The organism is Amycolatopsis halotolerans (assembly GCF_042647905.1).
In the GTDB taxonomy this organism is placed as follows: Bacteria; Actinomycetota; Actinomycetes; order Mycobacteriales; family Pseudonocardiaceae; genus Amycolatopsis; species Amycolatopsis halotolerans.
Window position 1 is genome coordinate 1 of record NZ_JBHRWI010000021.1, and the last position, 57,671, is coordinate 57,671.

Here is a 57,671-nt window from a genome sequence, read left to right on the forward strand (position 1 = left end):
CAGGCTCCAGCGACAGCTCGACCAGCGAGCCCACCGGCCCGCCGGCGCACAGCGCCGCGTCGGCCAGCTCGAACAACGCGTCCGCCCGCGCGGTCAGGCACCCGTAGAACTCCTGCCGGAACTCGGACAGATCCCCCAGCGCGGTGGCCGCGCCGGCGTGGTGCACACTGTTCATCGAAGCCCTTGGTTGTGATCTTCCTTCTGTCGCAAGAAGAATGATCAACCAAGGGCTTCACCCATGACCAACCGGGCACCCACTCCGACACCCGGACCTTAAAACTCAAGCTCAGGGTTCCCCTCACGTACTTTTCAGCCTTTTCGGCGGCCTAGCCAGGCAAGCAGGGCACCAGCGCTGAACGCGCCGGCCACCGAACCGAGCCCCAGCCCGTGCTGCACCGTTATCCGCGGCTCCAGCAACACCGGAGCGGGCGGCTGCACCACCCGTCGCTGGTTCTCCCGCGCGGTCGCCGTCCACGCCGTCACCAGCAGCAGGAACCGCGACACCAGGTTCGCGAACACCAGCAACCCGATCACCGGCCCGAAGATCGCTGCCGACGGGGACTTCGTGACGCTCGCCAGGTAGACCGTCGCGACCTGCTGCAAGACCACGAATCCGACCGCGGCGATGAGCGCGCCCTTGACCGCGCTCCGCAGCGCGACGTGCTCCCGCGGCAGCCGCGCGATCACCCACAGGAACACCAGCGCGTTGGCGATCAGGCTGAGCACGATCGTCGCGAGGTGCAGCAGGAACTTCGCCCACCCCTGGCCTTCCAGCCCGACCAGCTTCAGCAGCAGCTCGCCGAGACCGCTGCCCGCCGCGGTGAGCGCGAACGACACGACCAGCGCCAGCCCGAGCCCGAGCAGCGACAGCAGGTCCTTGACCGTCTTGCTGACGAACGGTTCCGTCTTCTTCTCCTGGCCCCACTGCGCGGTGAGCGCGTCGCGGAGGTTGGCCATCCAGCCGATGCCGGAGTAGAGCGCCAGCAACAGCCCGAAGACCCCGATGCCGCTGCCGGACTTCAGCGCGGCGTCGGTGATCTGCTTGACCAGGCCGCGCAGCCCCTCCGGCACCGAACTGTCGATCCCGTGCGTGATCTGGTCGATCACCGCGGTGTTGTGCCCGAGCGCCATGCCGACGATCGCGAACGCCACCATGAAGATCGGGAACACCGACAGCACGCTGAAGTAGGTGATCGCCGCCGCGTAATGGTTGCCGTAGTTTTCGTTGAAGGAGTCGTTGGCGCGGATCAGGTGATCCAGCCACGGGTACTTCCGCCGCAGCCGGGGCAGCAGCTTTTCCTTGTCACCGGTCTCTTTCGCCACCGGAAAACGCTAACCACGGCAACCGGGCCCCGCAACGCGAGCGTGCCCGCGCGGTTACCGGTCGCGATCAGCTCGCGGGCAGGAACCCGATCCGCTCGTAGACCGACGCGAGCGTGGCCGACGCGACCTCGCGCGCCTGCCGCGCACCCGCGGCGAGGATCCGGTCCAGCTCGGCGACATCGTCCAAATAGGACTGGACGCTCTCCTGCAGCGGCGTGACCCAGTCGACGAGCACCTCGGCGAGGTCCTTCTTGAGATCGCCGTAACCCTTGCCCTCGTAGGCGGTTTCGAGGTCGGCGACGGTGCGGTCGGTCAGCGCGGAGTAGATCGTGAGCAGGTTCGAGACGCCGGCCTTCTCCTCGCGGTCGAACCGGACCTCGCGGCCGGTGTCGGTGACCGCGGAACGGATCTTCTTCGCCGAGCGCTTCGGGTCCTCGAGCAGCTCGACGAGCCCGTTGGCGGTCGCCGCCGACTTGCTCATCTTCGCCGTCGGTTCCTGCAGGTCGTAGATCTTCGCGGTGTCCTTGACGATGAACGGCTCCGGCATGACGAACGTCTTGCCGAACCGGCTGTTGAACCGCTGCGCGAGGTTGCGGGTCAGCTCGAGATGCTGCCGCTGGTCCTCGCCGACCGGCACCGCGTTGGTCTGGTAGAGCAGGATGTCCGCGGCCATCAGCACCGGGTAGGTGAACAGGCCGACGCTCGCGTGGTCGCTGCCCTGTTTGGCGGCCTTGTCCTTGAACTGCGTCATCCGCCCGGCCTCGCCGAAGCCGGTCTGGCATTCGAGCACCCAGCTCAGCTGAGCGTGCTCGGGCACGTGGCTCTGCACGAACAGCGCGCTCCGCGCCGGGTCGACCCCGATCGCGAGCAGCTGGGCTGCCGAGCGCCGCGTCCGCTCGAGCAGCACCTTCGGGTCCTGCTCGACGGTGATCGCGTGCAGGTCGACGACGCAGTAGAAGGTGTCGTGGGTGTCCTGCAGCCGCACCCACTGACGCAGGGCGCCGAGGTAATTGCCGAGGTGGAAGGAGTCGGCAGTCGGCTGGATCCCGGAAAGCACCCGCAGGCGCCCGTTCTGTTCGTCGGACACGCCGAGATTCTTTCAGGCTGCGAGGGAGGCGGCGCCGCGGGCCCGGCGGTTCGCAGTGCGGACGGGCAGCCGGGACGCCTCGACGGCTCCGCCCGAAGATTCACTTCCGGGGAGGAGCCGCTGCTTGGCGATTCAGCGCCGCCGGAAGGCTCAGTCCCCGAACTGAGCGCGGTTCGTCGGGACCGCCGACGATTCAACGCCGCCAGGAGATTCAGGCCCGGGCACGCTGCGAACCGAACACGGCTCGCTGGGACTGCTGGCGACTCGGTGCCGACCAGGCCATAAGAAGGTTCTGGCGGGGAATTCACCGCCGCTGCCGGGATGCCGGAGGACCGGCCAGCCGACTAGGACTGCCGCAGGGGCAGCGCGGCCGGAGCCGGCTCGAGCGGCCGGGTCGGCTCCTCGTCGAGAGCACCGGCGGCAGCCACCGCCTCGATCGTCTTCGCGCGGGCCTTGCGCCGCTGCCGGACGACGCCCAGCGCCATCCCGATGATGCCGAAGCCCACCGCGACCAGGCCGACCGGTCCGAGCATCCCGAACCCGGTCGACGTCGTCTCCGCGCGGACCACACCGTCGTCCGCGAAAGCTGTCGCGCCCGTTCCGACGGCCGCGACCAGGATCGTCGTCAGCACCGCCAGGACGCGTCCGCCCGCAACAGCCAAGGAACGGCCCGAAGCCGCTGCCCTGCTGCCTGCCGCCAAAGCACCGCGACCGTCCTGTGCCGCGTCGCGAATCGAAGTCGGTTTGTTTGCCGTCGCGCTGGGCACCCCCGATGGGGTGACGGACGCGCGCGGCACCGGACGGCCAAGCGCCAGCGTGGACCGTGTCACGAACCGGCCTGGGTTGCGCACCGGAGTGCCTCCCGCGAGGTGACTGTTCTGAGTGAGTGCCTCACCCGTAAGGATGAGTTCTCGACGTGCTACTGGTCAGAAAACTACCGAGCGTGTCAAGACCTGTCGGATCTGATCAACTCGGGTGCCGAGGCTAGCGCCCACTCGGGGAGTAACCATGGGCACCCCTGGCGTCTCGGCGTCGTCGGTGGTCAGCGCCGTGCGCGGCTCGCGGAACCACGCACAGTGTCCTCAACCCCGGCGAAACCGGACAGAATCACCCCGCAGAACAAACCCGAACTACCCTCAGCAGGCTATTCACCAGCTAGTCACCAGCACCACAACCAGGCTCAACCCGGGAACGGCACGTCGTACTTCGCGGTGACCGGCGCGTGGTCCGACCAGCGCTGGTCGTACGACTCTGCCCGTTCGACCACCACGGACGTCACCTTCTCCGCGAGACCGGGGGTCGCGAGCTGGCAGTCGATGCGCCAGCCCGAGTCGTTGTCGAACGCCTTGCCCCGATAGGACCACCACGTGTACGGGCCGGGGCCCTCGGCGTCGAGACGGCGCTGGACGTCGGTGTAGCCCGCCTCGTAGACGCGGCCCATCCACTCGCGCTCCTCGGGCAGGAAGCCGGAGTTCTTCTGGTTGCCGCGCCAGTTCTTGAGGTCGACCGTGTCGTAGGCGATGTTCCAGTCGCCCACCACGACGACCTCCCGGCCCTCCGCGGCCGACTTCGCGCGCAGTTCGACCAGGTACGGCAGGAACGCGGCCATGAAGCGCTCCTTCTCGTCCTGGCGCTCCGTGCCGACGTCGCCGCTCGGCAGGTACAGGCTCGCCACCACCACGCCGGGCAGGTGCATTTCCAGGTACCGCCCGCTGTCCTCGAACTCGGGCTCGCCGAACCCGGTCCGCACCTCGTCCGGCTCGACGCGGCTGTACAGCGAGACCCCGTTGCGTCCCTTCGCGACCGAGGGCGCGTGCGCGGCGAACCACCCCTCCGGCGCGACGACGGACGCGGGCAGCTGCGCGGCCTCGGCCCGCACTTCCTGACACGCGACGACATCCGCCTCGGTGGCGGCCAGCCACTCGACGAAGCCCTTCTTGACGGCGGCCCGGAGGCCATTGACGTTGACAGTGGAGACGATCAGCACCCCGCGCACGCTACCCGCCGGGTCCGACAATTTTCCGCGCACGGCAGGTCCGGCGAGGTCCAGAATGACCGCCATGCCCCGACTGACTGTCCTCGGCAGCTGTGGCGCCTGGCCGGAACCCGGCCGCGCCTGCGCCGGATTCCTGCTGTCCCACGAGGATTTCCACGTCGCACTCGACCTCGGCTACGGCGCCGCCGCACAGCTCTTCCAGCACGTCCCCGCCGACCGGCTCGACGCGATCGTCGTGACCCACGAGCATCCCGACCACCTCGCGGACGTCAGCGCGCTCGGCCGGGCCCGCCACTACACGACCGACCGCAAGCTCCCGATGCACTGCACTCCCGGCACCGTGCGCCGGCTCGCCGCGATGGAGCCCAGCCCGGCCCCCGACGAGAACTTCGACCTCCACGACATCGGCCCAGAGACCGATCTCGGCCCGTTCCGGCTCACGACCGAGCTCCTGCCGCACCACGTGCCGAATTACGGAATCCGCCTCACCACATCCGGCTATACCCTCGCCTACACAGGCGACACCGGTCCCGCTCCGCAACTGGCCGATCTGGCCCGCGACGCCGACGTCCTCATCTGCGAAGCCACCCTGCAAGGCGCGCCGCCTGAGGGCCCCCGCTACCTGATGACTGCCGCGGAAGCAGGCCGGCTCGCCACTGCGGCGAATGTCCGAACGCTGCTACTCACGCATTTCTGGCCGGGTTCCGACCGAGCGGTTTCGGTGGCCGAAGCCCGCGCCGAGTTCTCCGGGAAAGTGCTCGCCGCGGAAGAAGGACTCATGCTGAATCACGCATAATCGCGCACCGGAGAAAAATCGCGATCGGCCCCCGCACGTTTTCACGGCGGTACCGAACAGTTCAAAGAGCAAACCGAACCGCCGCAGGTGCCGTAAAGGCATCCGGCAATCGCGAAAGTTCCGAGCCGCACGGGGGCATCGGCTCAGCCGATCGGCGGCAATCCCGCGTGGACAACGGAAGCCGTCCCACCACATGAGACGAACAATCACCGGAGCCGAGACACCACACCGGGCACGCCCGGCACCGGCCCCGCCAACCGCTCGATCCCAGGCGAACCACGCGACGCATCGAACCCAGCAACCACACGAACCCAAGCACCGCAAGCAGTCCGCGCGGACCTGCGCCCGCACAGAGGACGATCAGCGCCGCAACCGGGCACCAGCCCGAAACGGACTCAGCACTTGGCCCCAGGAACCGGCGTCACGAAGCCGTCCGCGACCCACTTGCCGTCAGCGATCTTCCGGAACCCGTTCTGCACCACGGGTTGTGCGTCGAATTCCGCGCCGCGCAAGTACTTCCCGATGACTTTCCCGTTACCCGCGGCGGTTTCCCGCGCGTTGAGCACGTCGGCGGTCACCGAGACCTTGCAGCCGGTCGGGGATCCCTGCGCGTCCGCCTGGCCTTTCTGGCCGAACGCGTAGATGACCACGACCGCAGCGATGACGCCGATAATAATCAGTGTCTTCTTGGGCAAACCCAGAATCACGGCCGCTCCTCAGTCGCGAAAACCCCTCGTCCAGAGTAGGCAGTCCGGCCGTGCCCGGACAGGTTCCCGACCCCATTCCACCCGGAGGTGCCAATCCTGTCACCGACACAACACGAAGAGTGACACACAAGAGAAGGGCACCTCGGAAGACTCCTCCGAGGTGCCCTTCTCCCTAACGGCTAAAGAAAGATCAGCCCTGCGCGATCTTCTTGGCCAGGTTCTCGTCCAGCGTCGCGAGGAAGTCCTCGGTCGTCTGCCATTCCTGGTCCTTGCCGACCAGCAGCGCGAGGTCCTTGGTCATCTTGCCGCCTTCGACGGTGTCGATGACGACCTGCTCCAGCTTGTTCGCGAAGCCGATGAGCTCCGAGTTGCCGTCCAGCTTGCCGCGGTGCTCGAGGCCCCGGGTCCACGCGTAGATCGAGGCGATCGGGTTGGTGGAGGTCGGCTTGCCCTGCTGGTGCTGGCGGTAGTGCCGGGTGACCGTGCCGTGCGCGGCCTCGGCCTCGACCGTCTTGCCGTCCGGCGTGCGCAGCACTGAGGTCATCAGGCCGAGCGAACCGAAGCCCTGCGCGACGGTGTCGGACTGGACGTCGCCGTCGTAGTTCTTGCAGGCCCAGACGTAGCCGCCCTCCCACTTGAGCGACGCGGCGACCATGTCGTCGATCAGCCGGTGCTCGTAGGTGATGCCCTTGGCGTCGAAGTCGGCCTTGAACTCGGCCTCGAAGATGTCCTGGAACACGTCCTTGAACATGCCGTCGTAGGCCTTGAGGATCGTGTTCTTGGTCGACAGGTAGACCGGGTACTCGCGGTCGAGGCCGTACTGCAGCGACGCGCGCGCGAAGTCCTCGATCGACTTGCGGTAGTTGTACATCCCCATCGCGACGCCGCCGCCCTCGGGGAAGTTCGCGACCTGGAACTCCATCGGCTCGGAGCCGTCTTCGGGGGTGTAGGTCATCGTCAGGGTGCCCGGGCCGGGAACCTTGAAGTTGGTGGCCTTGTACTGGTCGCCGTGCGCGTGCCGGCCGATGATGATCGGCTTGGTCCAGCCGGGTACCAGGCGCGGCACGTTGCGCATGACGATCGGCTCGCGGAAGATCACGCCGCCGAGGATGTTGCGGATGGTCCCGTTCGGGGACACCCACATCTTCTTGAGGCCGAACTCCTCCACGCGCGCCTCGTCGGGCGTGATCGTGGCGCACTTGACGCCGACGCCGTGCTGCTTGATGGCGTTGGCGGCGTCGACCGTGATCTGGTCGTCGGTGCGGTCCCGCTCCTCGATGCCCAGGTCGTAGTAGTCCAGGTTGACGTCCAGGTACGGGTGGATCAGCTTGTCCTTGATGAACTGCCAAATGATGCGGGTCATCTCGTCGCCGTCGAGTTCGACAACGGTGCCCTGGACCTTGATCTTGGCCATGAGCAGCGGTGCTCCTTCCGCGGATCTTCGCGTTCGCTTCTTCGCTCTCCGATAGCGGTACAAGCGTACTGCTTAACAGAGCTGGATGGTTCCAGAAGTGGTCGGAATCAAGTCTCTACCACCCTTGACGCGGCTCTCCGACCGGGCACGATCCGGGCGCCCGGCCGAGGGGAACCGGACGGGCCCGGCGAGCATCCCATCGCGTAACCACAGCCTGGGAGGCCACACCATGTCGTACCCCGCGCCCTACCCCGCCCAACCGGCGATGGTCAGCCAGCCCGCCAGCCGCGCCGTCGCGCGCGTGCTGAGCGGACTGTGCGGCCTCGTGCTCACGCCGATCGCGATCGGCGTGCTGGCCTTCGGCGGCTACCGCCAGCAGACGCGGGTCTCCGCGACCTTCGGCGAACACGGCGACGGCCTCGGCACGACGCTGATGGTGATCGGCGCGCTGCTGCTCGTCGGGGTGGCCCTGCTCGGCGCGTGGTCGTCGGCCGGGCCGGTCGTCGGCGGGGTGGTCTGGGGCGTGCTGCCCGGGGTCGCCACGCTGGTGTCGCCGCGGACTGGCATCGACCTGCTGCGCCTGCTGCCGGGAGACGAGCTGGCGGCCGGATTCGGCGGCTGGCTGGTGTCCGGCGCGCTGCTCGGTGCGGGATTCCTGCTGGTCGGCGCGGGTCTGGCCGCGAAACTCGGGCGGCGACGCAGGTAGCGGCAAGACGGCGCGGGCCCGGTGAGACTATTTGCAGATGGGATTGTTCACCGTAGCCGAGGCCCGCACCGAACTCGCCCGGCTGCTTCCCGTTCTCGCCGAACTGATCCGGGTCCGCGCCGACGCCGCCGAGCTCGCCGCGTCCCTGCGTCCGGGCGGGCGGGACACCAGCCTCGGCGGCCTGCCGGAATGGAAGGCCGCGCAGGCCCGGCTGGACGACCTGATGACCGCGATCCAGGCGACCGGGGCCGAGCTGAAGGGGTTCGCCCCGCTGCTGGTGGACTTCCCGGCCTCGCTCGACGGCGACGACGTGCTGCTGTGCTGGCTCGAGGGCGACCGGGAGCTGACCTGGTACCACCGGGCCGACCTCGGTTTCGCCGGCCGTCGCCGATTGCCCGGATAATCACTGGTCAAGCCCACTACGGTGGCTAGGTGAGCACACTTTTCGACGCCGACGCGGCGGGATACGACGAGGACACCTTCCACCCGTATGTGGCCGAGCGGCTGATCGGCGGCCTGGCCCCCAAGCCCACCCTGCTGATCGACGTCGCGGCAGGCACCGGCGCGGCTGCCTACGCGGCGCTCCGGCAACTGGAACCGACCGCCGTGTTCGCCATCGACCTCTCCCCCGCGATGATCGAGATCGCCCGGGCCAAGGCCGCCGACCGCGACCCGGACGGCCGGATCTCCTGGCACGTCGGCTCCGCGGTCCCGCTGCCGATCGGCGACGGCGAGGCCGACGCGGTCGTCTGCGCTTCGGCACTGCACTTCCTCGGACCGCGCGCACTGGCCGACTGGCGGCGCGTGCTGCGTCCCGGCGGCAAGCTGGCGTTCAGCATGGTGTCGTCGGAACGCTTCAAGCCGACCGGCAAGTTCGCCGACGTCTACCCGCGGGACCTGCGCGTCCCGGGCACCCTCGACGAAGCCGCCGCGCTGGCCACCGACGCCGGATTCAGCTCGGCGACGGCACAGCACGTGACGCTCGATCAGGACGACCGGGTACGGCAGGTCTTCGCGGTGTTCGCGGAGGCCTAACGGTGGAAGTGCGCTTCGCCGCGAGTAGCAGCAGCGGCGGAGCAGTGCAGGACGAAGGTGACGTCGAGGTCGGTCACCGCTCCGTCGGCCGCGCGAGCCAGGCGGGTCACGGCGAAGTCGGCGGTCGCGCCAGGGGCCGCGCAGGCACCTCCGGGGTCTGCGCGGGTCCCGCGAAACGCGATGAAGCTCGGCGTCGTGGCCTGCGGCGAACTCGGTTCTCGGACGCTGGCACCCGAGTAGGTGCCCTCGTGCAACTGTTGTCCGGCAGGCGCGCTGAGCTCGAGGCGTGCCCAGTCCCAGCCGTCTGGAGTCTCGGCGTTCACCTTCACCGCGTCGCCGTACTCCCACGCCGTGACCTCGCCAGCAGTCCACGAAGCACTGCCCTCGAACGGGTAAGCACCAGCATCCGAGGTGTAGCTGAAACCGCCCGGGTCCGCGTGCGCAGCCGATGCCGTCCCGCACGCGATGCCCGCCGCAGCGACGGCAGCCAAGATTCTTCGCATGATTTCCCTCCCCTAGGGTCGCTTGCGATCTTGGCAGGATTCCCTGCGCTGCGGCGAAAAAACTCCGTTCAGCCGTGCAGCTGAGCGCCCTTGAGGATCTTGTCCACCGCGTTCTTCGGCCCGTGCACGGCCATCCCGGCCAACGCCAGCTTCTCCGTCGGCACCGCTCGCACCGCGGCGCGATTGTCGACGTCATTGCCGGTCTGGAACAGCTCGTCGGTGAAGATCGAGAACCGCAGACCCCGGGTGAGCGCCCGGCTGTGCGCCAGCGCGAGCGTCTCGGCGGTGCCCGCGAACACGAGTACCGGCTGGCGGAACATCGGCAGGTACTCGGTGTCGTCGGCGTCGAGGTAGGGCTCGCCGATCAGTTCGGGCGTCGTGTGGGCCACGCCGCTCACCAGGAACGCCGTGACGTTCAGCCGTTGCCACGAGGCCAGGTCGTCCCGCAGCAGCACGGCGATCTTCGTGTCGAATCGGTTCATGCGGGACAGCATCGGCCCGGCGCCGCGTGCGGGTCTTGTACGTTTTGAACATGACGGTGTCGGCTTGGCGTCCTTCGGTGCCCGGAATCGCCGAGGCGTTCCACGCCCGGTTCACCGATCACGCCTACCCCGCGCACACGCACGACACCTGGACGCTGCTGATCGTCGACGACGGCGCGATCAGCTATGACCTCGACCGGCACCACCACGGCGCACTCGGCACGGCCGTCACGCTGCTGCCGCCGAACGTCGCGCACGACGGCCGCGCCGCCACGAGCCAAGGCTTCCGCAAACGCGTGCTTTACCTCGACGCCGACGTGCTCGGCGAAGACCTGATCGGAGCCGCCGTCGATCAGCCAAGTCTGCCGGATCCGTTGCTGCGCACCAGAATCCACCAGCTGCACCAGTCGCTCGCCGAACCGCTGGAAGCCGAAAGCCGCCTCGCCCTGGTCGCCCAGCGGCTCCGGCTGCACCTCGGCCGCCCGACCAGGACACCGCCCGACCGCAGCCTGGCCGACGACCTGCGCGACCTCCTCGACGAAGGCCTGCCGGATTCGCTGACGCTGGCCGACGCGTCCGCCGTCCTAGGCGCGCACCCGGTCCACCTGGTCCGTGCCTTCGGCCGCCGCTTCGGACTGCCGCCGCACCGGTACGTCACCGGCCGCCGCGTCGACCACGCCCGAAGGCTCCTGCTCGACGGCACCCCGCCCGCAGCCGTCGCCACGACCGCGGGCTTCACCGACCAGGCACACCTGACCCGCCACTTCCGCCGCTACCTCGGCATCACCCCGGCCCGCTTCGCACGCGGCTGACCGGGCGGTTTGTGCGAAGATGGCGCCATGCTGCGCGAACTGCACCTGACCGGCGACCCGGCGGCCGACAAGCTGCTCAACGACGACCCGTTCGCCCTGCTCACCGGCATGCTCCTGGACCAGCAGTACCCGATGGAGCACGCCTTCGCGGGCCCGCGGAAGATCGCCGACCGGATGGACGGCTTCGACCTCGCCAAGATCGCCGCGACGGACGTCGACACCTTCGTCGAGATGTGCGTGGTCCCGCCCGCGATCCACCGCTACGGCGGCTCGATGGCCCGCCGCGTGCACGCGCTGGCGCTGCACATCATCGAGAACTACGACGGCCGCACCGAAGGCATCTGGCTCGACGGCCGCCCCAAGCCGGACGGCGAAGAGGTGCTCAAGCGCCTCAAGGCACTGCCCGGTTTCGGCGAGCAGAAGGCGAAGATCTTCCTGGCGCTGCTGGGCAAACAACGCGGAGTGGCCCCGAAGGGTTGGCGCGAAGCCGCGGGCGCGTACGGAGATCGCGGATCTCGTCGGTCCATTGCGGACGTGACGGACGCCAAGACGCTCGGTGAGGTGCGCGCGTTCAAGAAGGCCGCGAAGGCCGCCGCCAAGGCGAACTGACTCAGCCCCGCGCGAACCAGACCACGTCCGGTTCCCCGCGCGGCACCGGAATCTCCGCCACGTCCACCTCGGCGAACCGCTCCCGCAGTCGAGCCGTGAACCCCGGTGCCGCGCCCGCGCTCCACACCGCCAGCACTCCACCCGGACGCAGCAGCTGAGACAACCGTTCCAGACCGGAAGCCGAGTACAGCGACGCATTCCCCTCGGTGACCGTCCACTCTGGACCGTTGTCGATGTCCAGGCACAGCGCGTCGAACATCTCGCCGGTCGTGCGCAGCCACTCCAGCAGATCCGCCTCGACCACGGTCACCCGCGGATCGTCCAAGGCCCCGCCGTGGACCTCGCGCAGCGGGCCGGTGCGGTTCCAGGCGATCACCGCCGGTTCGCGTTCCACCACGACCACGGAGCCGACCGCGGAGTGGTCCAGCGCGGCGCGCAACGAAAACCCGACCCCGAGTCCGCCGATCACCACCCGCGCACCGGAGGCGAGCCGGTCGGCCGCTCCGGTCACGAGCAGCCGTTCCGACTCGCCGTTTCGGGTGTCCATCAGGAACATCCCGTTTTCGATCACCTCGAACTCGGCGCCGTCGCGCCGCAGCACCAGTTCTCCGCCGTGCCCGAGCACGGTCTCCAGTACCTCCGCCACGCCCGGCAGCTTCTCAGACCGCGACCTCCTCGCGGATCTCAACCCGCTTCCTCGTGCCCCAGAAGAAGACGACCACCAGCGCGGCCGCGGCGGCGAGGATCGCGGCGATCTCCGGCAGGACAGTCGCCCCGGCCGAGGTCAGCACCGCGCCGCCGACGACCCCGGACAGGCCGACGCCCAGGTAGATCGCCGACGCGTTGAGCGACAGCGCGAGACCGGCGTGCCCCGGCGACAGCTCGATGAGCCGATGCTGCACCGGCGGGCTGAACGACCAGTTCGCCAAGCCCCACACGAACAACGTGATCCCGGCCCCGACGACGGTCGTCGCGGTGAACGGCAGCAGCACCATCACGGCGGTGAATCCGGCGAGGATGATCAGCAGCGGTTTGCGCGGGCCCCACCGGTCGGCCGCGCGGCCGCCGGCGAAGTTGCCGATCGCGCCGCCGATGCCGTAGCAGAACAGCAGCACCGTGACCGTCCCGCCGGAAACCCCTGCCGTGGCGGCCAGAACCGGCGAAACCAGCGTGTAGACCATGAACGCGGCGAGGCAGGCGAGCGTGGTGGTGACGAGCAGCGCGACGATCCGCTTGTCCCGGGCGACCGCGAACCGCTCGGCGAGCCTGACCGCGGGCGGCGGCGCGACCTTCGGCAACGCGACCCGCACCCCGAGCGCGCCGAGTGCCGAGAGGATGCCGACGAACAGGAACGCGCCCTCGTAACCGAACTGCTGGGAGATCACGCTGCCCAGCGGGACGCCGAAGATCAGCGCGATGGTGAGCCCCCCGAACACCAGCGAAACGGCTCGGCCGCGACGGTCCGGCGTGGTCAATTCCGCGGCGACGGCGGTGGCGGCCGGGGTGTAGACGGCGGCCCCGATCGCCGTGACGACCCGCGCGATCAGCAATGTGGTGTACCCCGGCGCGACGGCCGCGAAGATGTTCCCGACCGCGGCCACCGCGAGCGCGGCGACCAGCAGCGTCCGCCGTTCCCACCGGCCGGTGGCCGCGGCGAACAACGGCGAGCCCACCGCGTACGCGATGGCGAACGAGGTGACGAGCTGCGCCGCGGCCGTCGCGGAGATGTGCAGCTCGGAGGTCAGCGCCGGCAGCAGCCCGGCCACGATGTAGCCGCTGGTGCCGACGCCGAAGGCCCCGAACGCGAGCACCGAGTTCCGGGCCGCCGCCGAGGACGAGACGCTGGACATGAATGTCCCCCCAATGAGACCTGAACGGATAGTTCGACGAACGTCGTAGTTCGATGACGACCGTACACGGCCGCACCGACAATTTCGACAGCCGTCGTACTATGGACGCATGCCCGCTTCCGTGCCGCTCCCGCCGCTCGCCTATCCGGACCGCGACGAGATCACCGTCGAAGCGGTGCTCCGCGCGCTGGCCGACCCGGTCCGCCTGGCGATGGTCCGGCAGCTGGCGAACTCCGAAACGGAGATCTCGTGCAGCGGTTTCGAGGTGCCGGTGACCAAGTCCACACTCACCCATCACCTCGCGACGCTGCGCCAGGCCGGGGTGATCGTCGGCCGCCAGGAAGGCACCACCCGGTACAACGCGTTGCGCCGCAACGATCTCGACGCACTGTTCCCCGGCCTGCTCGACGGCGTGCTGGCCGCGCCGCGCTGACCGGTCGCGCTACGTGGCGGGCCTCACCCGAATACCGGGATGACAAGGCCGCCCTCCATCGGTTCAACTAGAGCGAGACAGCACGACGACGTCGGGGCTGTCTAGTTTTTTGCCCTCGTTCTAAAGCGCTTCAGAAGCCTGTGACCCAGGCGCTGAGAAAACGATTTCTCCAGGAAGGGAGAGCCGTGCCCGTCGCGTTGCTCGCGCTCGCCGTCGGTGCCTTCGGCATCGGTACCACCGAGTTCGTGATGATGGGTGTGCTGCCCCTGACCGCCGCGGACTTCCACATCGACATCCCGTCCGCGGGCTACTTCATCTCCGCCTACGCGCTCGGCGTGGTGATCGGCGCCCCGCTGCTCACCGCACTGGCCGTCCGGCTGCCGCGCAAAACCATGCTGCTGGCGATGATGGGCCTGTTCACGGTCGGCAACGCGCTGTTCGCGCTCTCGCCGAACCAGGACTTCGGCATCGCGTTCCGGTTCCTCGCCGGGCTGCCGCACGGCGCGTTCTTCGGGGCGGGCGCGGTCGTCGCGTCCAGCCTCGCGCAGCCGGGCCAGCGCGCGAAGGCCGTGTCGATGATGTTCATGGGCCTGACGCTGGCGAACGTCATCGGCGTCCCGCTCGGCACCCTGCTCGGCCAGCAGGTCGGCTGGCGCGCGACGTTCGGCGTCGTCGCGGTGATCGGCCTGCTCGCCATCGCCGCCATCGCGAAACTGGTGCCGCACCAGGGCCGCCCGGCCGACCCGTCGATCCGCGGCGAACTCGGCGCGTTCCGCCGTCCGCAGGTGTGGCTGGCGCTGGCGATCGTGATGTTCGGCCTCGGCGGCGTGTTCGCCTGCATGTCCTACATCGCGCCGATGCTGACCGACGTCGCCGGATACTCGCCCGCCAACGTCACGGTGCTGCTCTCGCTCGCCGGCGTCGGCATGACGATCGGCAACTACCTGGGCGGACGGCTCGCGGACAAGAAGCTGATGCCGAGCCTGTACGTCGCGCTGCTCTCGCTGGCCACCGTGCTCGCGATCTTCACCGTGACCGCACAGGGCAAGGTCGGCGCGGCGATCACGATCTTCTTCGTGGGCGTCGCGGGCTTCATGATCGGCCCGATGATGCAGGCGCGGATCATGGAGAAGGCGGGCGGCACGCCGTCGCTGGTTTCGGCCGCCGTCCAGTCGGCGTTCAACATCGCCAACTCGATCGGCGCGTACCTCGGCGGCCTGGTCATCGCGGGCGGCCTCGGCCTGCTGGCCCCGAACTGGGTCGGCGCGCTGCTGGCCGTGCTCGGGGTGTCGATCGCCGCGGTGTCCGGATTGCTGGACCGGCGCGAGGCGCGGGTCCAGAAGGAACTCGCGCTCGCGTCCTGACCGAGTCCCGTCAGGACGAGGCGTCGAACGGACCGCCGACGATCGTCAGCGAGATGTAGAGCACCGCGGCGCACAACGCGCCGTAGGTGAGGATGTCTACGACCTTGCCGCGAATCGCCAGCAGCCCGGTGCGCTCCTCCGGCAGCACCGCGCGCAGCACACCGGCCACGAACAGGGCGACGCCGACCAGCGCCGCCCCCTCGCGCCAGTGGTACTGAAAAGCCCGCACCACGGCCACGGCCAGCAGCAGCATGATCACCGCGAACGGCACGTGGACGAGCCAGGGACGATCGCCGCGCTGCCGTTGACCGGTCATCGCCATCAGCGGGCGGCCGCGCGTTCCGCGGCCTCGACGACGTTGGTGACCAGCATCGCCCGCGTCATCGGGCCGACGCCGCCGGGGTTCGGCGAGATCCAGCCGGCCACCTCGGCGACCGCCGGGTCGACGTCGCCGGTGAGCTTGCCGTCCACATGCGAAACGCCGACGTCCAGCACCGCCGCGCCGGGTTTGACCATGTCCGGCTTGATGATCCCGGGCACGCCCGCCGCGGCGACCACGATGTCCGCGCGGCGCACCTCGGCGGCGAGGTCACGGGTGCCGGTGTGGCAAAGCGTGACAGTGGAGTTCTCGCTGCGGCGGGTGAGCAGCAGGCCAAGCGTGCGGCCGACGGTGATGCCGCGGCCGACCACAGTGACCTGCGCGCCGTTCAGCTCGACGCCGTGCCGCTTGAGCAGCTCGATGATTCCGTACGGGGTGCACGGCAGCGCGCCCGCTTCGCCGAGCACGAGCCGGCCGAGGCTGATCGGCGCGAGGCCGTCGGCGTCCTTCTCCGGATCGATGCGCTCCAGGACGCGGTTCGCGTCAAGGTGCTTCGGCAGCGGCAGCTGGACGAGGTAGCCGTGGCAGGCCGGGTCGGCGTTCAGCTCGTCGATGACGGCTTCGAGCTTCTCCTGCGAGATATCCGCGGGCAGGTCGCGGCGGATCGAGTTGACGCCGATCTTCGCGCTGTCCGCGTGCTTCATCTTCACGTAGGAGTGGGAACCGGGGTCGTCGCCGACCAGCACCGTGCCCAGCCCAGGGGTGATCCCCTGCTCCGCGAGCGCGGCCACTCGCGGGCGCAGCTCTGCGAAAATGGCGTTCTTCGTGGCCTTGCCGTCGAGAATCTTCGCCGTCACGGCGGCCATTGTCGCAGAGCCGCCGCGGGCTGCCGGTCAGGAGTGGGCTCTGCACTCTGTGTGCCCATGACACCACCCGATCGGCCCGCGCGTCTTCCGTCGAATCAGCCTTCCCGGGTCTTAAGCTGGAGAGGCTCCACCGCATCACCCACCCTGGCGTGTGACCCGTGCCATATCGCGTCCGTCGAGGTCAGCGGGCACGTCCACCGGCCCTAGGGTGGCAAATGCCCTATGCGGGGTGCGTTCGCGCGCGCGAACAGTCAAAATGTTCTCTGTGGCACAACCGACGACGCAGCTGAACGCGACGGAGCAGGACACTCTGGTCAAGCAGATCGGACTGGCCCTGCTGCGCGCCGCCCCGCGCGACTGGCGCAAAGTCTCCGCGGAGTACCGAGCCGTCGGCAGGTACCACGAGCTGACCGGCGAGATCGTGCTCGAAGACGGCTCCGCCCAGGAATGGATCGCGACGCACGACATCGCGACCCTCTTCGGCAGACTCCGCGCGGGCATGTACCGCGACGGCCGGGGCACCTGGTTCAACGCGCGATACCAGCTGGACCACCCCTCCAGCTACAACCTCGAGTACAACCGCGACGAGCCAGGCTGGCACCTCGCCCCGCCGCCCCAGGCGTACTCCGACGAGCTGCGGATGTTCCCGCGCACCGAGGAGAACGTGCCCGAGTGGCTGATCCGCCGGATGTCCGGCCTCGGCCCGGAACAGCCCGGCCCGCACTTCCGCATCGCGCGGATCTTCGACACCATCGGCCCGGCCGGCCGCCCCGTCATCAACCGTCCTGACCTGGACGTCGACGAGCAAGACCGGCTGCTGGACTACCTGGACCGCGCGCCGCTCGTGGTCCAGGACCGCGGCTACGACATCGACCGGCTCGCCCAGACTCCCGAAGCGACCGTGCCGGTCGCCTTCCACAGCGACGGCCACTGGATCTGGCCGGCCGCGGTGAACTTCTACCTCCGCACGTACGGCGTCTCGCCGGAAGCGGACCTGATCGAGCACATCCGGGCCAACGGGTTCCAGCTTCCGCAGGTCGATGAGCTGACCCTGCAGGGTGCGGCGGCTTATCTGACTCGCGGGAACCAGACCCCTCAGCAGCGGCCTGCTCCTGGGGCCGGCGCGCCGGGTGGTCCTGTTGGTGGGCCTGGCGCTGGTGGACCTGGGGCCGGTGGGCCGGGCGGTCCTGGCTCCGGTGGGCCCGGCGCTGGCGGTCCTGGCGGATCTGGGGCCGGTGGACCTGGCGCTGGCGGACCGGGTGGGCCTGGCGGCGCTGGAGCTCCTGGTGGCCCGGGTGGTGCGACTAACGCTGGCGGCCCCGGCGGTGCAGGTGCACCGGGCGGACCGAACGGCGTTGGCGGTCCCGCTGGCCCCGGTGGCGGATTCGATTCGCACGGTCCTGGCTCCGGCGGCCCCGGTGCTGACGGCCCCGGCTCCGGCGGCCCTGGCAGCACTGGTTCCGGCGGCCCGGGCGCAGCCGGAATTGGCGCAGCCGCGGCCGGACTCGGCGCCGCCGGTCTGGGCGCAGCCGCACTCGGCGCGGCTGGCGGAAAGGGCAGCAGCCCCGACAACTTCCACCCGGCGGACGACTTCGGCAGCCCCGACTCCGGCAGGCCCGGCGGCCCGGGCCCCGAGAGGCGCGGCCCGGCCGACGACTTCGACAACCGCAATCCCGGCAGGCCCGACGACTTCCACCCAGCCGACGACTTCGGCAGCTACGACTCGGCAAACGAATTCGGCGATCCCAGCTCCCGCAGGCCCAGCACCGCAGGTCGGCCAGACGGCCCCGAAAGCTACGACCCGGCAAACGAGTTCGGAGATCCCGGCTCCCGCAGGCCCGGCACCGCAGGTCGGCCAGACGGCCCCGAAGGCTACGACTCCGCGAACGAGTTCGGAGCCCCCGGTTCCCGCAGGCCCGGAGCAGCCGATGCTCCCCACGCGGCAAGCGGCCCGGACGATTTCGGCCACGACGGCCTCGGCGCGGCCAACGAGTTCAGCGGCCCGGAGTCCGGCAGGCCCGGCGCGGCTGGCCGACCGGACGTCCCCGACAGCTTCCATCCGGCCGACGAATTCGGCAGGCCCGGCGCAGCGGATGAATCCGGCTACGACGACCGCGGCGGTCCCGGCGCGCGTGGCGGTTCGGAGGATTCCTTCGAGCCGGCCGCACGTGGTTCCGACCGGCCTGGTCCGCAGGGCCCGGGCGCGCAGAACGGCCCCGGAGCGTCGAGTGGTCCGCAGGGCACGCGAGTGTCCGCCCCGGTCCAGGGCGGGCCGGACAGTCCCGGCGGGTCGCACGGGCTGGGCGCAGCCGCTGCGGCGGGCGTCGTCGGCGCAGCGGGAGCTGCTGGGTTCGCCGGCTCGCGCGGAACTGACGAGCAGGCCGACCCCCGCGACGCGAACGGCACCCACGACCCGCGCGAGGCTGGCTACGACGACCGAGCCCACGACGCTGCCGGTTACGACCAGCCCGGCCACCACGACGCCGACGGCTACAGCCAGCAGGATCACCCCGGCTCCGCCTACGACCAGCATGGTCAGGCCACCGGGTACGACCAGCAAGGTCACGGCGAAGGTTACGACCAGCGGGACCACGCCGAGGGCTACGGCCAGCACGACGAGGGTTACGACGAGTCCGGCCACGAAGACGGCTACCGCGACTCCGCGTCCCACGGCGAATACGACGAATCCGCACCGCAGGACGCCCGCGGATACGACGCCGACCACGGCTACGAAGGCCACGAGAGCGGTTACTCCGACCAGCACGGGTACGAGGACGCCGCATCCCACGAGCAGTACGCCGAGCCGCACGGATACGACGAAGCCGCCGGTCAGCACGGGCACGACGAGGCGGGTTACGACGAGTCCGCGCACCACGCCGATGGCCCGGCAACCGGCTACGACGACGCCCACGGGTACGACGAGCGCCTCGACGCGCACGGGAGCAACGTCCCCGGCGTCGGAGCGTTCGAGCAGCCTGCTGCCCCGCGTACCGAGGACGGGCTGGTCGGCGCGAATGGCCTCATCGGTGCCGACGGGCTCATCGGCGCGGACAGCTCCGTTGACGAACCGGACTCGAACCGGCACACCGCCGAGCCGGACACGGGCCGTCGCGGCGCGGCGGCGGACAACGGCCAGGAGGGTGGCCGTCGGCGGGCCCAGCCGGATGCCGAATCGGACGACAGCCGTCGGGAAGACGTGCGGCTGAACGCCGAGGACGGCGGACGGCGCGGCGCGGAGACCGGCAGCCAGGCTGAACCGGCGGACGAACACGGCAGTCACGTCGGCGCGGCTGCGGCCGGGATCGCCGCGGCTGGCGGCTTGGCCGCAGCCGGGCTGGCCGCCGCGCACGGTCGGGGTCGCGAGAAGGAGGCCGAGGGTCGCCACGGCACTGTGCCGGAGCGTCCTGCGGAGCCTCCGTTCGAGCAGGACTTCGACGGCGCGCAGTACGACCGCTACGACAACGGTCACGACGGTCACTACGACGACGAGGACCACACCGACGTCCACCACGACCTCGTCCCCGGTCGCAACGGCACCGGCCCGGGGCACCCGGACGACGACGAGGACCAGACAGACGTCCACCAGCCGGTCGACGCCGGGCACGACGAGCCGGTGCTCTTCACGCACGGCAACGAACCGTCCCGCGACGACGACGAGCAGCGTGCCGAACTGTTCACGCACTCCAGTGGTTACGAGGACGACAACCGGCGCGAGGCCGAGTACGACTCGGGTCCGCCGACCGCGATGATCATGCCGGGGTCCGAGATCCCCGGCGGGCTTCCGGTGCTGGAGATGCCGGTGCCCCCGCCGTCCGGCGGGCGGCGCGCGGCACGGGAGCAGGCGGAACCGGCCCCGGTCGCGCGGCGGGAGCAGCCGGCCGAACCGGAGCTGGCCGACCTGCAGGCGAAGCTCGACGAGCTGAACGTGCCCGAGGCCGCGTACCGGCTCGGCGGCCCCACCGAACGCGGGTGGAGCGTCGAGCAGGTGGGCGAAGGCTGGCGCGTCGGCTGGTACGACGGCGAGCTGATCAACCCGGCGGTGTTCGGCGACGCGGAGGACGCCGCGGCGTTCATGCTCGGCAAGGTGCTGCTGTACCCCGACGGGTACGTCGCGCCGGAAGCCCCCGCGAAGGCCGAGCCAGTCGCGGACGTGCCGAAGCCGCCGGTGGTGGCGACGTTGTCGCCGGAGGTCGCGACGGGTTCGTTCCCGGTCCGGCCGCGCGAGAACGTGCCGCCGCAGGAGCAGACCGCGTTCACGCCTGCCGATCAGCTGCTGGCCGACGACGAACCGCCTGCCCGGCAGACCCCGCCGCCCGCTCCGCCGACGCAGATCGCGGCACCGGTGAGCCCGCCGACCCAGGTGGCTCCTCCGGTCAGCGCCCCGCCGACGCAGATCGCCTCGCCGGTCAGCGCGCCGCCCACCCAGGTCGCACCTCCGGTCGGCCCGCCGCCGCGGCGGGAACCGCCGGTGCGGCGCGAGGAACCGGTGCGCGCCAACGGCTCCGGCGGCAGCGGGCAGTGGCCCATCGGGCCGCTGTCCGGGGAACCGCCGCTGACCCTGTTCCGCGGCAAGGAACTGCGCGAACTGCCCGCGGGCAGCGAACTGGACCGCTTCGGCGGCCCGAACGGCAACCTGACCTACGCGGCGGGCACCCCGTTCGAGGAGCGTTCGCTGGTGCCGGAGTGGGTGAACCGGCCGTACCACGTGTACCGGGTGCAGCGGCCGCTCGAAACCCTTGCCGGGGTGGCGATCCCGTGGTTCAACCAGCCGGGCGGCGGGTCGGCGTACCTGCTTCCGGCGAGCATCGAAGAGCTGCTCGCCGAGGGCGACCTGATCGAACTCGACCCGGGCGAACCGCCGATCGACTGAGGACGCGGAAAAGGGGCGGGGCCAGCGGGCTTCGCCCCTTTTCCATGCTCGGAAACGGGCTACTTGACGACCAAGCCATGGGCCGCGGCGAACGACACCGCCAGTTCGACGTCCACGTACGCGCCGCGCAGATCCGCCTGCACCAGCCCGTTCGCGTCGACGACCGCGCCACGAAGGTCGGCTCCGGGAAGTTTCGTGCCGATCATCCGGGACCCGGACAGATCCGTGCCCCGCAGGTCGGAATCCGTCAGATCTGTCTCGTTGAGGTTCACTTCCCGCATCCGCAGACCCGACAGGTCCAGTTTCCGCAACCGGCCGCGTGCGAACGACGCCAGCGACAGATCGCATTCGGTCAGCGCGATCCCGGTGTATCGACAGTCCACAAAGGACGAACCAAGCAGCGAGCACGACGACCAGCGGCTGTCGGCGAGCACCGAGCGGTCGAACGTGCACGAGCGGAACGCCGACGCGTCGTGCCGCGAGCCGGCGAGGTCGACCTTGGTGAAGTCGCAGTTGTCGAAGGTGCAACCACGAGTACGCAGGTCGCGCAGGTCCGCCTCGGTGAAGTCGCAACCCACGAACTGGCGTTTTTCCCACCACTGGCCGGAAAGTCGCGCTTCGGTGTAGTCCTCGCCAGTCTCCGTCACCCCGACAGGATGACATCAGCCCCGGCGCCGCCTCGTCGAAGGGGTGGCTGCGAGCCGTCGGAAGGCGTGTGTCCACGAACTGCCCGCCGGTCATCGGAAGTCCCGCGATCTCGTGGGAATACGCAGCGTCAGCTGCTCGAGTTTCTGTGCGCGCACGCTCGCCACGCCGTCCGCTTTTTCGAGCACGCCGTGCACCAGCAGCGCCGCACTGCCCCGCGCGATCCGGTGGAACCGTTGCCACAGCCCGAGGGTGCAGATCACGTTCACCATGCCGGTCTCGTCCTCGAGGTTCAGGAACGTGACTCCACCGGCGGTCGCCGGACGCTGGCGGTGCGTGACCGCTCCCCCGACGAGCACTCGTTCCCCGTCGTCCCGGCCCAGCAGCTGGTCGGCGGTGATCACCCCGAGCGCGTCGAGCCGGTCGCGGATGAACTCCGTCGGGTAGCTGTCCGGCGAGATCCCGGTGGCCCACACGTCGGCGACTGCGAGGTCGAGCCCGTCCATCCCGGGCAGCATCGGCGCGTCCACGCCGACACCGGTGCCGGGCAGTTTCTCCGGCCGGTCCTGCGCGACCGCGCCCGCGGACCACAACGCCTGCCTCCGGTCCGGGCCGAACGCACTGAACGCACCCGCGGTGGCCAGTGCCTCCAGCTGCGGCGTGGTCAGCTGGACGCGCCAGCCGAGGTCGGACATGCTCTCGTACCGGCCGTTCGCCCCCCGCTCCGCCACGATCTCCTCTGCCAGTGTTTCGCCGATCATCCGGACAGTGCTGAGCCCGCCGCGCACCGCGTGAAGCTTTCCGTTGCCCGGCAACGCTTCCAGCGTCGCGTGCGGGAGGCTCAGGTTGATGTCCGGACCGAGCGTAGTGACGCCGTGCCGGCGCGCGTCCGCCACCAGCGACTGCGGCGAGTAGAACCCCATCGGTTGCGCCCGCAGCAGACCCGCGCAGAACGCGTCCGGGTGGTAGTGCTTGAAGTACGCGCTCGCGAACACCAGATGCGCGAAGCTCAGCGCGTGGCTTTCCGGGAAGCCGAAGTTGGCGAATGCCTTGAGCTTCTGGAAGATCTTCTCCGCCAGCTCCGCGTCCACCTCGTTGGCGATAGCCCCGTCGAGGAACCGCTTGTGCAGCCGTTCCATTTTCCGCTGCGACCGTTTCGACCCCATCGCGTGCCGCAACTGGTCGGCCTCGGCCGGGGTGAAGCTCGCGACGTCCAGGGCGATCTGCATCATCTGCTCCTGGAACAGCGGCACCCCCAGCGTCTTTTCCAGAGCGTTCTTCAGCCGCGGATGGTCGTACTCCCACTTCTCGCGTCCTTGTTTGCGGCGGATGTACGGGTGCACCGAACCGCCTTGGATCGGGCCGGGACGGATCAGCGCGACTTCCACGGCCAGGTCGTAGAACTCCCGCGGCCGCAACCGCGGCAAGGTCGCCAGCTGGGCCCGGCTCTCCACCTGGAACACGCCGATCGCGTCGGCGCGGCAAAGCATGTCGTAGATGTTCTCGTCGTTGAGGTTCAGCTCGGCGAGATCGATCCTCTCGCCCTTGTATTCCTCGACCAGATCGAGCATGTAGTGCAGCGCGGAGAGCATGCCGAGCCCGAGCAGGTCGAACTTCACCAGCCCCGCCGCGGCGCAATCCTCCTTCTCCCACTGCAGCACGCTGCGGTTCTCCATCCGCGCCCATTCGACCGGGCACACCTGGCTCACCGGTTCCCGGCACATCACCATGCCGCCGGAGTGGATGCCGAGGTGCCGCGGGAAGTCTTCGAGCGCGAAGGCGAGTTGCACGACGTCGCGTGGGATGTCGTGGTCGTGGTCCTTCTCCGTGCGTTGCAAGGCGCCCCAGCGGTCGATCTGCTTGCTCCACGCGTCCTGCTGGCCGGGCGAGTAGCCGAGCGCCCGGGCGGCGTCGCGGATCGCCGAGCGGGCACGGTAGGTGATCACGTTCGCGACCTGTGCGGCGTTGAGCCTGCCGTGTTTGCCGTAGACGTACTGGATCGCTTCCTCGCGCCGGTCGGACTCGATGTCGATGTCGATGTCCGGGTATCCGTCGCGGTCGGGCGCGAGGAACCGTTCGAAGAGCAGGTGGTACTCGATGGGATCGACATTGGTGATCCCGAGCGCGTAGCACACCGCCGAGTTGGCCGCGGAACCTCTTCCCTGGCACAGGATTCCGCTGTCCCGGCAGAACCGGACGATGTCCCAGACGATCAGGAAGTACCCGGGGAACTCGAGTTTCTCGATCACCGCCATCTCGTGCTCGATCTGCTGCCAAGCCTTGTCTTCGTGCTCTTTGCCCGAGTAGCGCTCTTTGAAGCCGTCCTTGACGAGGGTTCGCAGGTGCGTGGTCTCGGTCTCGCCAGCCGGCACGTCGAACGGCGGCAGTTCCGGCGCGAGATGCTCAAGCGGGAAGGCGCATTCCATGCCCAGCAACGCCGACCGCTGCACCGCGCCCGGGTACCGCTGGAAGACTTCCGCCATTTCGTTGCCGGAGCGCAAGAACGCTGCGGCGTCGCCGGGCAGCCAGCCTTCGAGGTCGTCGATGCCGCGCCGGGCGCGGATGGCGGCGAGCGCGTCCGCTAGACGGCCGCGTTCCGGCCGGGCGTAGTGCGCGGCGGTGGTGGCGACGGTGGGCAGCTTGAGTTCGCTGGCCATCTCGGCGAGCAGGTCGTTGTGCACGCTGTCGAGCGGCTGGCCGTGGTCGATCAGTTCGACGTATACCTGGGTTTGGCCGAAGAGGTCGACTAATCGACGCAGCTCGGCGAGCGCGGCATCCGGGCCTTCGCGCACCAGCGCCGATCGCACGGATCCCTTGCGGCAGCCGGTAAGCACCGCGCATTTCCCCGCGACTTCCTCCGCCACCGCGTGCAAATCGTAGATCGGGCGGCCTTTTTCGGCACGCTCCGCTTTTTCGTCTTCGTGGCCACGCAACTGTCCGGCGGTGATCGCGCGGCACAGGCTGCGGTAGCCGTCGTCGCCGCGGGCCAGCAGGAGGAGGTGTTCGCCTTCGGGGTCGGCGACGCCGTTCTGCGGCCCGGACAGCCCGAAGCTCAGCTCGGTGCCGAATACCGTTGCGACGCCTAGCTCTTTGGCCGCCTCGGCGAAGCGGACCACACCGTACATGCCGTCGTGGTCGGTGAGCGCGATCGCGTCGAGCCGCAGCCGCGCGGCCTCCTCCACCAGTTCCTCGGGGTGGCTGGCGCCGTCGAGGAAACTGAAGTTGGAGTGGCAGTGCAGTTCGGCGTACGCCACTCGCGGCCCGGCTTCCAGGTCGCTTCGCGGCGGCGGGATGTCGGCGGGGCGGCGATACGCCTCGCGTTTGCGGCCCCACGCGGGACTGTCGCCGTGGTCGCCGGGCGGCATCCCGCCCGACAGCGCCCGCGCGAGGTCCTTCCACGGGACCGGCGGGTTGTTCCAGCCCATCGTCAGTCCACCCGGTTCTCAGGCGATCGACGGGGTTGCGGGATCAGCGGCACGAGCAGCGCCGGGTCGAACGGGCACGGCGGTTCGACCGGTACGCGGGGCGTCGGCAGGTCGTGGTCCATCATCTGCGGCTTCCTTTCGTTGTGTCCACAGGATTTCTGGGCAAGATCAGGTCTTTACCGGTCAGTCGTAACTTCCCTCCACTGTCCACACTGGATTTTCAGTTCCGGAGCAGAGGACGAGCACCGCCTCCGGCGCCTCGTTCTCCCCTGCCGCGAGCAACAGTTGCAGCCGGGCCCGCTGCGGCCCGGTCGAACGACGGCCCGACGTGACCGGCCACGGACCGGCCCATCCGGTGATCGGCCGGGGCGGCCCGCCCGCGACGCGAAGTCCGTGCGGCGGCGCGGTCAGCCGTTTGCGCGCGGTGAGGCCGACTGGCCGCCCCTGATCGTCGATGACCTGGACTGGCAACGGTTGTTCCAGCACCGTCGCCGGAGACGGGGAGGGCAGCCGGGCAGGCCACGTGGCGTCCGGCGGTCCGACGGGTTCCCGCGGATCGCCCCACGGAATGAGCCGGACCCGGCTCGCCGGATCGCGTCCGCCGTCGAGCAGCGGCGTGACCACTCCTTCCGGGCCGAGCAAGCCCTGGACTCGCACGAACGCCCGGCCCGCCCGTTCGGCGGCCAATTCCTCGTCCTCGCCGGGACCGGCTCCGGGATCGCTCCCCCGCCACAGCCCCAGCTGCAATGACCTCCCTTCGACAGTCTCTTCCGGTTCGAGCCGCAACCGCGCGACCCCGGCCGTGGGCCGTTCGCCGGGCGCGGCCTTGAGCCAGCCCTCGAACTGCCACCGGACCCGGTCCGCGACCCCTTGCGGCGTAAGCGGTTCCGCACAACGCCAGACGCGACCGAGCTGCTCGCCGTTCTCGGTGGTCGCGTATATACCCAATCGAGTGCACGCGAGCCCGCGATCGGCGAGCGCGGCGTGGAACCGCGCGCCGAGTTTTTTGGCCATGAACGCGGCGACATCCACCCGGGCGAGCACCGGATCGAACGATTCGGCGAGCGACAATTCCGGCGGCGGGCTGCGGCGCAACGGCGGCCGGTCGGACAGCCCCCTGGCCAGCCGATGCGCGAGCACCCCGGTGCGCCCGAACCGAGCGGCGACGTCCCGCTCGCCGAGTTCGGCGAAGGCGCCGAGCGTGCGCAACCCGAGCCGGACGAGCAGGCCGACCAGATCCGCTCGCTCAGAACCCGGCTGGTCCAGTTCGAGCACCGGCAACGGGGCGAGAAATTCGGCCGTCCGCCCAGGTTCGACCAGCGCCCCCTGCCGCGCGGCGAGGGTCGCCGCGAACAACCCTTCCGCCACGCCGACCTGACATTCGACCCCGGCCGCCGCGGCCACCTGGTCCACCAGTTTCTCCGCGAGCCGCGGTTCACCGCCGAAATACCCGGCCGCACCCGCGACGGGAACCGCGAGAAGCCCGGGCCGCACCACTTCCAGCCCGACGACCAGTTCCTCCACCGCCGACGCGACGTTCTCGAACAACCGCGCGTCCCGGGCGTCGTCTACGCCGAACACCGCCAGGTCCGGACATTGGGATTCCGCTTCTCGCCGCCGCATCCCGCGCCGGATGTTCCGCGTCCGCGCGACCGCAGTGCACGCGACGACCCGGTTGGCATGGAATACCGCCGCAGGCCGGGTAAGCACACTCCCCGCCGCGGCGACGGCAGCGACCGCGGGCCAGTCCGGGCACCACAGGACCAGCATCCGCGTTGGATGGCGGCGTGGATCTTTTTGTCCTTTGTGGACAGTCTTGGTCACCCGACTGCCTCTTCCTGCGCCGCGACGCGCTTCTCGCCCCGGGAAACCCGCCCGTCCGGGCCGGGCAGAAACACCGACGCCGACCGAGGCCGAGCCGCCGCACCGCGACCGCGGGCATGCACTTCGACGGGGCGGGAACGGAGGTGACCGGCACCGTGCTCAAGCACCCCGGTCCAGGCTCCGGGAGTGCAGTGCAGTTCGACGTCGGCGGAAGGCCAGGGCCCCAACGAAAGCAGCACCGCCCCGCGATTCCTCGCCCGCGCCGCGAGCCTGCGTGCGACATCCGGCCGGACTGAACGAGGCTCGGTGACTACGAGGTCGACGCCGTCGAGCAAAGCGGCCATCACGGCTTGGTATTCGGCCCCCGGCCGAGGAACCAACGCGAGCCGCGAAACGGCGACCCCGTGCTCGGCCGCCGCGGCAATCCCCAGCGACGGAGCACCGACGACCGCAGCCCATGCCCCGGCGACGGTCGCCTCCGCGAGCAACGCGAACAGCAACGAGGTGGAATGGTGGACCGCGACGATGCTTCCGCGTCGCAACCCTGCCCCGGGGAGGAGATCCGCCAGGGCTGGAGCCACGGGGAGCATCCGCCCGGCGGCGCGTCCCCAGTCGGTCTGGGCAGCCCGCTCGGCCGCGACGGTGCTGGCAGTGCTGACGCCAGGGAGCGCGGTCAGTTTGGCCAGCGGGTGCGCCGGGTCAGCGGGATCAGGCGTGGGCTCGGGCGAGTCGGCGGGGTGAAGCCGGGTCGGGGGACGGAGTTCCGGCGAATCGGAAGTTTCGGGGCGGGGCGGGGTTGCCTGGTCGGGTGGAGTTGCGGGGCGCAGCGGGGTCGGAGGAGCAAGCGGAGCCTCGGACGGAGTTTTCGGACCGGAATGAGGCGGGATTGCGGGGTGCAGCCGAGTCGGCGGGGTGAGCGGAGTCGGTGAATCGGGTCCGCTGGACATGCGCGCGTCAGCAGACGCCGCAGTCCGGGCGGGAAGTTCACGACCGGATCCGGCTGACGGGCCTGACCGCGCCCGCGAACGAAGCCCCGTCGACGAGCCGGCTTCTGCCGTTCGGCCGAAGTTGGCTGGCATCCATGGCTCGAACGCCACGTCCAGAGAACTCGGCCGAGCACGAGATCCGTTCTCCCCCAACGAGAACATCGCCCTCGGCGAACCCGCGGACATCGCGGCGACCGGAGTTCGTTCCTTCGCGAACGCTTCGATCGCCGACCACGGCACCGATACTTCCCACGAGCGTGCCAGCCGCGCCTCCGGCACGCTCGTGGGGGCGGAAGCCGCGGCTTCCGCGCCGGGGAAGTTCTTCCCGGACGACCCGGCAGGTTTCTTCGGCTTCGCTGGAATCCGCGCAATGCCAAGGAGATCGGCCGGAGCAGAGCCAGCAGGCAGCATCGGCACGGTCAGGTCCTCGGCCGTCGCCGAAGCCTCACCCGCCCCAGAAAAGCCAGCCGCGACCGGACCGTCCGCGGCAGTCCCCTCAAAGGCCCCCGCGGCCTCTGCAACTCCCGCGATCTCCGAAGCAGCCCCCGAAAAGGCGAGCTCCGAAGAAGCAGCCCCCGAAGCCACTCCGGTCGTCACCGGCTTCCTCCCTCCGCCAAGATCAGCCGACGACCGGCCCCGGAAGCGAGGTCGTCAAACCAAGCCCGGGACGGACGTCGGCGCACCGCGGGGAAGGCGGTTCCGCATCCTCATCCGTGCGGAATCCGCACGGTCACCCAACAATCACATCCAAATACACATCGTTGCGCCGAACAGGATCGAACACTCGTTCGACACAGTTCAGTCTCACTCGCCCACTCCCCGACTGTCAAGCGAGCACGGAGAAAGAACCCGAAAGATCACCGGACACCAGGAAAACGGCTCTTTACACTGGGAACCCTGATGAAGACAGGACACATCGCCCTGCGGGGTTTCGCCGAAGCTGACCTGCCGGTGCTCGACCGGTTCTCCACGGACCCGGACGCCGCCGCGGCCTTCCAGTGGACGAGTTTCACCGGGCCGCGGGCACGACGCCGCTTCGCTGAGGACGGGTTCCTCAGCCCGGCTTCAAGCGCGGTCGCGGTGACCGTCGACTCGGCCGTCGCCGGGATGGCTACCTGGGAGGCGGCCGATCGAGGCGGGCCGGTCGGCGGGTGCTTCCGGGTCGGCGTCGCGTTGCTGCCGGACTATCGCGGACACGGCACTGACAAGGCGTACCGGCTGCTCGTCGACCAGCTCTTCCAGCACACCCGCGCGCATCGGCTCGAAGCCTTCGTCGACAGCGAGGACCTCGACGGGCAGCAGGTGCTCGAAAAGACCGGATTCCATCGCGAAGGCCTGCTGTGCCAGGTCACCTGGCGTGACGGCGGCTACCGCGACGAAGTCGTCTACGCGATCTTGCGCGAGGGATGACAAACCGGCCGGGACTCGATGAGTCCCGGCCGGCCAGCAACAAAATCAGTGCGCGAAGTGCCGCGTTCCGGTGAGGTACAGCGTGATCCCGGCGGCCTCGGCGGCGGCGATCACCTCGGCGTCGCGAATGGACCCGCCGGGCTGCACGACGGCGCGCACGCCTGCCTCGATCAGCACCTCGAGCCCGTCCGGGAACGGGAAGAACGCGTCCGACGCGCCGACCGAGCCCTTCGCCCGGTCGCCCGCCCGCGAGACCGCCAGCCGCGACGAGTCGACGCGGTTGACCTGGCCCATGCCGACGCCGACGGTCGCCTGCTCGTGCGCCAGCAGGATCGCGTTGGACTTCACCGCGCGCAGGGCCCGCCACGCGAATTCCAGGTCCGCCAGGGTCTGCTCGTCGGCGGGCGAGCCGGTGGCCAGCTCCCAGTTCGCCGGGTTGTCGCCGGGGGCGTCGATCGCGTCGGCGGTCTGCACGAGCACGCCGCCGGAGATCGGCCGGAACTCCACCGGGGCCGCGTTCTCGATCGCGGGCAGCTTCAGCAGCCGCACGTTCTTCTTGCGCTGCAAGATCTCCAGCGCTTCCGGCTCGAAGTCGGGGGCGAGCACGACCTCAGTGAAGACCTCGGCGATCTGCTCCGCCGCCGCGACGCTCACCGGGCGGTTCGTGGCGATCACGCCGCCGTACGCGGACACCGGGTCGCAGGCGTGCGCCTTGCGGTGCGCTTCGGCGATGTCCGCGCCGACAGCGATCCCGCACGGGTTGGCGTGCTTGATGATCGCGACAGCAGGCTCGGAGAAGTCGAAGGCGGCTCGGCGCGCGGCGTCAGTGTCGACGTAGTTGTTGTACGACATCGCCTTGCCGTGAAGCTGCTCCGCGTGCGCGAGGCCCGGCTGCGCGCTGCGGTACAGCGCCGCCTTCTGGTGCGGGTTCTCGCCGTAGCGCAGTACGTCCGCACGGTCCCACGTCGCGCCGAGGAAGTCCGGGAAGCCGCTGTCGTCCGAAGGCGCGTACGCGTTGGCGAACCACGAAGCGACAGCCGTGTCGTACGCAGCCGTGTGCGCGTACGCCTGCGCAGCAAGCCGCTTGCGGTCCGAGAGTTCGAAGCCGCCCGCAGAGACCTGCTCGAGCACCCACGCGTACCGCGCCGGGTCCACGACGACAGCGACGCTGCCGTGGTTCTTCGCGGCCGCGCGCACCATCGCGGGACCGCCGATGTCGATGTTCTCGACGCAGTCCTCGGGACTCGCGCCGGACGCGACGGTCGCCTGGAACGGGTACAGGTTCACCACGAGCAGGTCGAACGCCGCGATGTCGAGCTGCTTGAGCTGCGCGACGTGGTCGTCGTTGCCCTGGTCGGCGAGCAGTCCGGCGTGCACGCGCGGGTGCAGCGTCTTGACCCGGCCGTCAAACGACTCCGGGAACCCGGTGACCTGCTCGACCGGCGTGACCGGGACCCCGGCGTTCGCGATGACCTTCGCCGTGCCGCCGGTCGACACGATCTCCACGCCGGCCGCGTGCAGGCCGGTCGCGAGCTCGAGCAGGCCGGCCTTGTCCGAGACGCCGATCAGCGCGCGCCGGACCGGGCGCCGCCCCTGTGCTGTGCTCACGAAAACCTCACCTTTCGTCCGTCCACGGTGCACCCACCACGGCCGAGTCGCTCGATCGTTTCAACCAGCAGCCTGCGTTCCACGGCTTTGATCCGCTCGTGCAGGACGTCTTCGGTGTCGTCGGTCTCCACCGGCACCGCCTCCTGGGCGATGACCGGGCCGGTGTCCACCCCGGCGTCGACGAAATGCACCGTCGATCCGGTGACGCGCACGCCCGCGGCCAGCGCGTCGGCGACCGCGTGCATCCCGGGGAACGACGGCAGCAGCGCGGGATGGGTGTTGATCACGCGGCCCGCGAACCGCGACAGGAACTCCGGCCCGAGGATCTTCATGAAGCCCGCGGACACCACAAGGTCGGGCCGGTAAGCCGCGACGGCCTCGGCGAGCGCGCGGTCCCACGCGGCCCGGTCCGGATGGTCGGCGACACGGACGGTGAACGACGGCACGTCGGCCCGCTCCGCCCGCGTGAGCGCCTCGATGCCGGTGCGATCCGCGCCGACGGCCGCGACGGAGGCCGGGAACCCGGGCTGTCCGACCGCGTCGAGCACAGCCTGCAGCAGCGTGCCGGAACCGGACGCGAGCACGACGATCTTCACCGGAGTGGGCAGTTCCAAGCGGCTGGCCAGAACGGGCTCCTTGCACGGCGGTACGCCTCGGGCGCACGGCGCTTCACCAGGTCGCCCCAACCCTAACGGTCGTCCTCGGCGGGCTTCGCGTCGCCGGAGTCCTCGGTGGACTCGGTCACAGCGTCCGGCTCTTCGGCGGGGGCTTCGGGCTCGTCTTCAGCGTTGTCCTCGGTCGCGGCGGCCTCGGTTTCCGGCTCGTCCTCCGGCAGGTCGAGGCCCAGTTCGGCGTCGGCCTCGGCGTCGAAGTCCTCGTCGTCCGGGGAGTCTTCGGCCAGGTCCGAGTCCGCTTCGGCGTCTTCGGATTCCTCGTCCGCGACGTCCTCATCGGACTCGGACTCCTCCGGCTCGCCGTCCTCAGCCTCAGCCTCATCCGACTCGGACTCGGACTCGGATTCCGGCTCCTCGTCCTCCACCTCAAGCGAGCCGACCGGCTGCATCGGAGAGTGCGCCCCCGCGAAGAACGCCACGAACCCCGCCGGAATCACGATCCAGCAGAACGCCACGATCGACGCCACCCCGACCGGCACGCTGACCGGATCGAACGGACCGTCGCCGAGCCGTCCGCCGGCGAGCGTGCCCAGCAGCACGCAGCCGAACCCGACGACCGCGCCCGCGACGACCACGACCCGCAGCCGCGCCGCCGGGTCCTCGTCCACCGCGCGGACCGACCAGCCGACCAGCACCCCGACCGCCAGCGGCAGCACCAGCAGCACCGGCCACCACGACGCGGCGTGCTCGGGAATGCCGCCGAGCAGCGGAACCCCGGGGACGGAACCGCCGCGGTAGCCGATGAGGTGCACGTCGAGGGTCCCGATGCTGAATCCCGGCCCGCTCACGAACGACATCGCCGCGACCACGGCGTTCGGCAGGTACAACACGGAAAGCAGGAACAGTCCGAAGCTGCCGCCGAACGACGGCTCGAACAGGCTGGACACCGTGCGCGCGGACAGCGCCGTGGCGGCGGTCAGCGTCAGAGCGCCCGCCGCCAGCAGCGCGAACAGCCCGAGCAGACCTGCCCGCAAACCGCGAAGGGCCAGCGGGTCGAGCCGATCGGCGAGCACCTGCGGCATCCCGAACCGCCGAAGCACCCCGCCGGTAGCCGCGAGTCCGGAGATCACGGCGGGCACCACTGCGGCGAGCCAGAAGTTGGCCCGTACCGGTTCGCCGATCGACAGCAGCGAAATCAGCACGCCGAACACCAGGTGCGCACCGGAAATCGTGGCGATCAACGGGACTGTGTGCCGCAGCCGGGCGCAGCGCAGCTGTCGCACCGCCTTGGCCGCCGCCCGCGCGACCAGCAGCACCACGCCAACGGTCGGCAGCAGCGGCAGCATCCCGAGCGGATGACCGCCGATCCCGAGTTCGACCTGATAGGCGGCCAGCCAGCCGGGTCCCGCCGACAGCAGCACACCGCCGAAGGAGAAGACCGCGTGCTGGGCAGTCAGCGTGACGAGCGCGAGCAGGGTGGCGACCGCCGCGTAGCCGGTGACGAGCGGGCCGAGCGCCGCGACGAGCAACACCCGCGACCGGGGTGCCTGCGGGACATCCTGGTCAAGGGAGTCGCCCACCGGCTCGTCGCCCGCGGGGCGTCCGGGACTGGTGAGCACCTGCATGTTCCCGACCATGACATCCGCGCTCGGCCGTCCGGGTGAGGCACGCCGCCCGGCGGACGTGGCGAATCCAACGCCCACCCGGTCGTGGCACGAGGGCAATAAAAACACCCGCTGTGACACGGAGAGTCACAGCGGGTGGGTGGCGCGAAGGGGTATCAGCCTTGCTGTCCGAAACCTCCGGGCGGCGTGCCCGGTTTGTTCTGGTCGGCAGGCGGCTGGAAGAACTGGCCCTGCTGCGGCGCGTACGTCGTGGCCTGTCCGCCCGGAGGCGGCGTGGCGGGCGGCTGCTGCGGGGAAGGCGGCTGCTGTCCCGGAGCCTGCTGGGGCGACTGCTGGCCGGGAGCCGGCTGGTACTGAGTCGGCTGGTACTGGCCCGGCTGGCCGTAGGGCTGCTGGTACGCCGGGGCGGCCGGCTGCGCCGTCGGCGGCTTGAGCACGCCGTACTCGAACAGCAGCACGGCGACCGCCGCGGCCATCTGCAGGAGACCGAGGATCAGCACCACGATCACGATGGCAGACGAACGCCCGGAGATGACGGAGTCGAGCGCGCCCAGCCCGCCGAGCACGCTGAACAGCGCGGCGAACGGCAGCGTCTTCGGGCCCTTGGGCAGCAGGTTCATCGCCGACAGCAGACCGCCGACGAGCAGGAACAGAATGGCCTGCCCGGCCGTGCCCGCCTCGGCGGCGAAGCCGAGGAAGTACTGCACCAGCCCGAGCCCGGCCACGCCGAGGGACAGCAGCAGCGGAAGGTTCGGCGGCGTTCCGGCGCCCGAGGCAGGCGGGCCCTGCTGCGGCTGGGGCTGCTGCGGGAACCCGCCCGACGGGGGCGGTCCCTGGGACGGCTGGCCCTGCTGGGGGTAGCCGGGCCCGCCACTGGGGAAGGTCATCGGAAGGTCTCCTGTCTCATCGACCGGCGGTTCGAGATCCTGCGGCGCCCGGGCGCGCCGGCGGCGTCCCCCGCTCACGAGTGACTGCACGCTAGCGCATCCGCCCTTGGCGTCCGCGAGGTTGGACGCACCGAGCGCCGGATCGGTTGCGGGCGGAAACGACGAAGGCCGGGCACCGTGTCGGTGCCCGGCCTCCGCCGTTGGAGTCGCTGCTGGTCAGCCGAGGCTGTTGTACAGCTCGCGAGCGAGAACCGCGGTCTCGCTCGGGGTCTTGCCGACCTTGACGCCGGCGGCCTCGAGGGCCTCCTTCTTCGCCGCGGCGGTGCCCGACGAACCGGAGACGATCGCGCCCGCGTGGCCCATCGTCTTGCCCTCAGGGGCGGTGAAGCCCGCGACGTAGCCGACGACCGGCTTGGTCACGTTCTCCTTGATGTAAGCCGCAGCGCGCTCCTCGGCGTCGCCGCCGATCTCGCCGATCATCACGATGACCTTGGTGTCGGCGTCCTTCTCGAACGCCTCGAGGGCGTCGATGTGGGTGGTGCCGATGACCGGGTCGCCGCCGATGCCGACAGCGGTCGAGAAACCGATGTCGCGCAGCTCGTACATCATCTGGTAGGTCAGCGTGCCCGACTTCGACACGAGACCGATGCCGCCGGCGGCGGAGATGTCGGACGGGATGATGCCCGCGTTCGACTTGCCGGGGCTGATCACGCCGGGGCAGTTCGGCCCGATGATCCGGGTCTTGTTGCCGGTCGCGACCGCGTGCGCCCAGAAGTAGGCCGAGTCGTGCACCGGGATGCCCTCGGTGATGACGACGGCCAGCGGGATCTCGGCGTCAATCGCCTCGATGACCGCGTCCTTGGCGAACTTCGGCGGCACGAAGATGACCGACACGTCGGCGCCGGTCTCCTTGATGGCCTCCTCGACCGTGCCGAACACGGTGAGGTCCTTGCCCTCGATGGTGACCGTCTGGCCCGCCTTGCGGGCGTTGACGCCGCCCACGATGTTGGTGCCGGACTTCAGCATCTTGGTCGCGTGCTTCATGCCCTCGGAGCCGGTGAGCCCCTGGACGATGACCTTGCTGTTCTCGTTGATCAGGATCGACATCTCACGCACCTGCCGCGGCGAGCTCGGCAGCCTTGTCGGCCGCGTTGTCCATTGTGTCCACCACGGTGACCAGCGGGTGGTTCGCGTCGGCCAGGATCTGGCGACCCTCGACGACGTTGTTGCCGTCCAGGCGGACGACCAGCGGCTTGGTGGCCTCGTCGCCCAGGATCTTCAGCGCCTCGACGATGCCGTTCGCGACCGCGTCGCACGCGGTGATGCCGCCGAAGACGTTCACGAACACGCTCTTGACGTCGGTGTCGTTGAGGATGACGTCCAGCCCGGCCGCCATGACCTCGGCCGACGCGCCGCCGCCGATGTCGAGGAAGTTGGCGGGCTTCACGCCGCCGTGCTTCTCGCCCGCGTACGCCACGACGTCCAAAGTGGACATCACGAGGCCCGCGCCGTTGCCGATGATCCCGACTTCGCCCTCGAGCTTGACGTAGTTGAGGTTCTTGGCCTTGGCCTTCGCCTCGAGCGGGTTCTCGGCCTGCTTGTCGACGAGCTCCTCGTGCGCCGGGTGGCGGAAGGCGGCGTTCTCGTCGAGGGTGACCTTGCCGTCGAGGGCGATGATCTTGTCCTGCGGGTCGCGGACCAGCGGGTTGACCTCGACCAGGGTGGCGTCCTCGGAGACGAAGGTCTCCCACAGCTTCACCACGACGTCGGCGGCCTCGTCGATGATGTCGGCCGGGAAGTTGCCGGCCTTCAGGATCTCGAGCGCCGTCGCCTTGTCGACGCCCTTGATCGCGTCGACCGGGATCTTGGCGAGCGCGTCCGGGCGCTCGACCGCGAGCTGCTCGATCTCCATGCCGCCCTCGGACGACGCCATCGCGAGGAAAGTGCGGTTGGCGCGGTCGAGAAGGAAGGAGAAGTAGTACTCGGACGCGATGTCCGATGCTTCCGCCACCAGCACGCGGTGCGTGATGTGGCCCTTGATGTCGAGGCCGAGGATGGCTTCCGCCTTCTCCTTCGCCTCGTCGGGCGTCTGGGCCAGCTTGACGCCGCCCGCCTTGCCCCGGCCGCCGACCTTCACCTGCGCCTTGACGACGACCTGGGTGCCGATCTGCTCCGCGGCGGCCTTGGCTTCTTCCGGGGTGCTTGCCACGGCGCCCGGCAGAACCGGTACTCCGTGGGCGGCGAAGAGATCCCTCGCCTGGTACTCGTAGAGGTCCACTACTCCAGTCTCCTGACGACACGCCACTGTGGTGGTCCGTTTTCCGGACCGCGCTGTCGGACCAGTCGAGGTTAGCGACCAGCGCAGACGCAGGGGACGCCGCACCTGGTGAAGTCGGTCACCGTGCGCGGTCAGAGGGTGTGCCGAGGGTGTGAGACCGCCCACCGACAAGCATTTCGGCGGCCTTTTCGGGGCTTTCCTCGCCCAGCTCGACGACGTTCGCGCCGGGGAGCGCTTCGGCGAGGCCCTCGGGTATCGGACCGCCGAGGAGGCCCAGAATGTCTGGATCCTCCTGTTCGGTTGTCCGCACGATCTTTTCCGTCGTGTCGAGGTGTCCAACGTGGACGACTTCGAGACCGGCGTCGCGCAGCATTCGCGCCAAGGGAATCGCCGCGGTTTCTTCAGCCAACTCCACGAGGACGACGCGCCGCGGACTCACTTCTTCGCACCGGCAGCCGCGGTTGCGGCGGCGACCACTGCCGCTGCTGTCGCGGCGAGCCCAAGCCAGAAACCCGCGCCCGGCTTCGCGGTGGAGAACAGGGAACTGACCAGCGGAATCTCGGCGACATGCAAGGCAAGGAGCACCGCCGCTCCGGTCAGTCCCGCCGCTGCGGCGCCGGGCCGCGAACGCACGCTCAACCCGAGCGTCCCGAGAACGACGAGCACTGCGGCAAGCAATCCCCACGACGGAGTGTCGAAATCGGACCAGAGACCGGGTGCCGCGTAATCCCGCGCGGTGAACACCGGCGTGCCGAACGTCGCGATCGCCAGCACAGCGGTGATTCCGGCCGGAATCAGAACTCGGGATCGCGGCCCTTCGGTACCGGTGTCGTCGCGTTCCACGACGCCGGTCACCACCGCGGCCAATCCGGTAAGCCCGGCGAGACCGAGTGCGATCGCGGTGAAAACGGCTCCCGCGCCGAGGTGGTAACTGATCGCGCCGCCGAGCCCGCCGAGCCCCGTCGCCTCGGAAGCGGTGATGGCGGTGCTGAGCACCGCAGTTCCCGCGAGAACGACGCCAGCCCACAACACCGCGAGCACCCCGCGTGCGAACGGCGCGGTACGGCTTGCGAGAAGGAAAGGTGTTGGCAGCACGACAAGAATCGCCGCGATCAGCAGTTGCAGGCGGGCCGGGCTGTCCGTGCTGTTGCCGAGTTGCGGGGCTGATGCGCCGATCGCCGCCGCGATTCCGGTCAGCAAGGCGAGCAACGCGGTGAGCGCGCGCCAGATCGTGAGCCCCGGAACGCGGGCCTCGCCGGCCAGATCGGTGCGTTCGGTTTGCGTCTGCTGCGGTGTCGCAAGTGGAGTGAGGACGAGGACCAGCACCATCGGCACGACGGCGAGATACGCGCCCGTCGAAACTTCGAGCCCCGACACGGCCAGCCCGGCGACGAACGTCGGCACCGCGACGGCCAGCACCGCCGCGACGATCCCGCCGAGCGTCCCGCGGGCGACACCGTCGGACCCGGCGAAAACCCCGAGCACCGCGGCGACCGGCAGCGCACCGGCGAGGAGAAGGTAACCGGCGAGGGCCAGCCCCGGGCCCTCAAACGCTGACCGCGCAAGGAGAAACGGATCGTCGGAGAGGACCGGAGTCATCAGCAATCCGACCGCGGCGACTACGGCGAGCAGCGGAATGATCAACCGCCAACGGCGTTTGTCGTCCCCTCCGGCGATCTCATTGCGCTCACGAACGACCTGCGCGGCCATGATCCCGGCGACGAGCGTCAGTAGGTGCCCGGCAATCAGCAGCCAGAACCCGATGCCCACGCCGCTGCGGTCGAGCAGGCGGTCTGGGAGATACAGCTCGGGACGGATGGTCTTGGAGCCGTTGACGAGGAACTGAAGATCGAGAATCAACCGCCCCGGCGCGAGAGCGGCGAGGCCGGTGACGAGACCGGCGGCCAGCCCGTGCCGCCCGCTGCGAGCCGCCGCGAACGCGATCCCGGCCGGGACTACGGCGAGGATGACGAGAAGCGGCCAGGAGAGGTAGCCCGGTCCGGCGTCGGGCGAGACCGGGACGACGGCTCCGGCGGCGAGGGCCAGGGCGCCGAGACCGAGGAGCGCGGTGGCGGCGCGGAGCCTTGGGGAGGGGGCCTGGTCGGTGAGGTCCAGGAGGGGCGGGTTCTCGCCTCTGCTCGAGTCTCGGTTCGAGTCTCGGCTTGTGCCTCGGCGGCTTGGGATGGTGCGGGGCGCCGACCTCCGCTCGGTCGGGTCAGCATCGGCGTCTTGGCGGCTGGACACGCCTGCCGGTGCGGCCTTGTCGCGCGGTCGTGAGGCTGCCGCGTCTCCTCGGCCGGACTGAGTGGCCGGGTCTTTCGTCGCGGACTCGCCGCCGCCGGACGGGGCAGCTGAACTTTCCGCGATTGCCTCAGCCCCGCGGGACGAGTCGGCTGAGCTCTCCGCCGGCTGCGGCTCGCCACGGTCGGGCGAGCCTCCAACAGAAGCCGCTCCGGCCCGGCGGGATGAGTCGGCGGGACTGTCGGCTGGGTCCGATTTCGCGCGACCGGCGTCGCGTCGGGCTCGGGCGCGGGCGGCGGCCTTGCGCTCGGCGAGGCTGGGACGCCGGGATCCGGCGGGACGGCCCGGGGTGTCCGGGGCGGAGTCGCCGTCGGGAGGCTCTGGGGTCGGCGGAGTCATCGCTCGCGACGCTAGCAAGGACCGGTCCCGGCAGGCGGACGGCAGGGCCGCCTCGACCAGGCCGGAACGCACTTCCAGGTGAATTCGGCGCCGGATGAACCTCCGGCCGTCCCCGCGCGTCTGACAGATGCGAAGAAAAAATCCTCCGATCCGCGTAAGAGGGGCGCGGGCCGGAGGTCTCGACGGCAGAGGACCGAAGGGCCGGAGGGAGCGTCGAGGAAAAACTTCGGGGAAGTCGCGTAAGGGAGTGGCGTTCGGGGCGTCACTCCGGCACGGGATGAAGCACGGGGACACATCGCGGGGGCGATGGACGAGGTCGGATGCCTGTTCGTGGCAGGCGCCCGACCAGGCCGCGGCGGGGAGGCCGCGGTGGGTGCCAGCAGGTCGTGGGGACGACTTGCCGGGACCGAGGTGGAGATGGCCGAGACCTGCCGGGGAGGGCAGGTGAACGGCCGCATCGCGGAGGGGAGCCGCGATCTCCGTCCCTGTCAGGCCGGGGAGGGCCTGACAGGGACGGAGACGGCCAGGGCCTGCCGGGGGCAGGCACCGGCTGAGTCGCGGAGGGATCGGCGACAGGCACTGGCAGATCGTGGGGACGATCCGCCCGGCCAGGGACGGGGTGGCCGGGGCCTGCCGGGGAGGGCAGGTAACCGGCCGAATCCAGCCAAGCCGAAGCTGCCGGGCGTTGTTTCGGAAACAAGGGGCTGACCAGGCAGGGTCCTGGCGCAATCGGGGAAGCAGACGGACCCGGTGTCGACCTGCGGTCCAGACGGCTCGGGGCGGGAAAGATCCGTCGCCGGAGAGTGGGCGCGGAGCGTCGCGAGGCGAAACCGTCGAAGAGCGTCCGGCGGGCCTGATGCGAGTGAGCGGCATCACAAGACTCGGCGTGAAACTGCTTCAACGCACCCGGGCGGCCGGTTATTTCGTCCGCTACGCCGCCGGGAGGGCCTCAGCGGCGTTGGGCCATCCGAAGGTATGTGACTCGGGTCACATACAGTGAAGTAGTTCCCAATTAACTTTGGGTAGTTTCCACAGCTAGAAGCTCGATGCGTGCCACTCGTTCGGCCGAAAGCCCGGTCGCGCCTTGCTCATTGAGGCGCCGCTTCGTTACTGTCCTCCGGTCCCCATTACAGTCAGGTCACGAAGCAGAACGCTGAGCGAATCACCCCCGAGGTTCGTTCACGGGATCCCCCGCCCGAGTTCTCTTCCGCCCGGCTCCCCGACGATGGAAGGCCCTGTCTTGGCTTCACACCGCTCCCCCGGCGGCCAAGCCCCTTCCCCGGCGCTGAAAGACGCACTGGACGGTGCAGTCATTCGCGTCCGGGGACAGCACCGCATCTCCCCGCCCTCCTCCGCCCTCCGCGGGCGGGTCGTGGTCGCCGCCGTCGCGGCTGGCGCGTTCGCCGCAGCCGCCGCAGGGCAGACCCTCAAGTCGACCAGCGGCGGGGATTCCGACGCCGCGGTCACTCCGCTCGCCAACGCACAGAACGCGAGCGCCTCGTTCACCCTCGGCAGCGCGGGCTCCGGGGGAGCTCCCGAACTGCTGCCGACCGGCCACGCCGTCGACGCCTCCGCCGAAGCCGCGAAGATGGCCGACAGCGCCAAGGTCACCAAGGCCCGCGTGCAGGCGGAAACCGAAGCCGCGCGGCAGGCTGCCGAAGAGGCCGCCCGTCCGAAGACCTGCATGCCCGCTCACGGCACGTTCACCTCCGGCTTCGGCGCCCGCTGGGGCACGAGCCACCTCGGCATCGACATCGCCAACTCGATCGGCACCCCGATCTACGCCGCCTCCGACGGCACCGTCATCCAGGCCGGCCCGGCCAGCGGCTTCGGCCTCTGGGTACGCGTCCAGCTCGACGACGGCACCATCCAGGTCTACGGCCACATGAACAGCTTCTCCGTCCGCGAGGGCCAGAAGGTCAAGTGCGGCGAGCAGATCGCCGAGATCGGCAACCGCGGCGAGAGCACCGGTCCGCACCTGCACTTCGAGGTGTGGCAGGACGGCAGCAAGAAGATCGACCCGCGCCCGTGGCTCGCTGCCCGCGGCGTGAACGTCAGCTGACCTGCACGTCTCGCCCGCTGGGCAATTAGCAGCCAGATGATCCTGCTGCCCCGGCTGCTCACCCGCACCGAACCGCGCGTCTCGCCGGTCAGGCAGCCGGTGTGCGAGACTCAGCCGCGCGACAGTCGCCATCGAGCTTCGCCTGCACATTTTGCCCGCCAGATAACCCGTACGCTGGTTGCCGCGACGATCGCCGTCTGAGCTTGAATCGCACGTCTCACCCCGCCAGGCAACTGGTGCAGTCACAAGTGCTGCCGCCCGGCGGTCGCCATCGGAGCTGAACTGCCCGGGTCACTCTTGGGCGCATAGCGATGGAATCTGCTTCGCGCACGGGAAATCTGATGGTGCCGAACCGCGCCGCGTGTGGAGAGTCCGCGTGCTGCGGCAGCACATCGGTCAATCGGCCCTGCTTTCGTCGTAGTGCATCGGGTGGAAGTCGCTCCGAACAACCCGGTGGCGCAAGGAATTCGCGGCGGTCTCCGCCAGACGAAATGTGAACGGCCGAGTTCGGCTTACGCCGCCGGGTTTGGGCGTCACGGATCGTTGCCAGGAAGGCGACGGACGAAATAGGCGACTGCTACCTGCCACACCGTGCACAGGTCCGCGCGTCTTCGCCACGGCATCCATCGCGCGATTCCCTCGTCGGCGCGCGACGTTCCTCCGCAGACGACACATCTGCCATCTGGTCCCAATGCGTGTTGCCTCAGCAACGCGCGCCATGCCGCGGCCAGCCGTGCCACATCCCCTGGCACGTCCCGAGCTGGCCGGGTTGCCGTCCCCACAGCAACCGTCCCCGCGACTCTCCTCAAGTACTCCTGTACCCCAGCGGCAAATACCCCAAACAGCACCGCGTCCATCCCCTGCGTCCCTTCCACAGCATACCGCATTTCATCGAACTTGTGTTCGATGAAGTCAAGTATGCCGGAGGGGACCGACAAGATCGGGCGGATCGCGGGGGAGTTCACTCGGTCCGGCGAAAGATGTCCAGAACGGGGCGGGGGAAGGCATCGCGGCTCCGGCTCCGGGCACGATCGCTGCATGTTGTGAGCACGGACAGCATCAGACGACAGAGGGTCGAGGGGCCAGCGCCCAGAGAGACATCCAGTGGCGGCGCGGCGGACCGTGCGGAGGCAGAGATGAAGACGAGGGCTGTGCCGGGTATCGGCGCAGCCAGTCCCTGCCGTGGCGAACCAGCTTGGGGCAACCCGCGGAGCAGCGGCGGCACGGGGACGTCCTCATCCGTGAGGTCGGCGAGCGCAGCGGCGGGCGTTGGAAGCCCCGCCCGGCTCGATCTGCCCGACTGTGCTGGCGGGCGGGATCACGGAGAATCCGGCCCAGGAGACGGGCCTAGCCGACAAGAAGCCATCGAGGAACGCACCCCGGCACCCCGGCACCCGGCACCCGGCACCCGGCACCCGGCACCCGGCACCCGGCACCCGGCACCCGGCACCCGGCACCCGGCACCCGGCACCCGGCACGGAGGATCAGACCACCGGGGCCGCGGCAGTAGTCAGAGTTTCACCATCGGCACGCTGCCGATCAGCATGAGCCGGACCTTGCCCGACGCACCGAAGTCGATCGTCGCCGTCGCGCGCGGGCCGATGCCGTCGCAGGAGATGACCGTGCCCAGGCCGTACTTGTCGTGGCTCACCCGGTCTCCGACGTCCAGCTTCAGAGCCACCGTCTCCTTCCAGCCCTTCCCGAACGGCGAACTCGAAGACGTCGACGACGTCGAGGACCTGCGGCCCCACGTCGTCGCGGCTCGGGGGCCCGAGGAGGAACCGGAAGAGGAGCCGAAGTTTCCGAAGCCGGGCGAGGACGGTTCCAGGCGCCGCCAGTCAACGAGGTCCGGCGGCAGTTCGTCCAGGAAGCGGGAAGCCGGGTTCATCTGCGGCTGTCCCCAGGCCGACCGGGTCAGCGCACGCGACACGTAAAGTCGTTGCCGCGCACGGGTAATCGCCACGTAGGCCAGGCGGCGTTCTTCGGCCAGCTCCGCGGGATCGCCCAGGGCGCGCATGTGCGGGAAGACGCCGTCTTCCCAGCCGGTGCAGAAGACGACCGGGTACTCCAGGCCCTTCGCGGTGTGCACGGTCATCAAAGTGACCACGCCCGCACCGCCGTCGCCTTCCTCGCCGCCGTCTGCGGCGGGGATCGAGTCGGCGTCCGCGACCAACGAAACTCGCTCCAGGAAAGCAGGAAGCGAGCCAGGGGCGGGGACGCCGTCGTCCAGGACCAGTTCCGCGTTTTCGTCGTTGGTGACCTCGGCGGTGAACTCGGCGAATTCGCGCGCCACAGTCACCAATTCGGTGAGGTTCTCAACGCGCGAAGCGTCCTGCGGGTCGTCCGATTCCTCGAGCTCCGCGCGGTAGCCGGTGCGTTCCAGGACCGCTTCGAGCAGGTCGTGCACCTCGGTGCCGGACGACGCCATCTCCTGCAGTTCGTCCAGCAGCGTCACGAATCCGGTGATCGCCTTGGCCGAGCGCGGGTTCAGCAGCGCCACCTTGTCCTCGACCGCATCGCGCAACGCGGCCCAGAACGAAATCCGCTCCCGTTCCGCGTGCGTCGCGACGACCGCTTCGGCACGGTCGCCGATGCCGCGCTTGGGGACGTTGAGAATCCGCCGCAGGCTGACCGTGTCGTCCGGGTTCGCGAGGACGCGCAGGTACGCGATCATGTCCCGCACTTCGCGCCGCTCGTAGAACCGCACGCCGCCGACGACCTTGTACGGCAGGCCCAGCCGGATGAAGATTTCCTCGAACACCCGCGACTGGTTGTTGGTGCGGTAGAACACCGCGACATCCGAGTAGTCCGCCTCGCCCTTCTCCGCCAGCGAGTCGATCTCCCCGGCGACGAACGCGGCCTCGTCGTGGTCGTTGTCCGACACGTAGCCGACGATCTTCTCGCCGTCGCCCGAATCGGTCCACAGCCGCTTGGCGCGCCGGTTGGGGTTGCGTGCGATCACGGCGTTGGCCGCGGACAGGATCGTTTGCGTGGAGCGGTAGTTCTGCTCCAGCAGAATCGTGTGCGCGTTCGGGAAGTCGCGTTCGAATTCCTCGATGTTGCGGATGGTCGCGCCGCGGAAGGCGTAGATGGACTGGTCCGCGTCGCCGACCACGCACAGCTCGGCGGGCTCGATCCCCGTATCCGTGGCCTCGGTGCCGGCCAGCACGCGCACCAAGGTGTACTGCGCGTGGTTGGTGTCCTGGTACTCGTCGACCAGAACGTGCCGGAAGCGCCGCCGGTAGTACTCCGCGACGTCCGGGAACGCTTGCAGCAACGACACTGTCCGCATGATCAGGTCGTCGAAGTCGAACGCGTTCGCGCTCGCCAGCCTGCGCTGGTACTCGGTGTAGACCTCGGCGACCCGGCGCTCCAGGTCGTTGGCCGCCTTCGAGGCCGCCTCGTCCGGATCGACCAGTTCGTTCTTGAGGTTCGAGATGTGCACCGCGAGCGTGCGCGCGGCGTACTTCTTCGGGTCGATGTCGAGATCGCGCGCCACGAGCGTGATGAGCCGCTTCGTGTCGTCCGAGTCGTAGATGGAGAAACTCGACGACATGTCGAGGGTTTTCGCCTCACGGCGCAGGATCCGCACGCACATCGAGTGGAACGTGGACACCCACATCGCGTTCGCGCGCTTGCCGACGAGCGCCGCGACGCGTTCGCGCATCTCGGCGGCGGCCTTGTTGGTGAACGTGATCGCCATGATCTCGCCCGGATGCACGCCGCGCTGGCCGAGCAGGTAGGCGATCCGGCGCGTGAGCACGCGTGTCTTGCCCGATCCGGCTCCCGCGACGACCAGCAGCGGACCTCCGGCGTGCGTCACCGCCTCGCGCTGGGCGGGGTTGAGGTCCTCGAGCAGGTCTGCGGTTCCCGGCCGGGCAGCGCGGGCGGGCGGGTCTGCGGGGAGATCGAAGAGGGTGTCCATCGTCTGTCAACGCTACCCCGGGGGTACGACAGTCCCGGAACAGCCACGGGGTCGGCCTGCGCTTGTCGACGTACGCCGCAGTGTCGCCTCGCGTCCGACGCGCGAGGCCGTCGCGACGCGGAGCATCGAACGGCATGGACGACAAGATTCCCGCCCGGCTGAGGGCTTCCGACGGCGACCGCGAGCGCGTCGCCGAGACCATCCAGGCCGCCGGTTCCGAAGGACGGCTCACTCTCGAAGAGGTGGAAGAGCGGCTGCGCGCGGTCTACGCCGTCCGCTTTACCGACGAGCTCGGCGAACTCACCTCCGATCTCCCCCGCACGGAGCCAGTACGACCGCGCGGCGGCTGGCCGCTCACCCGGGCCGCCTTGCGCGAACATCCGGCGCTGCGCGTACATCTCGGGATCGTCGCGGTGCTCGCGACCTTGCTGATCGTCCGATGGGCCGTCGGCGGCGCGCTGTTCTTCTGGCCGGCGATGCCGTTGTTCTGGCTGTTCATCAGCCTGGTGCTGCACGCGCGGGTGCGGGCGTTCCGGCGGCGACCGGGCGCGCCTGTGCCATACTGAACCCGTGCGGCACAGCAGCAAGCGATTTTTTTACGGGACCCGGACTCCGGCTCCCGTGATCGCGTAGTGCCCCACCCGCCATCACCCGCAGCCCCGGAGTCCACTGGACCCGGGGCTTTCGCCGTCCCAGGGCCATGGGGAGTCCGGACTTCAGAGAGGTCCCGATGAACGCGCAGACGCAGAACGCCGACGGACAGCCCGCCGAGCACACCCCGGCGGGCGACGACATCTCGTCGCTTCGCGAGGAGATCGACTTCCTCGACTCCGAAATCCTCCGGCTCGTGAAGCGCCGGGTAGAGGTGTCGAAGACCATCGGCGCGGCCCGGATGGCCGCGGGCGGCACGAAAATCGTCTACAACCGCGAGATGGACGTGCTCGCGCGCTACCGCGAACTGGGCCCGGAGGGCCGTCAGCTCGCGATGCTGCTGCTGAACCTCGGCCGCGGCAGGCTGGGCCGCTGACGCGGTATCCGGGGCATCCCCGATTCGCGCCGCACGGAAACCGGGCAGACTGGACACATGATTAACATCATCGCCGTCATCATCGCGATCGCGAGCGTGCTGGCGTCCCTCGGCCACGTCGGCTACCTGGCCATGCTGAACAACGCGGCCGGCAAGCGGGCGGGCGGGGCTCCGGTGGCGCAGTACGTGCGCAGCCGCTGGGCGCTGGCCGGCGGTGCCACCGCGGCCTCGCTGTTCGCCTGGCTGCTCACTTCCGGCAACGTCGTGCTGGACATCCTCGCCATCGTCATCGCGGTCGGTAGCGGCGCGACGTCGGTCAAGGCCCTCCAGTCGACGCAGGCGAAGTACCGCAGTGGCGGCTAAGTAGTCCCCGAACTGGGGAAATACCGGGCGGCATGCTGCGCTGCGTGACGTGCCGCCCGTTCGGGCGCGCCCGGTCGAGTGAAACCGGTGCAAGTTGCAGGATGGGTGAAGACATTCGCCTGCCGGTTTCCTACTGTGAAGTCCGTGAGGACCCTGGCGTCTGCGCCGGGCTATGCCCGGAGGACGCGCGGGAGCTGCGGCTCCGCGCGCCGTTCTCCGCGTGCGCGTGCATTTGCTCGGGAGTTCGCAAGTGTGGACGCAAGCGTCGTTCTCTTCCTCCCTGCTCCGTTCGGGTTGACGACGGCCCCGGCGCCGTCACGCCCCTCTCGCGGAGGGGTCGGACCGGCATGACGGGAAACACGATGGGCGGTCCGCGGCACGCTGACCGCCCCGGCGCGGTGTCGGACGCCGAGGTCACCGTTCCCGGACGGCACCGCGTCCGCGCCGACGGCACCTGGACTCCCGTGGTGCCCGCCCGCGCCGCCGGTCATCACCGGCACCGCACCGGCGGCGGCCCGGCCGCTCCGGTGCAGCGCGGGAGCGAGAACCCGCAACAGCGCGGCGCACCGGCTCCGCGCTCGAACCGGGCACCCGACGACGGGAACCGCCTGGCCCCGAACCAGCCGGTTTTCCCCACCTCGAGCGGCACGTTGCCGGTCGGCGAACCCCCGCTCCCTCAGCCGCAGCGCCGCCGCGCTCCGGTCGAGCCGCAGGGCCGCCAGGCCTCCGTCCCGGATCGGCTGGCCGAGCCCCGGCAGACCGTCGTTCCCCTTGGCCCATCAGCCGAACCGCAGCGCCGCCAAGCCGCCCCGCCTGCCCGGCGGCCGGAATCCCAGAGCCGCCGGGCCGAATCCCGCGCAGCTTTCGCGCCTCCGCAGGACCGGATCCCCGAGGAGCACCGCGCCTTCGCGCCGCCGCCGGAGAGCGCGCTCCCCCAGCCGACCCGGCGCACCCGGCAGGAACGCGTCGCCACCACCTCCGCCGCGCTGGCCAACCGGCCGGACAGCCCGCGCGAACGCGTCGAACTGAACCCGGTCGAGGAAGAGCCTCCCCGGCGCCAGCGCGTCACCCTCGGCGAGCCCGCCGTCTCGACGCCGGAGAAAGAAGAGCAGCAGGACGGCGAGGTGCGCGTGTACGCCGCGCCGCTGCTGGACGGCCTCGGCACGTTCGACCTCGGCTCGGTGCCCGCGTCGGTCACCCCGCCGAAGACCTGGCGCAAGGCCGCGTGGTTCGCCACCGGCGCGTCCGGCGCGGTGGTCGTCGGGCTGCTGTTCGCCGGGACGTTCCTGGTCGGCGGGCCCACCACCACGACGACCGACGCGGTCGGTGGCGGCGGCTGGCCCGGCAGGCAGAACGGCGGCAACCCGAACCTCAGCGCGCTCATCCCGAACGGACAGCACGGCGGGGTCGGCGGCAACGTCCCGCGCAGCGGCGCCAGCACCAGCCCGGACGGCGTCACCTCGGACAACGGCACGCACCCGCAGCAGGGCTCCGGCCCGAGCAGTTCCGCGAGCAGCAACTCCACCGGCATGACCACGCCGTCCGGTCCCGGGACCGGCACCAGCGGCAAGACGTCCGCGCCGACCACCACGGACTCGCCCTCGTCGAGCGAGCCGCCGGAGAAGCCGCCGGTCACTCCCGCTCAGCGGGAAACGAAGGACCCGTACTTCACGGCCGCCGACCCGAACACGATGGGCAACAACTCCGAGAAGTTCTTCAACAACGTCACCACCGACCCGTCGGAGGCCTCGTCGGTCACGTCCGGCGACCTCAAGCAGCAGGGTGCGCAGGGCCTGCGCAAGCGCTACGCCGACGTCGCGTACTTCGAGGTCAAGAAGGTCACCATCGACCCGCAGCACGGGACCACGGTGAACACCGTCGAGGTCACGCACCAGGACGGCAGCAAGAGCACCGAGCAGCGCACGCTCACGTTCGACGACAACGGCAAGATCACCGACGACGGCCGCTGACCAGCACTCTGTCTGCAAATGCCGATGCACGTGCGGAGCGGTGAGCGGTTGTTCCCTCGTCCGGTTGGGTGACATAAGCTGCCGTTCGTCGTACGACGGCGGCATTCCGGCGACGGAGTCTGGCGGCCGCCTGTCGGCACAGGGTTACCTGGCGACTACAAGGCCCGGTGCCGACCACGAATCGGCAGTCCGGACCGCCCCGGGGACACCGCCACCGTGTCGTGTCCTGCCCCGAACCCCCAGAGCGAGGACTTTCGTGCTTGAACGGCAGCGAACCCGGCGAGAACCCGACGCCGTGCGCGTCGAGGACGTGATCCCGCCGGAGCTGCTCGAGGACGTGGCCGAAGCCGACCGCGAGTATCTCGAGCAGGTGTTCCGCGAACCGCAGAAGTACCTGCCGCCGCGCACCCGCCGCCCGGTCGTCCGGGTCGCGGACCCCGTCGAAGAGCCCGAGAGCAAGCTCGCCCGTCGCGCGAAGCTGGCCGGGCTCGTCGGAGCCGGCGCGCTCGTCGCCGGCGCCGTCGTCACCGCCTCGCTGCTCAGCGGCGGACCGCGGCCCACCGTTCCGGTCGCCGAGGAAACCGCGATGCCCGCCGGATTCAGCGGCGCGGCAGCGCTCGGCGGCCAAGCCGTCCCGCAGCAGCGCAAGAGCCACTCGTCCGGCGGCACGACGTCGGGGCAGAGCGAAAGCACGACCCAGTCCAAGCACACCGATTCCGCGGCCACCACGCCGTCGAATTCGGGTGCCACGACCCCGCAGACCACTTCCGGCACCTCGTCGTCTTCCGCGCCGAGCGCCCCGTTCTCGGCGGAGTCGCATAAGAAGTCCGCCACCTCGTCGGCGGCCGCGCCGGACCCGGTGAAACTCGAAGCGGTGCGCAAGTTCTACGCCTCGATCGACCACCAGCCGGAGAACGCGCTTTCGCTGCTCGCCCCGAACGTCGCGCGCGGCGAAACGGGCGATCTGGTCCGCGCGTGGAGCGGGGCCGACTCGATCGACGTCCAGGAATTGCACGTCCAGGACGACGGTTCGGTGTTCGCCGTGGCGCTGGTCCACCAGGCCGACGGCACCCTGGTGCGCGTGACCCAATTGTTCGACGTCGTCGAGCAGGATGTGATCTCCCAGGCCCGCGTCCTGTCCGCGGTCTACTCCTGACCTGCGCGAACGTGGTTATGCCGGGTCGTCGGACGTGTGCCGCGTGCATGTGCGCAGAGTGAGCGCCTAGCCTTGTCACGGGTCGGTCTCGGCAAAACCGGCGCACGGTCCACAGCAGGTGCCTACGCTCCGGTGCTGCGGCGGGTTCGAACTCACCCCTTTGGGGTAGACAAGTCCCGCCCCGGCAAGTCGGAGCCCCAAAGGGAGGTCGCGTGAGCGACGAGGGTCGTCTGGTCGCCGACCGGTACCGGATCGTCGGAAAGATCGGTTCCGGCGCGATGGGGGCCGTCTGGCGCGCCCACGACGAGGTGCTGGGCCGTACGGTCGCCATCAAGCAGCTTCTTCTCCAGCCAGGGCTGGAGAACCACGAGGCGGAGGACGCCCGGCAGCGCACCATGCGCGAGGGCCGGATCGCCGCGCGGCTGCACCACCCGAACGCGATCACCGTGTTCGACGTCGTCACCGACGACAACGGCCAGCCCTGCCTGATCATGGAATACCTGGCTTCCACCAGCCTGGCGCAGGTGCTGCAGGAAAAGGGCACCTTGCCGCCGCTGGAGGTCGCCCGGATCGGCGCGCAGATCTCCGCCGCCCTGCGCGAGGCGCACGCGGTCGGCATCGTGCACCGCGACATCAAGCCGGGCAACATCCTGCTCGCCGGCAACGGCACCGTGAAGATCACCGACTTCGGCATCTCGCGGGCCAAGGACGACGTCACGGTCACCAAGACCGGGATGATCGCCGGCACCCCCGCCTACCTGGCCCCCGAGGTCGCGATCGGCGGCGACCCCGGCCCCGAGTCGGACGTCTTCTCGCTCGGCTCCACGCTGTACGCCGCCTGCGAGGGACAGCCGCCGTTCGGTCTCTCCGAGAACACGCTGAGCCTGCTGCACGCGGTCGCCGCCGGGCAGATCAACCCGCCGCGGCAGTCCGGTCCGCTGACGAGCGTGCTCGCGGTGCTGCTGCACCCGGAGACCCAGCACCGGCCGACCGCCGACGAATGCGAAGAGCTGCTGTCCGCGGTCGCGCGCGGCGAGACCCCGCTCGGCGGCGCGGACGGCGACACGATGATGGCCTCGTCTTCGGGCACCCTCGGCGCGGCTGCGCTTGGCGCGGCGGGCGGCGCGGCAGCGGCCGGTCTGCTGCACCACGACGACGAACAGGCCAGCCACTCCGGCACGCTGCTCGACGACCCGGGCGTCACGCAGCAGTACGACCCGAGCGCGCAGCAGTACTACGGCGAGGACCCGTACCCGCCGGGCTCCGGTTACCCGGAGGACGACTACGACGACCGCGGCTACCACCAGGACGGCTACCAGGAACCGCCGCTCTACGGCGACCCGAGCCGCAACGGCCTCGCCGCGACGCGCGCGGTCCCGGTGCCGGAGCACTACGAGGACGACCCGTACGACGAGGACCCCGCGCCTCGCACCCGGGTGCAGACCGCGCCTGAGGACGACGAGGACGAGAAGCCCGGCGCTTGGAAGAAGCCCGCGCTGATCGGCGGAGTCGTGGTGGTCGGCCTGGTCGCGCTCGGCGTGTGGCTGCTGACCCCGGGCAATCCGCCGGACGCCTCGCAGCCGGCTCCGCCCGCTTCGTCGTCCGCGGTCGCGCCGACGTCCGTCACACAGCCGCCTTCCGACGCAACCACTACGTCCCCGCCTACGTCTTCCCGGGAAAGCTCAACACGAGAGACCCAGTCGACGCGGCACTCGCGGAAGTCCACTACGGCGGAGGACACTCCGACGCAGGACCAGCCGTCGCAGACGCGGGTGTCTCAGACTAAGCAGTCGCCGACCAAGCCGCCGCAGTCGGAAACCTCGGCGACGGCGCCGCCGACTGCGACCAGCTAGCGATCCAGGGACAGCATTGAGTTCAGAAGGCAGCATCGTCGGCGAGCGGTACCGGCTCGACCAGCCGATCGGACGCGGCCGCGCGGGCATCGTGTGGCTCGCGTTCGACACGCGGCTGTTCCGGACCGTCGCCGTCAAACGCATGTACCTGCCCGTCGGCCTGCCGACCGACCGTGCCGAACAGGCCCGCGCGATGGCGATGGAAGAGGGCAAGGCCGCGGCAAGGATCGACCATCCGTGCGCGATCACGGTGTACGACGTGCTGCCCGACGGCCAGGACGTGTGGCTGGTGATGGAGTACATCCCGTCGCGCGGGATGTCGGTGTTCCTCGCCGAGCACGGCCGCCTCACGCCGGAGCAGGCCGCGTTCCTGGGCATTCAGCTCGGCGACGCGATGGCGTCGATCCACTCGGCGGGCATCGTCCACCGCACGCTCGAACCGAACACCGTGCTGCTCGCGGACGACGGCAGCGTCAAGCTGACCGACATCGGCATCACCGGCGGCGGTCCGCACGCCGCTTACCGGGCGCCTGAGGTCACCCGAGGCGCTCCCCCGTCGGCAGCTGCAGACGTGTTCTCGCTGGGCGCGACGCTGTACACCGCGGTCGAGGGCGTGCCGCCGTTCGGTGACGACGGCCAGTCCCCGGAACGGCCGCCTGAGAACGCGGGCCCGCTCGCCGGAGCGCTGCAGAAGATGCTCCGCGCTGACCCGTCGGCCCGGCCGACCATGGACGACACCGTCCACGCGCTGAAGGCGATCACCGTCGGACGCGAGCAGACCGCGTTCATTCCGCCGACCGCGCCCGCGCTGCCGACCGTTCCGGCGTCGCGGCCGGTGCCGACGCAGCAGCCCCATCTGCCCGAGGTCACGCAGCAGATCCAGCCGGACGCCACCCAGCACATCATGCCGCCGCGGCAACCGCCGACGCCCGCGCAGCAACCGGCTCCGCTCATGCAGCTCCCGGTCCAGCAGGTGCCGCAGGCTCCCGCTCCGCCGCAGCCGATGCAGCAGCAAGCGATGCAGCAGCCGACCGCCCGCTACACGCCCACGCCAGCACAGCAGGCCGCGTCCGCGCAGGCTGTTCGCGAGAAGGCGGCCGCGCGTCGGCGGCTCATCCTGACCGTCGCGGCGATCCTGTGCGCGATCCTGATCGGGATCGGCGTTTCGCAGCTGCTGTTCGTCTGAGCCGGGCGTCAGGCGACGTTCTCGGTCGCCTCTTGCATGGCTTCGAGGAACGTCTGCACGGCCGGACTGCCCGCGACCCGTGCGGCCACCGCCGCGTGAATGTGCCTGCTCGGCTGCGGATTGCGAACGCGGCGCACGACCACGCCCGGATGCGGCGTGCCGAGTCCTAGCTCCGGGACCAGCCCGACGCCGAGCCCGGCGGCGATGAACCCTTGGGCCGACGGATAATCCTCGGACTCGACCACGACGTTCGGGTGGAAACCCGCCGACGCGCAGGCGCCTTCCAGGATCGCCCGGCAAGCACCAGGGATCGGATCGACGCCGACCCACGGTTCGTCGGCGAGGTCGGTCAGGTCGAGAACACGTTTGCGGGCCAGCCGATGCGCACGCGGCAGGACCGCGCGGTACGGATCGTCCAGCAGCGGCACCAGCTCGATGCCCCGGCCCGGCTCCGCCGGCCGCGGATACACGATGATCGCCAGGTCAGCGCGGCCTTCCTCGACCTCGGTGAGCGGGTCGCCCGGGTCGATGAGCTTGAGATCGAGCCACACGCCGGGGTGTTCGCGACGAAGCGCGGCCACCGCGTATGGCACCATCGTCGCGCCCGCCGTGGCGAAATAGCGGATGGCGAGCTTGCTGGTGCGGCCTTCCTTCAGTTCGGTGAGCGCGGCCTCGGCTCGGGCCAGCTCCGCGCTGAGTGTCTCGGCGTGTTCGGACAGCAGCGTCCCCGCCGGGGTTGGCTGGACACCGCGGCCGACGCGTTCCAGCAACGGCGTGCCCGCTTCGCGTTCGAGCACCGCCAATTGCTGGCTGATCGCCGACGGCGTGTACCCAAGATTCCTTGCTGCGGCAGTGATCGAACCGCTCGTGATCACCGCGCGCAGCACCTGCATGCGCCGTACATCGAGCATGCCTTCAATCCTACAGCTTTGCTTAATTGTCCCTGCAGTTATTTTCGCTTGTCCTTACAGCTCACCGCGGAGAAGCTGGCCTGGAGAGACAAAGGAGGGACCTGGGGTGAGCGAGACGAAGACGCTGCTGAGGATCGCGGCGCTCGCGTTGATGTGGGGTTCGAGCTTTTTCTGGATCAAGCTGGGGCTGGAAGCGTTTTCCCCGGTACAGCTGGTGCTCGCGCGGCTCGTGCTCGGCGCCGCGGTGCTGCTGGCGCTGTGCGCGATCGGCCGGCGGAGCCTGCCGGCGGAACGACGTACCTGGGGACACCTGCTCGTCGCGGCGTTCTTCCACAATGCCGTGCCGTTCCTGCTTTTCGCGATCGGCGAGACCACTGTGGACTCCGGCATCACCGGGGTGCTGAACTCCACCACCCCGCTCTGGGTGCTCGTGGCGGCTCCGTTCCTCGGGGTGCGGAACCGGATGAACGCCACGCGGATCGCCGGACTGGTGGTCGGGCTCGGCGGGATTCTGCTGATCTTCGCGCCGTGGCAGGCGTCCGGACTGCTCAGCTGGGGCGCGCTGGCCTGCCTCGCCGCCGCGGCGAGCTACGGGTTCGCGTTCGTCTACGAAGGACGGCACCTGTCGAACACCGGCTCCTCGCCGTACGCGATCGCCGCCGGGCAAATGCTGCTGGCCACGGGGTTTCTGGTGCTGGCCATGCCGTTCGGCGGGTTCACGCCGGTGCACCTGAGCCCGGTCGCGCTGATCGCGGTGGTGATCCTCGGCCTCGGTTCGACCGGGATCGCGTTCGCGCTCAACTACCAGCTGCTGGCGAGCGAAGGCGCGGTGGCCACGTCGGTGGTCGGCTATCTGCTGCCGGTGGTCTCGGTGTCGCTCGGCGCGGTGTTCCTGCACGAGCAGCTGAATCTGCGCGTGATCGCGGGCATGCTCGTGGTGCTCGTCGGCGTCGCGCTGACCCGGTTGCGGCGCAAACCGGCGGTGGCTCCGGAAGAGGAACTTACTCCGGCTTAGACGAGGCGGCGGTCCGAGGCCCAGCGGGACAGCTCGTAGCGGTTGGACAGCTGGGTCTTGCGCAGGACGCTCGACACGTGCGTCTCGACCGTCTTCACCGAGATGAACAGCTCGGACGCGATTTCCTTGTACGCGTAACCGCGGGCGAGCAGGCGCAGGACGTCGCGCTCGCGCGGGGTGAGCAGGTCCAGTTCGGGGTCGTTGATCGGCGCGGAGCCGGGACGGTCGGCGAAAGCGTCGAGGACGAAACCGGCCAGGCGCGGGGAAAACACCGCGTCGCCGTCGGACACCCGGACCACCGCGCGGACGAGTTCCTTCGACGAGATCGTCTTGGTGACGTATCCGCGCGCGCCGGCGCGGATGACCGCGATGACGTCCTCGGCGGCGTCGGACACCGACAGCGCGAGGAACACCACGTCCGGCAGCTCCGGGCGCACCCGGCGGAGCACCTCGGCCCCGCCTCCGTCGGGCATGTGGACGTCGAGCAGCACGACCTGCGGACTGGTGCGCGCGATGCCGGCGACCGCCTCGGCGACCGACCCGGCCTCGCCGACGACCTGCACCTCGTCGGTGATCGAATCCAGCTCCGTGCGCACTCCCGCGCGGAACAACGCGTGGTCGTCCACGAGAAAGACCTTGACCGGTTCCCGCTGGCTCTCCGTCACGACTGCCCACTCCCTCGCTTCGCCTGCCCCCGAGCATAGCGAGGTCACGCCACCCCTTTGCTCGCTTTCACCGGCATGGCGAGCTGGACCTCGGTGCCTTCGCCGGGCGCGGTGCGCAGCTTGCAGGTGCCGCCGTGGCGTTCCATCCGGCCGCGGATCGAGTCGGCGAGGCCGTGCCGGTCCGCGGGCACGACGTCCGGGTCGAAGCCCTTGCCGCGGTCGCGCACGAACACGGTGACCTCGGTGGGTTCGACCTCGGCGAACACGCTGACCTCGTCGACGCCCGCGTGCTTGGCCGCGTTGACGATCGCCTCGCGGGCCGCCTGCACGAGCGCGGTGAGCGGCGGGTTCAGCTCGGCGTCGCCGACCACGACCTGGCCGACCGAGATCGCGAACTGGTCCTCGACCTCGCCGCACGCCGCGGCGAGCGCCTCGGACAGCTGCTGGCGGGTGCCTTCTTCCTCTTCCTTGGTCCGCTTGTCGCTGGGTTTGCCGTAGCCGCCGGGGCCGTACAGCCAGCCGCGCAGCTCGCGCTCCTGGCCGCGGGCGAGGCGCGCGACCTCGGCGGGCTGGTCGGCCTGGCGCTGGATCAGCGCGAGGGTCTGCAGGACGGAGTCGTGCAGGTGCGCGGCGATCTCGGCGCGCTCGTCGGTGCGGATGCGGGCCTGGCGTTCCTCGCCGAGGTCGCGGACCAGCCGCAGCCAGAACGGAACGGTGAGGACGGCGACGCCGATCAGCGTCGCGAGCACCGCGATCAGGGCGAACTTGACCTGGTCGAAGTCGCCGCTGGCGAACACGACGAAGCCGATGCCGGTGGCCACCAGCGCGACCCCGGCGAGGATCCGGACGATCGCCGCGAGCCGTCCGCCCTCGCCGACCAGTCCGTCCCGGGCCCCGACGCGCCAGCGCCGCCGCTGCGACTCGTCCGCCTCCCGCCAGACGACCGCCGCACCGAGCGCGGCGAGCGCGAGCGGCACCGCGACCCAGCCGCGGATGGCGCCAGTAAGCGTGCTGCTGGCGATCGCGAGCCCGATGCCGAGCGCGATCAGCCCGTACGCCTGCTGCCGGTCGCGGGCCTTGGGCGCGATCTCGCTTTCCTCGGAACTCTGCGGCACGAACACCCAGAGCAGGCCGTACGCGAGCAGGCCGGCTCCGTTGAGTGCGGCCAGCAGCGCGAACACGACGCGGACCCAGACGACCGGAACCCCAAGGTGGTCCGCGAGCCCGCTCGCGACGCCCGCGACAGCCCGCCCGGAGCGCCGCCGGTACATCTTGGGCCGCGGTTCGGGTTCGGCGACCTCCATCGCCTGGGCGGACACGAGTGCCGAGGGCTCCTCTTCGGCCGAGGAAACCCGCCCTGAGGCACTGATGTCGAGAAAGTCCTGCACGAGGTCCATCGTCACACGCGGAAGCGGCGCGGACATCGGGGAAGGCCCTGATCAATTCCCCCGGATGGCCGGTCCGGGAAATTCGGCGAACCTCCCTGCCGCCCGCCGGGACTCGGTACCATGCAGGTGGCGAGTGATCACAGTGCGTACACGGGGGCGGAGATGACCGAGCAGCATCGCGCGGAGCACGTCGAGTCCGCGGGCGACTACTACGCCCGGACGCAGAACGTGAACCAGATCTTCTCCGTAGGAGTGGACTCGCCCGAGACGCGCGGAGCGACTGAGCGGGACGCCTCGCAGTACTCGGTCCAGCAGGGCCAGCAGCTGCTCCAGGGCCAGCAAACCCGCGGCGACGCGCCCGCGCCGGACGCGAATTACGCGTCGTACAGCCACGAAGACCTGCACAAAATGGTCAACGAGGGCTTGAACTTCGAGGGCATCAACGACCGCAGCCGCGTGACGAACACATACGGCAACTGGCTTGCGGAGGCGTCCAACCGGTTCCGCGACGCGGCAGACACCGCTGGAGCCGAGTGGCAGGGCACGGCCGCTGCGCAGGCGCATTCGTTCTTCCAGAGCACGGCGGACCATACGGAGAAAACCGGCAGCGCGATGCAGCTGGTGTCGAACCGCTACTCCCAGCAGTCCGCGGCGGCCGACTACGCGCACAAGAACATGCCGGAGCCGACTGGGTTCAATCAGAAGGCCGAAATGGCCAAGGCGACGGAGCAGCTCCAGAACGGCAACCCGTTGCAGGGCGTGATCGCGATGGGCGACGTGGCGGCCAAGCAGCAGCAGGCCGACGCCGCGCACCAGCAGGCGGTCCAGGTGATGCACGGGTTGGACACGACGTATCACGAGACGTCGACTACGCAGCCGGTCTATTCTCCGCCGCCGCAGATGAACAACGACAGCACCCATGCGAGCAGTGCTGCGCCGGTGACTGTCTCCGGTGGGACCTCTAACGGACCTTATGTCGGACCTGGTGGGCCGGGTCCGGTGACTGGCGGGCCTGGGAATGGGTTCACGGGCACGA

General features: G+C 69.9%; 49 protein-coding genes (1 of these 49 running past the window's edge). 20 read left to right on the forward strand and 29 right to left on the reverse strand.

What is annotated here, in order from left to right:
• Positions 1-309 precede the first annotated feature (309 nt).
• From yhjD to ACFORO_RS18180, 4 genes are all read right to left on the reverse strand, one after another.
• Positions 310-1,323, reverse strand: coding sequence for an inner membrane protein YhjD (gene yhjD, locus ACFORO_RS18165; protein WP_377874584.1), 1,014 nt, complete (start codon positions 1,321-1,323; stop codon positions 310-312).
• Between the two features lie 67 nt (positions 1,324-1,390).
• Entirely contained in the window at positions 1,391-2,410 is a 1,020-nt protein-coding gene (trpS, locus tag ACFORO_RS18170; RefSeq protein WP_344270578.1) for a tryptophan--tRNA ligase, read from the reverse strand.
• Positions 2,411-2,754: 344 nt separating this feature from the next.
• A complete protein-coding gene (locus ACFORO_RS18175) occupies positions 2,755-3,240 on the reverse strand; it encodes a hypothetical protein (protein WP_377896592.1) in 486 nt (161 codons plus the stop codon).
• A gap of 350 nt (positions 3,241-3,590) precedes the next feature.
• Positions 3,591-4,406, reverse strand: coding sequence for an exodeoxyribonuclease III (locus ACFORO_RS18180; RefSeq protein ID WP_354742511.1), 816 nt, complete (start codon positions 4,404-4,406; stop codon positions 3,591-3,593).
• Between the two features lie 64 nt (positions 4,407-4,470).
• Between ACFORO_RS18180 and ACFORO_RS18185 the strand changes: the two genes are divergently transcribed.
• On the forward strand, positions 4,471-5,202 hold the full coding sequence (locus ACFORO_RS18185) for an MBL fold metallo-hydrolase (protein ID WP_377874589.1): 732 nt from the start codon (positions 4,471-4,473) through the stop codon (positions 5,200-5,202).
• Between the two features lie 395 nt (positions 5,203-5,597).
• On the opposite strand, the gene ACFORO_RS18190 is transcribed toward ACFORO_RS18185, so the two are convergent.
• Together ACFORO_RS18190 and ACFORO_RS18195 are read right to left on the reverse strand one after the other, a co-directional pair.
• A complete protein-coding gene (locus ACFORO_RS18190; RefSeq protein WP_354742369.1) occupies positions 5,598-5,909 on the reverse strand; it encodes an SH3 domain-containing protein in 312 nt (103 codons plus the stop codon).
• A 190-nt stretch (positions 5,910-6,099) separates the two neighbouring features.
• On the reverse strand, positions 6,100-7,323 hold the full coding sequence (locus ACFORO_RS18195) for an NADP-dependent isocitrate dehydrogenase (RefSeq protein ID WP_354742371.1): 1,224 nt from the start codon (positions 7,321-7,323) through the stop codon (positions 6,100-6,102).
• Between the two features lie 229 nt (positions 7,324-7,552).
• Here ACFORO_RS18195 and ACFORO_RS18200 point away from each other — a divergent pair, with 229 nt between their 5' ends.
• Genes ACFORO_RS18200 through ACFORO_RS18210 form a run of 3 tightly spaced genes read left to right on the forward strand, consistent with a single transcriptional unit; the run spans position 7,553 to position 9,064 of the window.
• Positions 7,553-8,029, forward strand: a complete 477-nt coding sequence (locus ACFORO_RS18200; RefSeq protein ID WP_377874592.1) for a hypothetical protein — start codon at positions 7,553-7,555, stop codon at positions 8,027-8,029.
• Between the two features lie 37 nt (positions 8,030-8,066).
• Positions 8,067-8,432: a DUF2203 domain-containing protein gene (locus ACFORO_RS18205; protein ID WP_116201667.1), complete on the forward strand. Its 366-nt coding sequence runs from the start codon at positions 8,067-8,069 to the stop codon at positions 8,430-8,432.
• A gap of 29 nt (positions 8,433-8,461) precedes the next feature.
• Positions 8,462-9,064 (forward strand): class I SAM-dependent methyltransferase, encoded by a 603-nt coding sequence (locus ACFORO_RS18210; RefSeq protein WP_377874594.1) that lies wholly within the window; start codon positions 8,462-8,464, stop codon positions 9,062-9,064.
• Here ACFORO_RS18210 and ACFORO_RS18215 read toward each other — a convergent pair.
• Both ACFORO_RS18215 and ACFORO_RS18220 read right to left on the reverse strand, forming a co-directional pair.
• Positions 9,061-9,567: a hypothetical protein gene (locus ACFORO_RS18215; RefSeq protein WP_377874596.1), complete on the reverse strand. Its 507-nt coding sequence runs from the start codon at positions 9,565-9,567 to the stop codon at positions 9,061-9,063. The two genes, ACFORO_RS18210 and ACFORO_RS18215, sit on opposite strands and share 4 nt — an antisense overlap.
• A gap of 68 nt (positions 9,568-9,635) precedes the next feature.
• Positions 9,636-10,049, reverse strand: a complete 414-nt coding sequence (locus tag ACFORO_RS18220; RefSeq protein WP_354742379.1) for a DUF2000 domain-containing protein — start codon at positions 10,047-10,049, stop codon at positions 9,636-9,638.
• A gap of 50 nt (positions 10,050-10,099) precedes the next feature.
• Here ACFORO_RS18220 and ACFORO_RS18225 point away from each other — a divergent pair, with 50 nt between their 5' ends.
• A complete protein-coding gene (locus ACFORO_RS18225; RefSeq protein ID WP_377874598.1) occupies positions 10,100-10,861 on the forward strand; it encodes an AraC family transcriptional regulator in 762 nt (253 codons plus the stop codon).
• A gap of 27 nt (positions 10,862-10,888) precedes the next feature.
• On the forward strand, positions 10,889-11,470 hold the full coding sequence (locus ACFORO_RS18230) for an HhH-GPD-type base excision DNA repair protein (protein ID WP_377874602.1): 582 nt from the start codon (positions 10,889-10,891) through the stop codon (positions 11,468-11,470).
• Position 11,471: 1 nt separating this feature from the next.
• On the opposite strand, the gene ACFORO_RS18235 is transcribed toward ACFORO_RS18230, so the two are convergent.
• Both ACFORO_RS18235 and ACFORO_RS18240 read right to left on the reverse strand, forming a co-directional pair.
• Positions 11,472-12,116 carry a spermine/spermidine synthase domain-containing protein gene (locus tag ACFORO_RS18235; protein WP_377874604.1) on the reverse strand — a complete coding sequence of 215 codons (645 nt, stop codon included), beginning with the start codon at positions 12,114-12,116 and terminating at the stop codon, positions 11,472-11,474.
• Positions 12,117-12,129: 13 nt separating this feature from the next.
• Positions 12,130-13,320 (reverse strand): MFS transporter, encoded by a 1,191-nt coding sequence (locus ACFORO_RS18240; protein ID WP_377874606.1) that lies wholly within the window; start codon positions 13,318-13,320, stop codon positions 12,130-12,132.
• A 109-nt stretch (positions 13,321-13,429) separates the two neighbouring features.
• On the opposite strand from ACFORO_RS18240, the gene ACFORO_RS18245 reads away from it, so the two are divergent.
• Both ACFORO_RS18245 and ACFORO_RS18250 read left to right on the forward strand, forming a co-directional pair.
• Positions 13,430-13,753, forward strand: a complete 324-nt coding sequence (locus ACFORO_RS18245; protein ID WP_377874608.1) for an ArsR/SmtB family transcription factor — start codon at positions 13,430-13,432, stop codon at positions 13,751-13,753.
• 185 nt (positions 13,754-13,938) lie between these two features.
• Positions 13,939-15,117 (forward strand): MFS transporter, encoded by a 1,179-nt coding sequence (locus ACFORO_RS18250; protein ID WP_354742391.1) that lies wholly within the window; start codon positions 13,939-13,941, stop codon positions 15,115-15,117.
• 10 nt (positions 15,118-15,127) lie between these two features.
• Here the strand turns inward: ACFORO_RS18250 and ACFORO_RS18255 are convergent, their stop codons facing one another.
• On the reverse strand, positions 15,128-15,439 hold the full coding sequence (locus ACFORO_RS18255; RefSeq protein ID WP_377874610.1) for a DUF3017 domain-containing protein: 312 nt from the start codon (positions 15,437-15,439) through the stop codon (positions 15,128-15,130).
• Positions 15,439-16,293, reverse strand: a complete 855-nt coding sequence (locus ACFORO_RS18260) for a bifunctional methylenetetrahydrofolate dehydrogenase/methenyltetrahydrofolate cyclohydrolase (protein WP_377874612.1) — start codon at positions 16,291-16,293, stop codon at positions 15,439-15,441. Before ACFORO_RS18260 ends, ACFORO_RS18255 begins: the two co-directional genes overlap by 1 nt.
• 265 nt (positions 16,294-16,558) lie before the next feature.
• Here ACFORO_RS18260 and ACFORO_RS18265 point away from each other — a divergent pair, with 265 nt between their 5' ends.
• A complete protein-coding gene (locus ACFORO_RS18265; RefSeq protein ID WP_377874614.1) occupies positions 16,559-21,172 on the forward strand; it encodes a glycohydrolase toxin TNT-related protein in 4,614 nt (1,537 codons plus the stop codon).
• A 59-nt stretch (positions 21,173-21,231) separates the two neighbouring features.
• Here the strand turns inward: ACFORO_RS18265 and ACFORO_RS18270 are convergent, their stop codons facing one another.
• From ACFORO_RS18270 to ACFORO_RS18290, 5 genes are all read right to left on the reverse strand, one after another.
• Complete coding sequence (locus tag ACFORO_RS18270; protein WP_354742399.1) at positions 21,232-21,819, reverse strand: pentapeptide repeat-containing protein; 588 nt, start codon at positions 21,817-21,819, stop codon at positions 21,232-21,234.
• Between the two features lie 90 nt (positions 21,820-21,909).
• Complete coding sequence (locus ACFORO_RS18275) at positions 21,910-25,242, reverse strand: error-prone DNA polymerase (protein WP_377874617.1); 3,333 nt, start codon at positions 25,240-25,242, stop codon at positions 21,910-21,912.
• Between the two features lie 2 nt (positions 25,243-25,244).
• A complete protein-coding gene (locus ACFORO_RS18280; RefSeq protein ID WP_354742403.1) occupies positions 25,245-25,367 on the reverse strand; it encodes a hypothetical protein in 123 nt (40 codons plus the stop codon).
• Between the two features lie 58 nt (positions 25,368-25,425).
• Positions 25,426-27,012, reverse strand: coding sequence for a DNA polymerase Y family protein (locus tag ACFORO_RS18285; RefSeq protein WP_354742405.1), 1,587 nt, complete (start codon positions 27,010-27,012; stop codon positions 25,426-25,428).
• A 50-nt stretch (positions 27,013-27,062) separates the two neighbouring features.
• A complete protein-coding gene (locus ACFORO_RS18290) occupies positions 27,063-27,656 on the reverse strand; it encodes a hypothetical protein (RefSeq protein WP_377874620.1) in 594 nt (197 codons plus the stop codon).
• Positions 27,657-28,952: 1,296 nt separating this feature from the next.
• On the opposite strand from ACFORO_RS18290, the gene ACFORO_RS18295 reads away from it, so the two are divergent.
• The gene (locus ACFORO_RS18295) at positions 28,953-29,462 is read left to right on the forward strand and encodes a GNAT family N-acetyltransferase (protein ID WP_377874624.1); all 510 of its coding nucleotides are present in this window, start codon (positions 28,953-28,955) and stop codon (positions 29,460-29,462) included.
• A 45-nt stretch (positions 29,463-29,507) separates the two neighbouring features.
• On the opposite strand, the gene purH is transcribed toward ACFORO_RS18295, so the two are convergent.
• The 8 genes from purH to ACFORO_RS18335 all read right to left on the reverse strand — a co-directional run bounded on the left by purH (position 29,508) and on the right by ACFORO_RS18335 (position 38,718).
• Positions 29,508-31,070, reverse strand: a complete 1,563-nt coding sequence (gene purH / locus ACFORO_RS18300; protein WP_354742411.1) for a bifunctional phosphoribosylaminoimidazolecarboxamide formyltransferase/IMP cyclohydrolase — start codon at positions 31,068-31,070, stop codon at positions 29,508-29,510.
• Entirely contained in the window at positions 31,067-31,684 is a 618-nt protein-coding gene (purN, locus tag ACFORO_RS18305) for a phosphoribosylglycinamide formyltransferase (RefSeq protein ID WP_354742413.1), read from the reverse strand. The genes purH and purN overlap by 4 nt, the downstream gene beginning before the upstream one ends.
• A gap of 74 nt (positions 31,685-31,758) precedes the next feature.
• Positions 31,759-33,309: a cell division protein PerM gene (locus ACFORO_RS18310; RefSeq protein WP_377874627.1), complete on the reverse strand. Its 1,551-nt coding sequence runs from the start codon at positions 33,307-33,309 to the stop codon at positions 31,759-31,761.
• A 155-nt stretch (positions 33,310-33,464) separates the two neighbouring features.
• Positions 33,465-34,196, reverse strand: coding sequence for a DUF5336 domain-containing protein (locus ACFORO_RS18315; protein WP_377874629.1), 732 nt, complete (start codon positions 34,194-34,196; stop codon positions 33,465-33,467).
• A 216-nt stretch (positions 34,197-34,412) separates the two neighbouring features.
• Positions 34,413-35,303, reverse strand: a complete 891-nt coding sequence (gene sucD, locus ACFORO_RS18320) for a succinate--CoA ligase subunit alpha (RefSeq protein WP_354742419.1) — start codon at positions 35,301-35,303, stop codon at positions 34,413-34,415.
• Position 35,304: 1 nt separating this feature from the next.
• Positions 35,305-36,474 carry an ADP-forming succinate--CoA ligase subunit beta gene (gene sucC, locus ACFORO_RS18325; RefSeq protein WP_354742420.1) on the reverse strand — a complete coding sequence of 390 codons (1,170 nt, stop codon included), beginning with the start codon at positions 36,472-36,474 and terminating at the stop codon, positions 35,305-35,307.
• Between the two features lie 118 nt (positions 36,475-36,592).
• Positions 36,593-36,847, reverse strand: a complete 255-nt coding sequence (locus ACFORO_RS18330) for a hypothetical protein (protein WP_377874632.1) — start codon at positions 36,845-36,847, stop codon at positions 36,593-36,595.
• Between the two features lie 62 nt (positions 36,848-36,909).
• Positions 36,910-38,718, reverse strand: coding sequence for a hypothetical protein (locus ACFORO_RS18335; protein WP_377874634.1), 1,809 nt, complete (start codon positions 38,716-38,718; stop codon positions 36,910-36,912).
• 1,768 nt (positions 38,719-40,486) lie between these two features.
• Here ACFORO_RS18335 and ACFORO_RS18340 point away from each other — a divergent pair.
• Complete coding sequence (locus ACFORO_RS18340) at positions 40,487-41,176, forward strand: M23 family metallopeptidase (protein ID WP_370940578.1); 690 nt, start codon at positions 40,487-40,489, stop codon at positions 41,174-41,176.
• A gap of 1,510 nt (positions 41,177-42,686) precedes the next feature.
• Here the strand turns inward: ACFORO_RS18340 and pcrA are convergent.
• Positions 42,687-45,101, reverse strand: a complete 2,415-nt coding sequence (gene pcrA, locus ACFORO_RS18345) for a DNA helicase PcrA (protein ID WP_354742428.1) — start codon at positions 45,099-45,101, stop codon at positions 42,687-42,689.
• A gap of 134 nt (positions 45,102-45,235) precedes the next feature.
• On the opposite strand from pcrA, the gene ACFORO_RS18350 reads away from it, so the two are divergent.
• From ACFORO_RS18350 to ACFORO_RS18380, 7 genes are all read left to right on the forward strand, one after another.
• Positions 45,236-45,667, forward strand: a complete 432-nt coding sequence (locus tag ACFORO_RS18350; protein ID WP_377874637.1) for a DUF1707 SHOCT-like domain-containing protein — start codon at positions 45,236-45,238, stop codon at positions 45,665-45,667.
• Positions 45,668-45,831: 164 nt separating this feature from the next.
• Positions 45,832-46,128: a chorismate mutase gene (locus tag ACFORO_RS18355; RefSeq protein WP_354742432.1), complete on the forward strand. Its 297-nt coding sequence runs from the start codon at positions 45,832-45,834 to the stop codon at positions 46,126-46,128.
• 57 nt (positions 46,129-46,185) lie between these two features.
• Positions 46,186-46,491: a hypothetical protein gene (locus ACFORO_RS18360; RefSeq protein ID WP_344270474.1), complete on the forward strand. Its 306-nt coding sequence runs from the start codon at positions 46,186-46,188 to the stop codon at positions 46,489-46,491.
• 347 nt (positions 46,492-46,838) lie between these two features.
• Positions 46,839-48,461: a hypothetical protein gene (locus ACFORO_RS18365; protein WP_377896593.1), complete on the forward strand. Its 1,623-nt coding sequence runs from the start codon at positions 46,839-46,841 to the stop codon at positions 48,459-48,461.
• Positions 48,462-48,717: 256 nt separating this feature from the next.
• Positions 48,718-49,617: a hypothetical protein gene (locus ACFORO_RS18370; protein WP_377874643.1), complete on the forward strand. Its 900-nt coding sequence runs from the start codon at positions 48,718-48,720 to the stop codon at positions 49,615-49,617.
• A 212-nt stretch (positions 49,618-49,829) separates the two neighbouring features.
• Complete coding sequence (locus ACFORO_RS18375) at positions 49,830-51,470, forward strand: serine/threonine-protein kinase (protein ID WP_377874645.1); 1,641 nt, start codon at positions 49,830-49,832, stop codon at positions 51,468-51,470.
• A gap of 16 nt (positions 51,471-51,486) precedes the next feature.
• The gene (locus ACFORO_RS18380; protein WP_377874647.1) at positions 51,487-52,656 is read left to right on the forward strand and encodes a serine/threonine-protein kinase; all 1,170 of its coding nucleotides are present in this window, start codon (positions 51,487-51,489) and stop codon (positions 52,654-52,656) included.
• A gap of 8 nt (positions 52,657-52,664) precedes the next feature.
• Here ACFORO_RS18380 and ACFORO_RS18385 read toward each other — a convergent pair whose 3' ends face one another.
• The gene (locus tag ACFORO_RS18385; protein ID WP_377874649.1) at positions 52,665-53,567 is read right to left on the reverse strand and encodes a LysR family transcriptional regulator; all 903 of its coding nucleotides are present in this window, start codon (positions 53,565-53,567) and stop codon (positions 52,665-52,667) included.
• Positions 53,568-53,673: 106 nt separating this feature from the next.
• Here ACFORO_RS18385 and ACFORO_RS18390 point away from each other — a divergent pair, with 106 nt between their 5' ends.
• Complete coding sequence (locus tag ACFORO_RS18390; protein ID WP_377874651.1) at positions 53,674-54,582, forward strand: DMT family transporter; 909 nt, start codon at positions 53,674-53,676, stop codon at positions 54,580-54,582.
• Here ACFORO_RS18390 and ACFORO_RS18395 read toward each other — a convergent pair.
• Both ACFORO_RS18395 and ACFORO_RS18400 read right to left on the reverse strand, forming a co-directional pair.
• Entirely contained in the window at positions 54,579-55,247 is a 669-nt protein-coding gene (locus tag ACFORO_RS18395) for a response regulator transcription factor (RefSeq protein WP_354742446.1), read from the reverse strand. The genes ACFORO_RS18390 and ACFORO_RS18395 overlap by 4 nt on opposite strands.
• Before the next feature lie 44 nt (positions 55,248-55,291).
• The gene (locus ACFORO_RS18400; protein WP_377874714.1) at positions 55,292-56,551 is read right to left on the reverse strand and encodes an ATP-binding protein; all 1,260 of its coding nucleotides are present in this window, start codon (positions 56,549-56,551) and stop codon (positions 55,292-55,294) included.
• Between the two features lie 246 nt (positions 56,552-56,797).
• On the opposite strand from ACFORO_RS18400, the gene ACFORO_RS18405 reads away from it, so the two are divergent.
• Positions 56,798-57,671, forward strand: partial view of a hypothetical protein gene (locus tag ACFORO_RS18405; RefSeq protein ID WP_377874653.1) — the 5' portion only. Its footprint extends 584 nt past the window's final position; only the first 874 of its 1,458 coding nucleotides appear in the window; its start codon is at positions 56,798-56,800; its stop codon lies beyond the right edge, outside the window.

Bases quoted from the DNA above. Each gene is read 5' to 3' on its own strand.
- ACFORO_RS18295 (WP_377874624.1), top strand. From the start codon at position 28,953: ATGAAGACAGGACACATCGCCCTGCGGGGTTTCGCCGAAGCTGACCTG.
- ACFORO_RS18200 (WP_377874592.1), top strand. From the start codon at position 7,553: ATGTCGTACCCCGCGCCCTACCCCGCCCAACCGGCGATGGTCAGCCAG.
- ACFORO_RS18185 (WP_377874589.1), top strand. From the start codon at position 4,471: ATGCCCCGACTGACTGTCCTCGGCAGCTGTGGCGCCTGGCCGGAACCC.
- ACFORO_RS18290 (WP_377874620.1), bottom strand. From the start codon at position 27,656: ATGCTCCCCGTGGCTCCAGCCCTGGCGGATCTCCTCCCCGGGGCAGGG.
- ACFORO_RS18265 (WP_377874614.1), top strand. From the start codon at position 16,559: ATGTTCTCTGTGGCACAACCGACGACGCAGCTGAACGCGACGGAGCAG.
- pcrA (WP_354742428.1), bottom strand. From the start codon at position 45,101: ATGGACACCCTCTTCGATCTCCCCGCAGACCCGCCCGCCCGCGCTGCC.
- ACFORO_RS18365 (WP_377896593.1), top strand. From the start codon at position 46,839: ATGACGGGAAACACGATGGGCGGTCCGCGGCACGCTGACCGCCCCGGC.
- ACFORO_RS18220 (WP_354742379.1), bottom strand. From the start codon at position 10,049: ATGAACCGATTCGACACGAAGATCGCCGTGCTGCTGCGGGACGACCTG.
- ACFORO_RS18280 (WP_354742403.1), bottom strand. From the start codon at position 25,367: ATGATGGACCACGACCTGCCGACGCCCCGCGTACCGGTCGAACCGCCG.
- ACFORO_RS18255 (WP_377874610.1), bottom strand. From the start codon at position 15,439: ATGGCGATGACCGGTCAACGGCAGCGCGGCGATCGTCCCTGGCTCGTC.
- ACFORO_RS18275 (WP_377874617.1), bottom strand. From the start codon at position 25,242: ATGGGCTGGAACAACCCGCCGGTCCCGTGGAAGGACCTCGCGCGGGCG.
- ACFORO_RS18310 (WP_377874627.1), bottom strand. From the start codon at position 33,309: ATGCAGGTGCTCACCAGTCCCGGACGCCCCGCGGGCGACGAGCCGGTG.
- ACFORO_RS18285 (WP_354742405.1), bottom strand. From the start codon at position 27,012: ATGCTGGTCCTGTGGTGCCCGGACTGGCCCGCGGTCGCTGCCGTCGCC.
- ACFORO_RS18240 (WP_377874606.1), bottom strand. From the start codon at position 13,320: ATGTCCAGCGTCTCGTCCTCGGCGGCGGCCCGGAACTCGGTGCTCGCG.
- ACFORO_RS18315 (WP_377874629.1), bottom strand. From the start codon at position 34,196: ATGACCTTCCCCAGTGGCGGGCCCGGCTACCCCCAGCAGGGCCAGCCG.
- ACFORO_RS18360 (WP_344270474.1), top strand. From the start codon at position 46,186: ATGATTAACATCATCGCCGTCATCATCGCGATCGCGAGCGTGCTGGCG.
- ACFORO_RS18225 (WP_377874598.1), top strand. From the start codon at position 10,100: ATGACGGTGTCGGCTTGGCGTCCTTCGGTGCCCGGAATCGCCGAGGCG.
- ACFORO_RS18215 (WP_377874596.1), bottom strand. From the start codon at position 9,567: ATGCGAAGAATCTTGGCTGCCGTCGCTGCGGCGGGCATCGCGTGCGGG.
- ACFORO_RS18350 (WP_377874637.1), top strand. From the start codon at position 45,236: ATGGACGACAAGATTCCCGCCCGGCTGAGGGCTTCCGACGGCGACCGC.
- ACFORO_RS18385 (WP_377874649.1), bottom strand. From the start codon at position 53,567: ATGCTCGATGTACGGCGCATGCAGGTGCTGCGCGCGGTGATCACGAGC.
- sucD (WP_354742419.1), bottom strand. From the start codon at position 35,303: ATGTCGATCCTGATCAACGAGAACAGCAAGGTCATCGTCCAGGGGCTC.
- ACFORO_RS18355 (WP_354742432.1), top strand. From the start codon at position 45,832: ATGAACGCGCAGACGCAGAACGCCGACGGACAGCCCGCCGAGCACACC.
- ACFORO_RS18230 (WP_377874602.1), top strand. From the start codon at position 10,889: ATGCTGCGCGAACTGCACCTGACCGGCGACCCGGCGGCCGACAAGCTG.
- ACFORO_RS18245 (WP_377874608.1), top strand. From the start codon at position 13,430: ATGCCCGCTTCCGTGCCGCTCCCGCCGCTCGCCTATCCGGACCGCGAC.
- ACFORO_RS18205 (WP_116201667.1), top strand. From the start codon at position 8,067: ATGGGATTGTTCACCGTAGCCGAGGCCCGCACCGAACTCGCCCGGCTG.
- ACFORO_RS18330 (WP_377874632.1), bottom strand. From the start codon at position 36,847: ATGCTGCGCGACGCCGGTCTCGAAGTCGTCCACGTTGGACACCTCGAC.
- ACFORO_RS18400 (WP_377874714.1), bottom strand. From the start codon at position 56,551: ATGGAGGTCGCCGAACCCGAACCGCGGCCCAAGATGTACCGGCGGCGC.
- ACFORO_RS18195 (WP_354742371.1), bottom strand. From the start codon at position 7,323: ATGGCCAAGATCAAGGTCCAGGGCACCGTTGTCGAACTCGACGGCGAC.